The 45,616-nt window shown below is 49.9% G+C and carries 40 protein-coding genes and 1 pseudogene; 29 read left to right on the forward strand and 12 right to left on the reverse strand.

Annotation, left to right across the window (positions count from 1 at the left end; all coding sequences use genetic code 11):
- Positions 1 to 63: 63 nt before the first annotated feature.
- Both BOO20_RS11410 and BOO20_RS11415 read right to left on the reverse strand, forming a co-directional pair.
- Positions 64 to 552 (reverse strand): annotated as a pseudogene (locus BOO20_RS11410) (helix-turn-helix transcriptional regulator); the annotation flags it as partial.
- A gap of 317 nt (positions 553 to 869) precedes the next feature.
- Complete coding sequence (locus BOO20_RS11415; RefSeq protein ID WP_076792804.1) at positions 870 to 2,096, reverse strand: hypothetical protein; 1,227 nt, start codon at positions 2,094 to 2,096, stop codon at positions 870 to 872.
- Between the two features lie 277 nt (positions 2,097 to 2,373).
- Between BOO20_RS11415 and BOO20_RS11420 the strand changes: the two genes are divergently transcribed.
- The 5 genes from BOO20_RS11420 to BOO20_RS11440 all read left to right on the forward strand — a co-directional run bounded on the left by BOO20_RS11420 (position 2,374) and on the right by BOO20_RS11440 (position 6,681).
- The gene (locus BOO20_RS11420) at positions 2,374 to 2,856 is read left to right on the forward strand and encodes a low molecular weight protein-tyrosine-phosphatase (protein ID WP_255372207.1); all 483 of its coding nucleotides are present in this window, start codon (positions 2,374 to 2,376) and stop codon (positions 2,854 to 2,856) included.
- Between the two features lie 29 nt (positions 2,857 to 2,885).
- Positions 2,886 to 3,824: a diacylglycerol kinase family protein gene (locus BOO20_RS11425; protein ID WP_076792807.1), complete on the forward strand. Its 939-nt coding sequence runs from the start codon at positions 2,886 to 2,888 to the stop codon at positions 3,822 to 3,824.
- Positions 3,825 to 4,085: 261 nt separating this feature from the next.
- Complete coding sequence (locus BOO20_RS11430) at positions 4,086 to 5,336, forward strand: GlmU family protein (protein ID WP_006365348.1); 1,251 nt, start codon at positions 4,086 to 4,088, stop codon at positions 5,334 to 5,336.
- A gap of 17 nt (positions 5,337 to 5,353) precedes the next feature.
- Complete coding sequence (locus BOO20_RS11435; RefSeq protein WP_006365347.1) at positions 5,354 to 5,917, forward strand: aminodeoxychorismate/anthranilate synthase component II; 564 nt, start codon at positions 5,354 to 5,356, stop codon at positions 5,915 to 5,917.
- A gap of 26 nt (positions 5,918 to 5,943) precedes the next feature.
- A complete protein-coding gene (locus tag BOO20_RS11440) occupies positions 5,944 to 6,681 on the forward strand; it encodes a TIGR00730 family Rossman fold protein (protein ID WP_076792809.1) in 738 nt (245 codons plus the stop codon).
- Between the two features lie 18 nt (positions 6,682 to 6,699).
- On the opposite strand, the gene BOO20_RS11445 is transcribed toward BOO20_RS11440, so the two are convergent.
- A complete protein-coding gene (locus BOO20_RS11445; protein WP_076792810.1) occupies positions 6,700 to 7,128 on the reverse strand; it encodes a heme-binding domain-containing protein in 429 nt (142 codons plus the stop codon).
- 58 nt (positions 7,129 to 7,186) lie between these two features.
- Between BOO20_RS11445 and BOO20_RS11450 the strand changes: the two genes are divergently transcribed.
- The gene (locus BOO20_RS11450) at positions 7,187 to 7,495 is read left to right on the forward strand and encodes a transcriptional regulator (protein WP_006365344.1); all 309 of its coding nucleotides are present in this window, start codon (positions 7,187 to 7,189) and stop codon (positions 7,493 to 7,495) included.
- Between the two features lie 109 nt (positions 7,496 to 7,604).
- On the opposite strand, the gene bshC is transcribed toward BOO20_RS11450, so the two are convergent.
- The 3 genes from bshC to BOO20_RS11465 all read right to left on the reverse strand — a co-directional run bounded on the left by bshC (position 7,605) and on the right by BOO20_RS11465 (position 12,936).
- Complete coding sequence (gene bshC / locus BOO20_RS11455) at positions 7,605 to 9,296, reverse strand: bacillithiol biosynthesis cysteine-adding enzyme BshC (RefSeq protein ID WP_076792861.1); 1,692 nt, start codon at positions 9,294 to 9,296, stop codon at positions 7,605 to 7,607.
- Between the two features lie 4 nt (positions 9,297 to 9,300).
- Complete coding sequence (gene surE, locus BOO20_RS11460) at positions 9,301 to 10,077, reverse strand: 5'/3'-nucleotidase SurE (protein ID WP_076792812.1); 777 nt, start codon at positions 10,075 to 10,077, stop codon at positions 9,301 to 9,303.
- 84 nt (positions 10,078 to 10,161) lie between these two features.
- Complete coding sequence (locus BOO20_RS11465; protein ID WP_076792813.1) at positions 10,162 to 12,936, reverse strand: patatin-like phospholipase family protein; 2,775 nt, start codon at positions 12,934 to 12,936, stop codon at positions 10,162 to 10,164.
- A 117-nt stretch (positions 12,937 to 13,053) separates the two neighbouring features.
- Between BOO20_RS11465 and accD the strand changes: the two genes are divergently transcribed.
- A complete protein-coding gene (gene accD / locus BOO20_RS11470; RefSeq protein WP_076792815.1) occupies positions 13,054 to 13,893 on the forward strand; it encodes an acetyl-CoA carboxylase, carboxyltransferase subunit beta in 840 nt (279 codons plus the stop codon).
- Here accD and thyX read toward each other — a convergent pair.
- Positions 13,890 to 14,540, reverse strand: coding sequence for an FAD-dependent thymidylate synthase (gene thyX / locus BOO20_RS11475; protein WP_076792817.1), 651 nt, complete (start codon positions 14,538 to 14,540; stop codon positions 13,890 to 13,892). The two genes, accD and thyX, sit on opposite strands and share 4 nt — an antisense overlap.
- Positions 14,541 to 14,776: 236 nt before the next feature.
- On the opposite strand from thyX, the gene BOO20_RS11480 reads away from it, so the two are divergent.
- The 3 genes from BOO20_RS11480 (at position 14,777) to BOO20_RS11490 (ending at position 19,450) form a co-directional block, all read left to right on the forward strand.
- The gene (locus BOO20_RS11480; RefSeq protein WP_076792819.1) at positions 14,777 to 15,454 is read left to right on the forward strand and encodes an ATP-dependent Clp protease proteolytic subunit; all 678 of its coding nucleotides are present in this window, start codon (positions 14,777 to 14,779) and stop codon (positions 15,452 to 15,454) included.
- Positions 15,455 to 15,643: 189 nt separating this feature from the next.
- Entirely contained in the window at positions 15,644 to 18,355 is a 2,712-nt protein-coding gene (locus tag BOO20_RS11485; RefSeq protein WP_076792821.1) for a valine--tRNA ligase, read from the forward strand.
- A 195-nt stretch (positions 18,356 to 18,550) separates the two neighbouring features.
- Entirely contained in the window at positions 18,551 to 19,450 is a 900-nt protein-coding gene (locus BOO20_RS11490; protein WP_006365336.1) for an RNA polymerase sigma factor RpoD/SigA, read from the forward strand.
- Between the two features lie 227 nt (positions 19,451 to 19,677).
- Here BOO20_RS11490 and BOO20_RS11495 read toward each other — a convergent pair whose 3' ends face one another.
- Positions 19,678 to 19,881 carry a hypothetical protein gene (locus BOO20_RS11495; protein ID WP_076792822.1) on the reverse strand — a complete coding sequence of 68 codons (204 nt, stop codon included), beginning with the start codon at positions 19,879 to 19,881 and terminating at the stop codon, positions 19,678 to 19,680.
- 27 nt (positions 19,882 to 19,908) lie between these two features.
- A complete protein-coding gene (locus BOO20_RS11500; protein ID WP_076792824.1) occupies positions 19,909 to 20,649 on the reverse strand; it encodes a hypothetical protein in 741 nt (246 codons plus the stop codon).
- Between the two features lie 396 nt (positions 20,650 to 21,045).
- Here BOO20_RS11500 and BOO20_RS11505 point away from each other — a divergent pair, with 396 nt between their 5' ends.
- The 8 genes from BOO20_RS11505 to BOO20_RS11545 all read left to right on the forward strand — a co-directional run bounded on the left by BOO20_RS11505 (position 21,046) and on the right by BOO20_RS11545 (position 30,158).
- Positions 21,046 to 26,361 (forward strand): AAA domain-containing protein, encoded by a 5,316-nt coding sequence (locus BOO20_RS11505; RefSeq protein ID WP_083694674.1) that lies wholly within the window; start codon positions 21,046 to 21,048, stop codon positions 26,359 to 26,361.
- Positions 26,362 to 26,744: 383 nt separating this feature from the next.
- A complete protein-coding gene (locus BOO20_RS11515; protein WP_076792828.1) occupies positions 26,745 to 27,266 on the forward strand; it encodes a DinB family protein in 522 nt (173 codons plus the stop codon).
- A 179-nt stretch (positions 27,267 to 27,445) separates the two neighbouring features.
- Entirely contained in the window at positions 27,446 to 27,688 is a 243-nt protein-coding gene (locus BOO20_RS11520; protein WP_076792830.1) for an AbrB/MazE/SpoVT family DNA-binding domain-containing protein, read from the forward strand.
- A 5-nt stretch (positions 27,689 to 27,693) separates the two neighbouring features.
- Positions 27,694 to 28,044, forward strand: a complete 351-nt coding sequence (gene mazF, locus BOO20_RS11525) for an endoribonuclease MazF (RefSeq protein ID WP_076792831.1) — start codon at positions 27,694 to 27,696, stop codon at positions 28,042 to 28,044.
- 54 nt (positions 28,045 to 28,098) lie between these two features.
- Positions 28,099 to 28,329: a hypothetical protein gene (locus BOO20_RS11530; RefSeq protein ID WP_076792863.1), complete on the forward strand. Its 231-nt coding sequence runs from the start codon at positions 28,099 to 28,101 to the stop codon at positions 28,327 to 28,329.
- A gap of 94 nt (positions 28,330 to 28,423) precedes the next feature.
- A complete protein-coding gene (locus BOO20_RS11535; protein WP_076792833.1) occupies positions 28,424 to 28,648 on the forward strand; it encodes an addiction module protein in 225 nt (74 codons plus the stop codon).
- A 399-nt stretch (positions 28,649 to 29,047) separates the two neighbouring features.
- Positions 29,048 to 29,440, forward strand: coding sequence for an MbcA/ParS/Xre antitoxin family protein (locus BOO20_RS11540; protein WP_076792835.1), 393 nt, complete (start codon positions 29,048 to 29,050; stop codon positions 29,438 to 29,440).
- Between the two features lie 10 nt (positions 29,441 to 29,450).
- Positions 29,451 to 30,158: an RES family NAD+ phosphorylase gene (locus BOO20_RS11545; RefSeq protein WP_076792836.1), complete on the forward strand. Its 708-nt coding sequence runs from the start codon at positions 29,451 to 29,453 to the stop codon at positions 30,156 to 30,158.
- Between the two features lie 4 nt (positions 30,159 to 30,162).
- Here BOO20_RS11545 and BOO20_RS11550 read toward each other — a convergent pair whose 3' ends face one another.
- From BOO20_RS11550 to BOO20_RS11560, 3 genes are all read right to left on the reverse strand, one after another.
- Positions 30,163 to 30,969: an S-adenosyl-l-methionine hydroxide adenosyltransferase family protein gene (locus BOO20_RS11550; RefSeq protein ID WP_076792838.1), complete on the reverse strand. Its 807-nt coding sequence runs from the start codon at positions 30,967 to 30,969 to the stop codon at positions 30,163 to 30,165.
- Between the two features lie 5 nt (positions 30,970 to 30,974).
- Positions 30,975 to 32,054: an LPS export ABC transporter permease LptG gene (gene lptG / locus BOO20_RS11555; protein WP_076792840.1), complete on the reverse strand. Its 1,080-nt coding sequence runs from the start codon at positions 32,052 to 32,054 to the stop codon at positions 30,975 to 30,977.
- A gap of 214 nt (positions 32,055 to 32,268) precedes the next feature.
- Positions 32,269 to 35,190: a pitrilysin family protein gene (locus BOO20_RS11560; RefSeq protein WP_233120979.1), complete on the reverse strand. Its 2,922-nt coding sequence runs from the start codon at positions 35,188 to 35,190 to the stop codon at positions 32,269 to 32,271.
- Between the two features lie 292 nt (positions 35,191 to 35,482).
- On the opposite strand from BOO20_RS11560, the gene uvrB reads away from it, so the two are divergent.
- The 11 genes from uvrB (at position 35,483) to BOO20_RS11615 (ending at position 45,224) form a co-directional block, all read left to right on the forward strand.
- Positions 35,483 to 37,534 (forward strand): excinuclease ABC subunit UvrB, encoded by a 2,052-nt coding sequence (gene uvrB / locus BOO20_RS11565; RefSeq protein WP_076792843.1) that lies wholly within the window; start codon positions 35,483 to 35,485, stop codon positions 37,532 to 37,534.
- A 120-nt stretch (positions 37,535 to 37,654) separates the two neighbouring features.
- Positions 37,655 to 39,856 carry a bifunctional (p)ppGpp synthetase/guanosine-3',5'-bis(diphosphate) 3'-pyrophosphohydrolase gene (locus tag BOO20_RS11570; protein WP_076792845.1) on the forward strand — a complete coding sequence of 734 codons (2,202 nt, stop codon included), beginning with the start codon at positions 37,655 to 37,657 and terminating at the stop codon, positions 39,854 to 39,856.
- Between the two features lie 186 nt (positions 39,857 to 40,042).
- Positions 40,043 to 40,630 (forward strand): LemA family protein, encoded by a 588-nt coding sequence (locus tag BOO20_RS11575; protein ID WP_076792846.1) that lies wholly within the window; start codon positions 40,043 to 40,045, stop codon positions 40,628 to 40,630.
- Between the two features lie 14 nt (positions 40,631 to 40,644).
- The gene (locus tag BOO20_RS11580) at positions 40,645 to 41,397 is read left to right on the forward strand and encodes a YgcG family protein (protein ID WP_076792848.1); all 753 of its coding nucleotides are present in this window, start codon (positions 40,645 to 40,647) and stop codon (positions 41,395 to 41,397) included.
- A 97-nt stretch (positions 41,398 to 41,494) separates the two neighbouring features.
- Entirely contained in the window at positions 41,495 to 42,151 is a 657-nt protein-coding gene (locus BOO20_RS11585) for a TPM domain-containing protein (RefSeq protein ID WP_076792850.1), read from the forward strand.
- 144 nt (positions 42,152 to 42,295) lie between these two features.
- Entirely contained in the window at positions 42,296 to 42,622 is a 327-nt protein-coding gene (locus BOO20_RS11590; RefSeq protein WP_076792852.1) for a DUF2007 domain-containing protein, read from the forward strand.
- Between the two features lie 45 nt (positions 42,623 to 42,667).
- On the forward strand, positions 42,668 to 42,931 hold the full coding sequence (locus BOO20_RS11595) for a BrnT family toxin (RefSeq protein WP_076792854.1): 264 nt from the start codon (positions 42,668 to 42,670) through the stop codon (positions 42,929 to 42,931).
- The gene (locus tag BOO20_RS11600; RefSeq protein ID WP_076792855.1) at positions 42,897 to 43,229 is read left to right on the forward strand and encodes a BrnA antitoxin family protein; all 333 of its coding nucleotides are present in this window, start codon (positions 42,897 to 42,899) and stop codon (positions 43,227 to 43,229) included. Before BOO20_RS11595 ends, BOO20_RS11600 begins: the two co-directional genes overlap by 35 nt.
- A 348-nt stretch (positions 43,230 to 43,577) precedes the next feature.
- Positions 43,578 to 43,787 carry an addiction module antidote protein gene (locus BOO20_RS12645; RefSeq protein ID WP_233120978.1) on the forward strand — a complete coding sequence of 70 codons (210 nt, stop codon included), beginning with the start codon at positions 43,578 to 43,580 and terminating at the stop codon, positions 43,785 to 43,787.
- Between the two features lie 76 nt (positions 43,788 to 43,863).
- Positions 43,864 to 44,562 (forward strand): hypothetical protein, encoded by a 699-nt coding sequence (locus tag BOO20_RS11610; RefSeq protein WP_076792857.1) that lies wholly within the window; start codon positions 43,864 to 43,866, stop codon positions 44,560 to 44,562.
- A complete protein-coding gene (locus BOO20_RS11615; RefSeq protein ID WP_076792858.1) occupies positions 44,559 to 45,224 on the forward strand; it encodes a hypothetical protein in 666 nt (221 codons plus the stop codon). Before BOO20_RS11610 ends, BOO20_RS11615 begins: the two co-directional genes overlap by 4 nt.
- Positions 45,225 to 45,616 lie beyond the last annotated feature (392 nt).

The following is a 45,616-nucleotide window of genomic DNA, read 5'->3' on the forward strand; positions in this document are numbered from 1 at the left end:
ACTCCGGTTTCTGCGCTCCGTCCGCCTTGTTCTCGGGCTTCTCACGACAATTAATAGAGTGCCCTACAGTGATACAGCGAAATCGGAGAGGTAGGTTTTTATTGACTGGTGTTTTCCAAGGGAAAGCTTTTTGTGCATTCTGTAGCGGATGCTTTCCATGCCTCTGGTCGTTATACCGACAGAACGGGCAATCTCCCTTGTGTCGTAGTTAAGTTTTACCAGCAGGCTTATTCTCAGTTCACGCTGGTTGAGGTTGGGATGTTTTTTCTGAAGCCTGGATAAAAAGAAAGAGTCTGACTCGGTCAGTTCGATGTTCAGCCGTTTTTCAATAGTTTCAGTCTCGATCAGGCTCAGGCAAGAGTCGGTCATCTCCCTTTTGATATTGGTATCTATTTCCAGCGCGTATATCTGGTCGAGCAGATTACGGAGGGCTGTGGTTTTCTCTGCGATTGCGGTCGAGACTCTTGTGAGCTCCATATCCTGTGTGGCAATCCGGGTTTTAAGCTCTGCGATCTCTTTTTCGAATTCGAGAGTGGACTTTTTGTTCAGTTCTGCATGGGTAGTCATTGTAATACGTATCTGGTTTTTTTTCAATGTTCGACTTGATCTGTCACGATAACGCTCAAAGATTCAAATCCCGGACCCAACCGGCTGCGTCTTTATTTATTTTACAGCCATTCGCCTTGACGTGTTGGTGAGTGTAATATGTGTAATAAATTCATTAAAACGAACATATTTTACACTTTTTTTTAAAAAGTACTCTTCTTTATAAGATATTCACGCCATTAAGTATCACTTTATCCGGTATTTCCGTGAGAGCCGCTCTGGAGGCTATACGCCACTGATCGTCAATGTTGAGTGGATGGATGTTATGGTGCTGTAATCTCAAGAAGACAGTTCTTGATTGACTGGTGTTTTTTGATGCCCAGTTTTTTATGCATACGGTAACGGATGCTTTCAGCACCGCGTTTTGATATGCCGAGTGTACGGGCAATCTGCGTATTGTTGTAATTCATTTTTACCAGCAGTGCGAGCCTCAGTTCCCGATGATTAAGACCGGGGTATTTTTTCTGAAGTTGCAGAAGAAATTCTGAATCGGTTACGTCAATCGGCGGATTGACGTAACGTGTTTCAAATGTTTCCGCTGCAATCAGTGCCCTGCAATGCGTTAACATCTTTTGTTTTACTTCAGGGTCAATGTCAAGGATATGAATGGTGCTGCACAGCTTCTCGGCCACCGTGCTGTTTTTATTGACAGCTGCGGATACCCTGTTGAGCTCAATCTCCTGAACGGCAATTTTTCCTTTCAGGGAGCTTTTTTCCTGTTCGAGATTACAGATCGTTTGTCTGTTCAGTTCGATCTCTGCGTTCAACCGGATATTTGTTTTGGATAGTTGTTCTTCATATTCGGTTTTCAACTGTTCCAGCTGCAGCTGATGTTCTTTGTTGAGGGCATGCAGATCACTTTGCAGGCTTTTAATTGCCCTGAAAAAAGGATGAAGGCTGTTTTCAGCAGGAGGTATATTGATCTGCTGGTTTGTCATCTGCAGGAGACTCATACGGACTGTAACGGCGAGAAACTCGTTTTTGAGCAGTTCATAGCTTTTGTCCTTGCTGCTTTCCACAGAGGCAGGGAAGGGTTTGCCGGATTTGAAGGAGAGCACGGTCTCTATGGCTTTTCTATAGTTTTCAGCACAGAGAAGTCTGGTTTTTTCAGAAGAAAGAGACTGGAAGGTTTCCATCTCAATTGCGATATCGGAATGTATGTTGTAGAGTACGACCAGCCGGATATTGCGGCCCCAATTGTAGCTGAAGTTGAGCATATCTTTTTTGTACCTGTATGCTATGGCTCTTACATGTTCAAAGTCCGCAATGATATAGAGGGGTTTATCGGTCAGCTCAAGATCAGTGAGCACATCCTGAAACCGTTTGATTTTAATGCTGGCAAGAGTAATATCCCTGTTTGCATGGTGTGACATCTGCACAATATCGTGTCCGATGCACTTGAATATGGTGTTATAGCCATCTTCACTATGCGGAGAGATCCATTCAGGTTTTTCCTGTACGGGCAATTTTGATACCGGGCATTTTTTCATGTTTCAGTCCAAAACGCTTGTTATCAAAACTCCCCCTGAGGTTTTTTCATGCCGGTGATCTGCGCGCTGTTTGTTATAGACAGCACCCGTTTCATGTTGATATCGTAGAGCGGATCGCTTCATGAGCAGTGCCGGTATTTCCTGTTTTTGCAAGATATTGTATTCATACTTGCATGTAATGTTACCTGCAGCAGAGTGCTTGTTCTTCTTATTGCAAGAAATCATCTTGTCTGAATAATAAAACGAAAATATTATTAATAAAATCAGGGTTGTTTTTATCTGCTATGAAAACATCTGCCGTTCTCCAATGGCGGAAGGTGTTTTTTGTGATCTGCTTGATCGACATGATCTCCGGCACTTTTTTTCAGTCAGTTCCGCCGGTACGGTCAGTTACCGGGAGGGTTCCCCGCCTGATGATCGTGCCATAGCGGTGCTCCAGCCGCTTGGGATTGATATATCTTCAGTGCGGGCCCGTGGTGCCCGTGAGCTTGATTTGCATGAGTCTGACTGGATATTTACCATGGATCACGAGAATTATGAGGAGATCCTCACTTTTTTTCCGTCTCATGAGCAGCCCCGGATACACAGGGTTCTGGAGTTTGTTGAGGGCCGTTCCGGTGACGAGGTTGCAGACCCCTATTACGGTACCTTCAGGGAGTTTGAAGGTGTCGCAGAGGATCTCTCTACCGCATGTGAACAGATTCTTGAGCGGATGTTCGAGCATTACCCGTATCTTGCACAGCACTCCGGGAGGAGTTGAATTTCAGATGATTTTTTTATGTACTCAGGATGACGAACCGTTCCCGTTACCTTTTTATTTTCAATCCCGCTGCTGACAAGGGCCGGGCCTCCCGAAAGTCAGCATGGCTTGAAGCCCTTGTGACTGAAAGTCAGGAGTCCGTGATGGTCAGAACCACTCATGCAGGCCATGCAGGAGTGATTGCCCGTGCCGAACACCGTCAGCGTACCAGCATCATTTCCTGCGGTGGTGACGGTACCCTTCATGAAGTAGTCAATGCTGTTGCCGGCGAAGGGTGTACGGTCGGGGTATTGCCCTTCGGGTCGGGTAATGATTTTATCAAAACCCTGAATCCTGAGAGGAAGCAGCGGCGTGGCATCAGCCATTTTTTTAAATCCGGGAGCCGGGAGGTTGATCTCGGCAGGGTGGCATTCGCAAATTCCGATCACCGCTTTTTCATCAACTCCCTCGGTATCGGTTTTACCGGCAGGGTGGCCAAGAGTGTCAAGGGTGCGCCCTGGCTGAAAGGAGAGCTTGCCTACCTCTACGCGCTTTTGACAGTGCTTGCAGGCTATTCGGCACCGAAAATGAAGATTACCATCACGCTTGAAAACTCTGTTCTGGAGCTTGATGAGCCGGTTTTTGCTTTTTCGGTTTCGAATGGCAAAGTTGAGGGCGGGAAGTTCCGGATTGCACCGCATGCCGAAATCACGGATGGTTTGCTGGATGTCTGTATTCTCAAGGGGATCACGAAACTCGAGTTTTTCCCCTACGTGTTCAAATACCTCAACGGAACCCAGATCAACGATCCTAAAGTGATTTACTGCAAGGCGAAAGCTGTTGACGTCACACTGACGGAGCCCGATGTCATGCATATGGACGGGGAGGTCTATGATGACATTCATGGCAGGGTTGCCATATCGGTCGTGCCAAATGGCATCACGATGCTCTGTGACCTTTCAGAGGACTCTGAGCCCAAAAAAGTGTAACGTCTTGCGTTCCTTTCGGCAGCTTCCGATGTGCTCGAATTGCAAAACTTTCTCTATTTGTCGTACCTTAGTCAATAGCCTCATTTTTGGCTTTCTGTTTACTTTACGGTTTGTTGAATTTCCCTTTACCATCAGCAGCCGTTTTTTCTTTCTCGAATTTTTGCCGCGTTCTTGTCACAGTTTTGTTACCTGCACACTATCGAGTAACACGAGCTGCTGTAAATATCCTGACGGTAAATAGTAAAATACGCCCTTTGCAGAATGCAGGTTATCATTTTTGAAGACACCAGGGTTCATGAACTGAAGCCGCTTGTCAATCTCAAGCCGGTTTACGGCCTCCATACCGGTTTTCGCTCTCTTCGCGAAAAGTTTGAGCACTTCACCCGGGGTGAGGTGACGCTTGGCTGGCATCTTCGCCGCTATCTTGCCCCGTTCTATGCTGAACAGCACCCCGAATGTGTTATCAACAGAGTGGTCGAGGATGATCTGCTTCTGGTCAACGGTCGGCTGGTCTGTGAGGAGACTGCTGCCGGGATAATTATTGATGGTGCCCTTGAATCGGGCAGGGGTTATATGCAGGGCAGTGATCTGCTCTTTGCCCGGGTGCAGAGGAGTCTCATTACCGATGAATCCGGTATGATGCCGGACCTCATCGACACCCGCAGGATTGCTGCCGAGCTTGTTACGGAGGCGGTTACGGGGTTCAGGCTGATCAGCAACATCTGGGATGTTATTGCCTATCACACCGATGAACTGCAGCGGGACGCCGCAACCCTCGAACTTGGTCGTATTGAAGGCGATGTTCACCCGGCGGCCGCTATTGTTAACCGTTCAAATATCTATGTTGGTCCCGGTGCGGTTGTCCGCGCCGGTGCGGTGCTTGATGCCGATGATGGTTTTGTTGCCATCGGTGCCGGTGCGGTTGTGGATCCGCAGGCCGTGCTGATGCAGAATGTTTTTCTGTCCCCCTGGTCACGGGCTAAAATCGGCGCTAAAATATACAGCAATGTTTTTATCGGGACCGCCTCCCGAATCGGAGGAGAAGTTGAAGACTCCATTATCGAGCCGTTTGCCAACAAACAGCACGATGGTTTTCTCGGTCACTCCTATATCTCGTCATGGTGCAACCTCGGGGCGGGTACCAATACAAGCGATCTTAAAAATAATTACAGCCGGATCACCCTTCTGCTCAATGGCCGCGAACAGATGACCGGTTTGCAGTTTCTCGGACTGTTGATGGGGGATCACTGTAAAAGCTCCATCAACTCCATGTTCAACACCGGAACCGTTGTCGGAACCGGGGCAAATGTTTTTGATGGAGGGTTTCCCCCGAAAGAGGTGCCCTCTTTTTCCTGGGGTGGTCACAGGGGATTTGTCCCCTATGAGATTGAGCGGGCTGTTCAGACGGCAAGAAAGGTCATGGAGCGCCGCCAGGTTGTGATGAGCAGCGCTTATGAGGCCATGTTCCGTTTTGTCGCCGGAACGGAACGTACACTTCAGCTATTTGTATAACGTTTAAGCGGATATCCATGATTCTTGTTGTTGACAACTATGATTCATTTACCTATAATCTTGTTCAGTATATCGGAGAGTCCGGTGAAACGGTTGAGGTCTATCGCAATGATGAACTCTCTGTCGAGGAGATTATAGCAAGATCTCCGGCCAAGATTGTGATCTCTCCCGGACCGGGTACTCCTGATGACGCCGGCGTTTCAGTGCCTCTGATTCACGAAGTGAAGGGTCGCATTCCTCTTCTCGGAGTATGCCTCGGTCACCAGTCAATCGGTGCAGCGCTTGGCGGAAAGGTGGTGCGTGCGGCCAGTATCATGCATGGCAAGACCTCTCTGGTCTATCATGACAACCGGGGGATTTTTGCCGGGGTTGACAATCCTTTCGTTGCTACCAGGTACCACTCGCTTATTGTTGAACGGGAGACACTTCCTGATACCCTTGCCATCCGGGCCTGGACAGAGGATGGGGTCATTATGGGAATGGATTCGGAGCAGTTTCTGCTCTATGGCGTCCAGTTTCATCCCGAATCGATCATGACTGCCGAAGGGAAAAAGATCATCAGAAATTTTCTTGAACTGTAGTATCCGGCTGAAAGGAGTTGAAGCGTATGGCAGGTGCACCAGGTTCTTCAGAGGATGAAGGAAAAAAACGCGGGCTCTCTGTATCGAAACGACCAGGGTTTAGCCGTGAAAGCGATTTCATGGTTGACGGGTGGCGGGTCTTCAAAATTATGGCGGAATTTGTCAGCGGTTTTGAGACGATGTCCGATGCCGGTCCGGCTGTAACCGTTTTCGGCTCTACGAGGGTGGCTGAAGGCAGCCCTGAATACCTCCTGGCCGAGAAGCTCGGAACACTGCTTGCCGCCGAAGGGTTTGCGGTGATTACCGGCGGAGGGCCGGGGGTTATGGAGGCAGCGAACAGGGGCGCGCAGAGTGCCGGAGGCGTATCCATCGGCTTCAATATCAAGCTTCCCAACCAGCAGAATCCAAACCGCTATATCGATCAGGATAAACTGGTCAGCTTTCAATATTTTTTTGTCCGGAAAGTGATGTTTCTGAAATATGCGCAGGCCTTCATAGCCCTGCCGGGTGGTTTTGGAACCCTCGATGAAGTATCGGAAGCCATAACACTGATTCAGACCGGCAAAAGCGAACGGTTTCCGGTCATTCTGATGGGGAAGAGCTACTGGGATGGTTTTTACCGCTGGATCAAGGAGACCATGCTGCAGGAGAAAGGCTATATCAGCGAAGAGGATCTTGGATTTATCTATCTCGAAGAGAGTCCGGAAGCGGTGGTGGAGATCATCAAAGGGTTTTATCCTGATGGCTATGCGCTTAATTTTTAGTTCCGGGTTTCAGGCTCATCAGTACGATAAGTCAAGCCAGCTCACCACGGCAAGGCTCTCTTTCGGGTTTAATGCCTTTTCCGGTTTCAGGGTGTAGTAGAGGTTCTGATGATTCCGGCCATGAGAGAGGACGGTGATGATTTTTCTTTTCAGCCGGCCGGTTTCTTCAATTTTATTATTGTTCCAGAGTGAAAAATTCAGAACATTGCGTCCGGAGTTGACACTGCCGGATATAAGCCAGGAGGCAGGTGCGATATAGCCAAGAGCGGGCCAAGCGGTTTCGTTGGAGTGGCAGTCATAACAGCCCTTTTTCAGAGAGTTTTTTACCGCGTATGGTGCCTGAAGATCGCTCTGTACCGGAGGGTTGATGCGTCGTAACGGTATAAATTGTATTATCATGAGCAGAAGAACCGTCCAGCTGGCGATGGTTTTTATGGAGTAATTCATGGTTGAAAGCCGGTAAGCGGTTTCTCTGATCTCTTTTTAATTCTCAAGATTTTTTATCGTGATATTTCCCTGTGAAAAAGCTGTCTGGTACCATCTTCCGCAGATCAGGGCCGACCTTGCCATCGAGCTGGTGAAAAGCGGCATGACCCAGTCCCAGGCGGCAAAAAAACTTGGTGTGACTCCTGCTGCTGTTTCACAGTATATTCATAAAAAACGGGGGCAGCAATCACAAAAAAGCAGGCCATACCGTCAGGAGATCAAGGCCGCAGTGAACAGAATCTGTGAAGAGGCCGCCAATGAAGAGCTTCAGGTCATGGTTTGCAAATGCTGTCACATCCTGCAGAAAGAGGATCAGAAGGAGGGGTGAGCAGCTTTTGTTTTATGAACAGCGCTACAAGCTGTCATGCACGGTTTGAAGGCGAGGCGCACAGAGTCCCGCCGTGTCGGTATAATGCCCTTGCGTGAAGCCCTGCTGCCTACAGTTCGACAATAATATGTGACTCTGTTGAGTGCCCGCTCAGCAGATTTTTCAGGGTATCAATCAATTCCGTGCCGTATTTATTCAGATAGTAGAAAATATTGATCAACCGTTCCTGGGGTACTCCTTCCGGAAAGAGCGATGTCTCAGCTTTAAGGATCTGCTCAAGCAGCTCCTCATGCTTTCTTCGGCTTGCCTTCCAGGCTTTCTGTTCAATGACTTCGACAATTTTTTCTGACTGAACGGTTGATGCCGCAAGAAGCGGTTCAAGGGTCGGGTCAATCTTGGAGAGTATTGGCCTGAGGGCGGCAAATGTCCGGCGAATCTCCTCCTTGCTCTGTTCAAACAGGGCGTCAAGCTGAGGATTTTCAGCTATACCGACCGCATTTTTTTTCAGCTGCTGCAGGTCGCTGAAGACGGCATTGTATATCTGTTTTCGTGAGAATCCGGGTTTGCCGGTTACCTGAAGCAGCTTGTCCATAATGCGGCTGATTTTTGGCTCTACGAGCGTGAAGCTGCCTCTCGGAATGATAAAGGGCATGCTGATGCCGAAGTGCTCGTAATTTTTACGGTACTGTGCCAGATAGCTTATCTCCCCGGGGCCTGCAATGGTTGCAAATGTCGGCAGAACATAGTCCTGGACAATCGGCCGGAGAACCACATTGGGGCTGAACTGTTCCGGATGGTCCTGACAGAGCTCAAGCATCTGGTGTTTTGAGTAGCGCTGTCTGTCGGGGGTAATCGAGAAGGATTCGTCTGAGCCGTGCTCGATTTTTTGACGCTGACCGTGTGTGTTAAGAAAATAGAGGTTGACGCTTCTTGGTTTTGTCTGGGCTGCATAGCCGAGATTTTCAAGCCGGGAACTCTGGGCAACTACATTATAGGATGATGCCGGTGCCGTTGAGAGCTCCTTCAGGAAGATATTGGCGGAGAGCCTTTTGAAATCGGGATCCTGGGTGGAAAGCAGTATCAGGGGGTGATCGCTGAAGAGCAGCATCATGGTGGATGCAAAGCTCATCTCGAAGGTATTTCCGGGATAATAGCACTCCGTAAGAATTTTTGTAACACGCTCCTTGTGTGTGGAGTCCGGCAGGAGCAGGAGAAACTCCTCGACGGTGCGGCTGATATCCTCTCCAAAAGAGCTGTTGGCAACCATCTGGTCCGCCATCCGGCGCCAGGGCTCCTGGCGGAAATGAGTCACCCTGTTTTCCGAGAAAAGCGCGGTATGGGCAGACTCTTCGTAATCATGGTCTTCACCTTCGAGCCAGAAGATCGGTACAAAGTCATATTCGGGAAAGAGTACCTTCTGGCGTTCGGCAAACACAATGGCGGTGAGGGCTTTGTAGATGGTATAGAGCGGTCCGGTAAAGAGTCCGAGCTGCTGACCGGTTACAATGGCCATACATCGCGGTGAGCGGAGCTTTTCGATCTCCCTGAGGTGAAGCTCATTGCAGCCGAAGCGGGTATTCTGTCGCGAAAGCATGGCGGAAAGGGTATCCCGGTCAAACCTTCTCGATCCGAGCATGCCGAGCTGACGGTAGTAGTCCGACTCCTTCTGGTAGTCAAGGTGAAAGCAGTCGGCAATCAGGGCGGCACGTTCAGGGCCCTCTGAGGTATAGTCGCGGAAAAGCTTTGAAAATCCCTTCTTTGGTGTCAGGATATGGCGGTAGTCGAGAAGAAAGGTGTTCACATTGTTATTTTTGCAGGTTCCATTGTTCAAGGGTGCCGATAAGGCTGTGGTTGGTCATGTCACAGGAGATCGGTGTGATAGCCACATAGTTCTGCCGCACGGCAAATTCATCGTCGCGTATATCCTTATCAAGCAAGCGAAGGGTGCCATTCAGCCAGTAGTAAGGATTGCCGTACATGTCATTTCGTTCAATGGCACTCTCCTCCCATCGGGATCGACCCTGCCGGGTGATAACAGCCCCGGAAATCAGGGATTCCGGTACATTGGGAATATTGACAGAGAGAACGGTGTCCGGAGGAATGCCTTCAAGCAGCACTTTTTTTACCAGTTTGCGTGCAAATTTTCCGGAATAGGTGAAATCGGCATGCTCATAGGTTGCCAGTGAAAAAGCCAGAGAGGTTATTCCCTGAATTGCCCCTTCAAGTGCCGCGGCTACCGTGCCGGAGTAGAGGGTATTGGTTGCCGTATTGCTGCCGTAGTTGATGCCGGAGACGATCAGGTCAGGTTTTTCAGGCAGAATATGACTGAGTGCAACCTTGATACAGTCAACCGGTGTTCCGGAGACGGTGTAGCCGAAAAAACGGCTGTTTTTGAAAAATTTCTTGATTCTCAATGGCACACCGAGTGTCATGGCATGACTCATCCCGCTGTGTGGTTCAGCAGGAGCCACCACGGTGACCCTGCCGATTTTTTTCATTGCCGCAGCAAGCGCGTGTATCCCTTCGCCTTCAATGCCGTCATCGTTACAGACCAGAATATGGGGTCTCTTCGCTCTCTCCACGCTACAGGTTTCCTTTGTTATGAAGTGAAAATTGTCGTAGTACCGCAACTCCTGCCGGCGTGTAAAAATACAAAATAGTTCGACTCAAAAGTCATGACCAAGACTGAAATAAAAAAGGGTGTCGGAGAATCTCAGTGATGAGGGTACGGAGCCGGGAACTGTTTCAAGAAATGCAAATGCCTTTGAGAGGGTAAATCTTGCCGGTCCGAGAGGGGTCTCCCAAATCATACTGGTTCCGGCTCCATGGATGAGTGAGCTCAGATCGATATCACTCCGGCTTTCCCATACATTTCCCGCATTGTAGTGCAGAATGAACGAAGTCGGGAAGAGCAGGACAAATGAGGGTTTGTAGCGGATATGGATTCCTGCCGAGGCCATATTGTTACCCGGAAGGTCGTTTTCACGCAAGCCGATGAATCGGCGGCTGTAGGTTGTACCGGGTCCGCCGAGGAAAAATTTCTCCGAGAGCGGTGTATAGCTGCTGCTCAAACCTATCAGCGCCGAGAGCTGCAGGGTGGTGTTATCCCTGAGCGGAATGTTTGCTTCGTGGGCGCCCGATATCTGCCAGGCAACATCACCCCTCTCCTGCAGTGATGGCGTGACGGAATACCTGAGGTTGGTATAGTTTCCCGATGAGGGAATCAGGGTGTTGTTTCTTGAATCAAGCGTAAACTGTGTGCCGAAGGAGAGCATATCCGTACTTTCTGTTTTCAGGAGGGTGCCTCCCCGCTGTGCAGCGTAGGAGAGGGAGTTCTGGAGGGTAAGATCAACCATGAGCTGACCGTTTTTTCTGATTCGCGCCCCGAATGCGGTGTTTATGCCATATTTCTGGATGCCATAATAGTTCAGATCGTTGGAGTGGGCACCGAAAAACTCTCTGGAGAATTCGAGATTATGGATTTCAAAGAGATGCTGGCCATAAAAAAGACGGGAGGAGAGGGTCAGGTGTGAGGGACCTATCCGTGGGATGCTGAACTCAAGATTCATGAGGCTGTTCTGTCTTCCTGCCTTCAGCCAGCCGCCGACAGAGCTTGTGGTGCCGCCGACGTTTTCGTTTCTCACATCCAGCAGAATCTGGGCATTGTTTGTTTCATCATAACGCACCCCGAGCCGGAGGACCGATGAGGGTTTTTCTTCGAGGGTAAACCGAAGCCGGGAGTTGTTTTTACTGTCAGAAGTGCCTGAAGACTCCGGGGAGATGGAGACCCTGTTGAAGGAGCCCGTTTCATAAAGGTTATCGACAGATTCAATTGCCTTCTCCATGCGGAGCGCTCTGGTGGTATCAATTTTGATCTCTCTCTTTATGGCGGTTATTCCGGTAATGTTCCGGCTCTGATCTATGGCAATGCCGTCAGGTTTGCCCGAGGAGAGGTTGATCAGCAGTGTCCCGTTATCATCGAGGGAGGTGCTTTCTATCGCTACCAGGCTGAATCCTCTCTCCCGGTATTGTTTTATGAGTGATTCAAGTGCTCGGGAGCCTGCTCTGTTGGTATAGAGTGATGCCGTTACCGGCTTGAACGCGGTTGTGATCGCTTCGGGTGTAACTGCCTTGTCAGGCCCCCCCGTTACCAAAACCTTTTTTATTCCCGGAAGCGGGTCGAGATGAAAAACTGCTTTTTTGCGGTGATGGTCAAGTTCTGCGTGAACGCTTGTGAAGAGGTCGGTTTCAAGCAGCTCATGAAGGGCTTGTGAGGGATCGGTTGCGTTGCGGATGATGCCGGATACAATGAGATAGTGTTCACGGAATTCCGGGCTCTCTTTCGGGAAGAGCACGGTTTTGCTATAACCGGCAATCGACGGGCCCCGGCCTGTTTTCTGTTCTATACTCCGCTTGATGGTTGCGGCAAGAAATTTACCTTTTGCATATCCGGCATCTACAAGTGCCTGGATATCAGAAAAATCGGTAGCCTTGTGCTTGTCAAGATCAGGCGTAATAACGATATCGGCTTTTTGAAGCTGTGCGGGGTATTGCAGTTTGGTCAGGATACTCATCGCCTGATCGGCAGCCTTCCATGGCAGGTCGAGCTCACTGCTTGTGGAGTACATGGAACCATGGGTATCGACAGCAATTTTATACCCTGCGTTCACCGAATCAAGTTCATCAACCGGAAGATTTGCCACGAGTCCTCCGTCAACCAGTTGATAGCCGTCACGCCTGACCGGTTCAAAAAGAATCGGAATGGTGCTGCTCGCCCTCATCGCTTCAGAGAGGGAGCCTGAAGTAATGGTTATGCGCACTCCCGAGACCAGGTCCGTCGATATCGCCCGGTAGTTGACCGGCAGTGTTGAGAAGTTGCCATCCGCCTTATAGATGCTGTTCAGTGCGAGCTGGTCGAGCGTTTCGGTCATTGCCTGCGATGAACTCAGCGATTTTGGAATAAGCAGTTTCAGTTTGTCAAAACGAATCGCAATGGTGGCCCGATCGCGGATACGCTGCTGTTCAAGGAATATGTTTGAGCGGGAGTAATCGTCGTTGATTGATAATATCGATTGCCACTGCAGCGTGTGAGCAAGTTTTTCCAGTTCAGCAGGGGTGTAGCCCGAGCTGTAGAGTCCGCCGATAATTGCGCCCATGCTTGTTCCGGCGATAAAGTCAATCGGAACGCCCTCCTCCTCAAAAGCCTTGAGTACGCCGATCTGCGAGATGCCGTTTGCTCCGCCACCGGAGAGTGCCAGACCGACCGTTTTTCTTGCAGGCCGCATGGCGTGAAAAAGCGCGAGGCGGTGCATCGGGAGTCGAAGCGTATCAGGATAGAGTGTAGTGGTCGGAGATGGTGCGGCTAAGGCCGTGCCTGTCACGATGGAGAGCAGAGCAGCAGCGAGTGCAGCCGAAGAGAGAAGTTTTCTGACGTTCAGCAATGGTGAAGCTCCCTGTTCATGTGTCGGTAATGATGGTTCTTTCAGGCTGCCTTTGAGATCTCATGCGGACTTTATATCTTGAGCTTTAATGTATAACCTTTAGTCCAAATTCAGAAAATGGCTTGGTTCCAGCGGGTAAAACCTTCAATACGTACGACCCACAAGCGTGATATGCCGGAAGGCTTATGGTGGAAGTGTGATGAATGCGGAGCGATGCTCCATAAAAAACAGCTTGAAGATCACCTTTTCACCTGTTCGGAGTGCAGCCATCATTTCAGGATCTCTCCATATAAATATTTTTCAATTCTTCTTGACAACGGCAAATTCACTGAATTTGACGATCATCTCCGTTCAGCCGATCCGCTCACCTTTACTGATACCAAAAAATATCCGGACCGTGTTCAGGCTATTATTGAAAAAACCGGAAAAACCGAAGCATGCCGCAATGCCCACGGAGAGTGCGGAGGCAGTCCGCTTGTTATCTCCGCTATGGATTTCGGCTTTATCGGCGGCTCAATGGGCTCTGTTGTCGGTGAAAAAATAGCCCGTGCGGTTGACAAGTCCCTTGAGCTTGATGCTCCGCTTGTGGTTATTGCCCAGTCCGGCGGTGCGCGCATGATGGAAGGCGCTTTCAGTCTCATGCAGATGGCCAAAACTGCCGCCCGGCTGACCCGGCTCAGTGAACGCAAGCTTCCCTTTATCTCCCTGATGACCGATCCTACCATGGGCGGCATCAGTGCATCTTTTGCCATGCTCGGTGACATCAATGTCAGTGAGCCGAAAGCGCTTATCGGATTTGCAGGCCCCAGAGTGATTCGCGATACCATCAAGCGGGATCTTCCTGAAGGGTTCCAGCGTGCCGAATTTCTGCTTGAACACGGCTTTGTCGATCTGATCGTGCATCGCAAGGAGCTGAAAAGCCGGATGGTGTCGCTCCTCGATATGCTTAAGGTTTAGTTCCAGCCAAGCGCCGCTGAGGTAACCGGGAACTGTGCCATGAAAATCTTTTTGATTTCAAGGGCTATGTCCCGGTGTTCCTTCTGCGTACTGCTATCCGTTCTTACCTCCAGATAGTGAATCCAGCTTCGTATCGATCCTTTCATATAGAGCTTTGTCTGCGTTGCCATCGGCAGAAGCACTCTTGCACACTCCTTGGCAATCCCTTTCTCCAGAGCCCTGTCATACTCTTCAAGAGTCAGCCGGGCGACTCTCTTCTGTGCCTCGTCAAACCATGCAACTGTTTCGCAGTCAAGGTCTTCAAGAGAGTTCTGACGGTTTTTGCTGTCCTGACGACGTGGTTGGTAGCGCTCAATCTCCTGGGCCCGGGCATAGCGTTGTGAAAACTCCTGGAACTGAAAGCTTCTGTGTCTAAGGATCTGTGGCGAGATGGCTCTTGACGTCACAATCTCCACCGTCATGTCAACCATCTCAAAGACGCTCCAGTGCTTATGGGCAATACAGTAGGTCAGCAGCTTCTGATAGTCTGTGCTCTCCTGGTGAGGGCTTGATACTCTTGCGCAGTAGGCGATCAGCCCTTCAGGGGTGAGCTGCTGGTTATCAATCTGGATGAGCGGAGCGGTAACCGCAATGAGTCGTACCTGCATGGAGAGTAAAAATTAAGTTATGGGCACCTTATGCCAAGCGTGAATATACGCAAGTGATCCCCTTTTGCGAAAACGGATCCTTTTTTGCTAATTGGAACCGGAGTTCTTGATTTGTTGTTATCACTATGTATTTTAAAATTTTGTATCAGGGATTGAAAAAAGGTGAGCGCTTCGCTGATCTTCAATCTCTTCCGGTTGTTTTGCGAAATTAACCTAAATCAAACGTCAGGGAAACTATGGCAAATATCAATTTCGGTTTTGAGCACCATGCCAGAACCATGTATTCCGGAGCGATAGGACAGGGAATAAACAGTTCGCTTGTTCCCATGGTTATAGAGACTTCAGGACGTGGCGAAAGAGCATTCGATATATTTTCGAGACTGCTGCGTGAGCGGATTATTTTTCTTGGCAACGGTATTGATGAGCATGTTGCAGGACTCATCATGGCCCAGCTTATTTTTCTTGAGTCGGAGGATCCCGAGCGTGATATCTATATCTATATCAACTCTCCTGGCGGCAGTGTCTCTGCCGGTCTGGGCATCTACGACACCATGCAGTATATCCGCCCCGATGTTTCGACGGTCTGTGTCGGCATGGCGGCAAGCATGGGCGCCTTTCTGCTTGCCAGCGGAGCCAAAGACAAGAGAGCCTCGCTTCCTCACTCAAGGATCATGATCCATCAGCCTTCAGGCGGAGCACATGGTCAGGAGACCGATATTATCATCCAGGCGCGTGAGATAGAGAAGATTCGCATACTGCTTGATGAACTGCTTTCCCGCCATACCGGCAAGGATGTCAAGCAGGTACGCGAGGACTCCGAGCGTGATCGCTGGATGAATGCCCAGGAGGCGCTTGATTACGGCATCATTGATTCGGTCTTTGAGAAACGGCCTATGCCGGAAAAGAAAGATTGATTATTAGAGGCCCTGAAGTTTTTTTAGAGTCTGAAGAATTTGATTGAAATGCCATCAGGGCGCCTCTATGAATTTTCGTAAGCGGTTTGAGTACGATCCCGATACGTCGGGATAACGACGTAATCGAATCGCGGAACAGATTTATTGAGGTGCCCAAAACTCTTTCAGTTGTAACCGATTATTTGCATCATGAGCGATCACTCCACCCCTTTCAATCTTGAGAAAACCTATAACCATCACGATGTAGAAGAGCGGTGGAGAAGTTCACACTGGGAGGCGCTCGGCACCTTTCACGCCGAAAGCACGAGCGTGCTTGATGAGGGGAAGACGCCATACACGGTTCTGATGCCCCCGCCCAATGTTACCGGCAGCCTGACGCTCGGTCACGTGCTGAATCACACCCTCCAGGATATCTTTATCCGCTACAGCCGTATGACCGGCAGGGAGGCGCTCTGGCTTCCCGGTACCGATCACGCAGGTATCGCCACGCAGACGGTGGTGGAGAAAAAGCTGAAAAAAGAGGGTGTTACCCGCCACGATCTCGGTCGAAAGGAGTTTCTCGATCATGTCTGGCAGTGGCGGGATGAGTATGGCGGTCTTATTCTCCGCCAGCTTCGCCGGCTTGGTATATCATGTGACTGGCGGCGCAACCTTTTCACGATGGATGAGAGCGCTTCGACGGCGGTTATCAATGCCTTTATTGCGCTCTACCGTGACGGACTGATCTATCGCGGAACCCGGATCATCAACTGGTGCCCTGTATCCCAGACGGCTCTCTCCGACGAGGAGGTGATCATGAAGCCCCGTCGTGACAAGCTGGTCTACCTGCAGTATGCGCTGGTCAGCCATCCCGGACAATACATTACCATTGCGACGGTGAGGCCCGAGACCATTCTTGCCGACGTCGCTATTGCGGTCAACCCTGAAGATCCCCGTTACCGTGATCTGGTAGGGGAGCTGGCGGTTGTGCCGATTGCAGGAAGGCATATCCCCATTATCGCTGATGCTTATGTTGATATCGAGTTCGGTACCGGTGCCCTGAAAATTACCCCGGCACATGATGCCAATGACTACGAGGTGGCCAAGCGTCATAACCTGACGGCAATTTCCGTGGTTGGCAAGGATGGCCGTATGACCGACTCATTCGGTTACGGAGGTATGGACCGGTTTGATGTACGTGAAAAAATTCTCAAGGATCTCGAAGAGAGCGGCAACCTTGTCCGGGTTGAAGAGTATGAGCACAATGTCGGATACTCCGAGCGGGCCGATGTTGTGGTTGAACCCTACCTCTCCGAGCAGTGGTTTGTCAGGATGGCCCCTCTGGCAGAGAAGGCTCTGCAGGTGGTTAACGACGGAGAGATCCGCTTCCATCCTCCGCACTGGATCAACACCTACCGCCACTGGATGGAGAACATCCGCGACTGGTGCATCTCCCGTCAGCTCTGGTGGGGGCACCGCATTCCTGCATGGTATGACTCCGAGGGGAGAGTATGGGTTGCCGCCAGCTACGAGGAGGCCTGCCACCTTGCCGGTACCGACAAGCTTGTGCAGGATGATGATGTGCTCGATACCTGGTTCTCTTCATGGCTTTGGCCGCTGACGACCCTCGGCTGGACCGATCAGCACAGTGACAATGCTGATCTCAGGGCTTTCTATCCGACCAACACGCTGGTGACCGGCCCCGATATCATCTTCTTCTGGGTTGCCAGAATGATCATGGCCGGGCTCTACTTCAAGGGCGAGGTTCCCTTCCGTGACGTTTACCTGACGAGCATCATCCGCGACATGAAGGGGCGCAAGCTCTCCAAGTCGCTCGGCAACTCGCCCGATCCGCTCAAGGTGATCGATACCTACGGCACCGATGCGCTCCGTTTCACCATCATCTATATTGCCCCTCTCGGCCAGGATGTGCTCTTTGGCGAGGAGAAGTGTGAGCTGGGCAGAAATTTCGCTACAAAAATCTGGAACGCCACCCGTCTGGTCTTCATGCATCGGGAGAAGTATTTCGCTGATTCGGATGCGTTTGCCACCGTATACCGGGAGTTTGATCCCCGTTCAGTTAAAAACGACCTGGCAGGAGAGTGGCTGCTTGCAAGTTATCACGGGATGCTCGAGCGCTATCACACCGCCTTCGCACAGTTCCGTCTCAATGATATTGTCCGCAATGTCTATGACTTTTTCTGGAGTGACTACTGCGGCTGGTACCTTGAGGCCATGAAAGTCAGGCTTTCAGGCACTCTGACGGAGAGGGAGGCACAGGAGACGGTATGCCTTGCCGTTTATGTACTTGAGGGAACGCTCAAAGCGCTTCATCCGGTGATGCCCTTCATTACCGATGAGATATGGCACCACATCCTTCCCCGTCCGTCGGAGGAGAGTATTGCATCCTCTTCCATGCCGGTTGCCGATACGGTGCTCGCCGGAATTGATACCGGCAGCTTCACGCTTATCCAGAAGGTGGTTTCCGAGATCAGGAGCCTTCGCTCCCTCTTCGGAGTACCCCACAATGTTGAGGCTGTCGTTCAGCTCAGGCCGGGCAGCGATGCCGACAGGGAGGTTTTCGAGGCTGAAACAGCGCTGATTGCATCACTTGCCCAGTGCCGTCCCGGGATCATTCAGCATGCAGAACGGCCTCGACATGCAGCGGGTTCGGTTGTTGATGGTAATGAACTATTTGTGCTGCTTGAAGGGTTGATATCGTTTGACAAGGAGCGGGCGCGGCTGCAGAAAGAGATCGCAAATGTTTCGAACTATGTTGGCGCGCTTGTCAAAAAGCTCTCGAATTCCGGTTTTGCCGATCATGCCCCGAAAGAGGTTGTTGAGCTGGAGCGGCAGAAGCTGAAGGATGCAGAGGATAATCTGGAGAAGCTGAAGAGTAATCTTGAAGTTCTCAGTGATTAATTTGTGTCTGCTCACGACAATAAATAGAGCTTCCAGAGAGGGCCTCTGTTGAGCGATGGAGAGAGGAGAGAAGAAAAACGAGGTTTGTTTAGAATAATCAATCGTAAATGATATCTTGCAGTTTTGCCGGTTTTGTATTAAAGGTAATCGGCCGTTCAGGTTTAAATCGTTGAAGTTCGCAAGGAGAGGAGATACATGAGGCAGCTTAAAATAAGCAAACAGATTACGAATCGCGAGAGCCTTTCTCTCGATCGTTACCTGCAGGAGATAGGAAAATACGATTTATTGACCGCTGAAGACGAGGTGAAGCTGACAAAGGCAATCAAGGATGGCTTTGATATGCCGGTTGATACGACGGAGTATAAGAGGGCAAAACGGGCACTCGACAAACTCATCAAGGGAAACCTGAGATTTGTTGTTTCGGTGGCCAAGCAGTATCAGAACCAGGGGCTCACCCTTGGAGATCTCATCAACGAGGGCAATCTCGGTCTTATCAAGGCGGCAAAGCGCTTTGATGAAACCCGCGGTTTCAAGTTTATCTCCTACGCAGTATGGTGGATTCGCCAGTCAATTCTGCAGGCGCTGGCCGAACAGTCAAGAATTGTCCGCCTTCCGCTCAACAGGGTCGGAACCCTGAACAAGATCAGCAAGGCTTACAGCCAGCTCGAACAGGAGTTTGAGCGCGACCCCAACACCCGCGAGCTTGCCACCCTTCTCGATATGGATTCGCAGGATGTGGCCGATACCCTTAAAATTGCCGGACGGCATGTTTCGGTTGACGCCCCGTTCGCACAGGGTGATGACAACCGTCTGCTTGACGTTCTCCAGAATGACGGCCATCTGCCCGACTACGGTCTGAATCGCGACTCGCTCACCCTTGAGGTCGAGCGCTCGCTCTCGGTGCTTGCACCCCGCGAAGCTGATGTCATTCGCTCCTACTTCGGAATCGGCATGGATAACCCGCTCACCCTTGAAGAGATCGGCGAAAAGTTCAAGCTCACCCGCGAGCGAGTCCGCCAGATCAAGGAGAAAGCGATCCGCAGACTCCGCCAGTCGGCATACAGCAAGGTACTGAAAGAGTATATAGGAAGCTGAATCGCGAGTATTAATCTACTGCGCGGTTCGATTGGCTTCGTTGGGCGGTGCTCGAAATCCTCATGTACCGTGTGTACATTCCGGTTTCTCCGCTCCGTCCGCCTCGCCCTCAAGCCGCTCATGACGATTAATAGCGGTTTTAAATAAAAACTCAACATCAAAAGGCATCGGAATCAACCCCGGTGCCTTTTTTTGTTTCCAGACAGTATGGCTGAATACACATCTTTTTATCCCTGTCCTTTTTTTTCCTCTTTCATAGCCTGCGCACTCAACTCTTCTATGCTTTTATCTATCCAGAGCGTGCGTCGCCATTTGGTATAGTCAAACGGCTCTCTCATGACGAGGGCGATAAATCTTTCCGCATCAACTTCCCCGAGGGAACGGATCAGGGAGTCAACACCCTTTATTTTCAGTTCTGTATCAGTAATCACGGTTTCTCTCCTCCTCTGTATGTCCCATTAATATTCCATTGTGGAAGAAATTGAATTTATTTCGACGGTGGAGCCCGGAATGATGACGAATTCGCTGAGGCCGATGTGGCGGCGGCTGGTTCCCCAGTCGTAGGTGTAGCCGAGGCGTGTCCAGGGATATCCGTTTGCTCCGTATGACTGCTGCTGCAGGTCGGTGTACCACTTGATATAGTCGGCGCTCACCGTTACAAAGCGGTTTGCTGTCCGGAATGCTGTTTCGGCTTCGTTGTCGCTGATCTCCGGGTCGGCGCTCGGCCTGAAGAGGTCGCCTGGCTTGACCCACATCTCTACAAACTTTGTCTTTCCGGCTTTCGGCGGCAGCCCCAGAAGCTGTTCCAGTCGCAGTGTTCTCTCCCTCTTCAGGGTTTTGCAGAAGTTTTTGATCTCCGGCGCGGTTGTTACCCACACCTCTCTTGAAAGGGGAACCGGCTGGCCGATCTTGTCGTCATAACCGTTATAGCTTGTCCAGGTGACAACGAGTATGCGTGCGTTCTCGGCATCGCCCTTGTTCTTCCAGATCAGCTTCGGGTTTGAGGGAACAATTGCCACAAGGTTTTTCGAAATCTCGGATGGCTCAGCCGTTGCCGCATCAACCACGGCACTCTGATACCTCTTCTGCAAATCCGCCTGCGAGATCGAAGGCCTCGCAGCAGCATTGACAGAAATGAGAATCGATACCAGAAGAAAAAGCGAGAATCGCCTTGCCCGAAAAAAGCCTTTTGTCATCATAATCCCACCCTGATTTGCCCGCATGAGGAGTTAAAAACAAAACTCCCGAAATCTACAAAACTCCTCCCAGCCTTCAAATCGTCAGCTTGTTAATACGCCTGAAATGCAGTCCATAAAACCATAGCTGAACTGAAATTGTGAAGTTTTGTTAGGGAGCAATGCATTCTTTTTTGCTGAGATTTTCGGTACTATTACAAAAGATGCGATGGTATATAATGTTATGCACATTTAAATCGGTAACTGCTCGTTTCAACAGATGAATCCCTGTTGACGACTCGTCACCAAAAGTTCTAAACTCATCCTGATACGGGGTTGAATACAACGAAATGCAAGGTTTAATCGCTCTTATTTTAATCGATTAACAGTATTTTATTTAATTCGTAGTCGGTGTCTACTATGAGTTGCAATTCAAAAATCCACAGGGAAACAGAGTCAAAGGTGATTATGCCTGATATCCAAACTGCCGATGCACCACTGCGTCTTGCGCAGTACCTCAAGGAATTTGTTGGTTTACGCACTTCAACCGTGCGCGATGTTACCAAGTACGATACTGTGATGTGGTTTGGTGACATGCCGCAGGATAATGATTGCTTCAGCCCTGCTTGGGTGGATGGCTGCGAACTTGATGATCCTTGGTTAAAAGTGAAAAAGCAGCAATTCGATGCTATGCCGGAGGTGCCGGAAAATATTCAGCCTTGGATTGATGAAAAAGCACTGAATCAAGCCAGTGAGCAGATTCCTTTACTTAAAACCAGTATCCTAGTTCCCGATGGAGAGGCGGAAATTGCAGAGGGTGAATCGGTACCGTTGATCGAGACTGTGTTAAGTGAATTTCCCGAGGTGCAGACGACCTATGACCGCTATCGACCGCGTTGGCAAGCATGGTCAGATGAATTCCGGCGTCGCCAGAAAATTCAGGACTTGTACGCTCGACTGTTCGCTTTGCACACCCAGTTACGCAAACAAGGGGAATTACTAGAATTGGTGCTGGGTCTGGGCTTACTCGACTGGCAAGCGCCGGTTGGTGGTCATATCAGGCGTCATTTAGTTATTGCGCGTGCAGAACTGGTATTTGAGCCAAGTAAAGGGGTAATCCGGCTGGAGCCGCCGGGTGATGGAGCGCGCCTTCGCATTGAAGATGACATGCTGGAGGCTGAACTGCGACCGTTTCGGAGCCAATATCAGGAAGTGCAAATACAACTTGAGAACATTGGTGATGATATCTGGGATAAAGCACTGATGCAGACAGCTCTGAAACACTGGGCTGGTGCTTTGAATGCGGATTCGCTTTGGTCACCGGATTTGCGCAAGCATGTCTCTGAAGCGAAAAAACCAGTGGTAAGTTTTGCTCCGGCTCTAATTCTACGCAAGCGCACCCAGTCAGGCATGGTGCGTATTTATGATGCTATCATTGATCAGCTTAGCAATGAATCTGCCGAGGTGCCGCAAGGCTGGGGGGGGCTGATCGATGATCTTGACGATCAGCTTAGTGACGGTCGAACCGATAATGGTGAGGCTCAGCAAGTAATCTGCGACGAACATGGTCAGCAGGAAATCTACTTTCCGCTTCCAGCCAACAAGGAACAGCGCCGCATTGTCGAGGCGATTGATCGCCAGCGCGGCGTGTTAGTGCAGGGCCCACCTGGCACTGGCAAAAGTCATACCATTGCTAACTTGATTTGCCATCTGCTTGCTACTGACAAGCGGGTATTGATCACGGCGGAAACCGGACGAGCCTTACAAGTGCTCAAAGAAAAACTGCCGAAAGAGATTCAGCCATTATGTGTTAGTTTGCTTGGACAAGGTGGCGATGCATTTGCTGAACTAAATATGGCAGTGCAGGGGATTACCACTCGGCAGGCATCTTATACACCGGGGGCTTACGAACCGCGTATTGCTGAGATTGACGCTGAACTGGATCTTAACCGTCGAAAGCTCGCTGAAATCGATAACGAAATTCGTTCTTTGCGCGAAGAAGAAACCTGTCCGCATCAGATTGCAGATGGGGCTTATACCGGCACAGCATCATCGATTGCAGCGAAAGTGGCGGATAAACGGATAGCTTATGAATGGTTGAAGCTACCTTATGATGCCCCTTCTCAGCCCCCGACCAGCAGTGAGGAGATGTTGGAATTGTTGGCTATTTACAGCCGTTATTCAGATGGACAAATTGCCGAAGCCCAATTAAAACTTCCTGCAAGTGCTGAACTGCTTGAACCACAAGTTTTTGCTAAGGCGGTGGCTAAAGAAACTTCTGCCAGAGAGGGTTTACTGCAATTGGAAGTCTTCCGCCAACATCGAGCATACGGGGTTCTTTATGCATTGGCAACTGAGCAACGCATCACACTTGGTCAAAATCTGCGAAAGCTTGAAGAGCAACGTCTCGCCATTGTTCGCATTACCCGAGACTGGTCATTGGACGCCTTACGCGATTTGATTGCGGGCAAACATGCTCGATGGGACACAGTCTTAATTAGCAGTCAGGAGCTTATAACCGAGGCAGAGGGCTTGAGCGCTAGGCTTGGAAATAGTGCTGTCAGCCTGCCTAAAAATCAGGATCGTAGAAAAGTACGCACCGATGCTCAAGCAGCCATTACGTTTTTGAACGAAGGGGGTACTTGGAAGCGTATGGGTATGTTCACCCCTACGGAATTGAAAGGCAAAACTTACCTCAAGGATGAGGTATTGGTAGACGGTGTGGGAGCGACAACGCCAGAACAGTTACAGTCTGTATGTGATGAGTTGTCGTTAAGTCTTGTGTTAGAAGAACTTGTATCGATATGGTCGGCTGTTGGAGCAACCATTTCGGGAGGAAATCGGCGCTTGATGTTAGCTGACTTGCAGGAACAACGAGCAGATCTTGCTCGCTTTGTGGCTTATGCTGACGCTTGTCTTGTAGTCAGCCAAACCTTGTCAACTTTTTCGCCTGCGGTCCCTGAACCTGATTGGTTGAGTGGAGAAATTGCGCAATGGATTGAGCTGCTTGAAGTCGCTGAAAAAGAAGATAACTATCACGTCGCAAGTGATATAGTGAATCGATGTGTTACTGCGGTGGATCGTGTCGTCGGGTTACATGATGCGCACTCGCTGTTAGCGAAGATAGTTTCAGCATTGGATCAGAGAAATATTAATGAGTATAGCCGATGTTATGCCGATCTGATCATAATTGAAGAAATACGTGCAGTGCAGTTACGTCGGGCCGATGTTGAAACCCGACTTAAAGCCAACGTTCCGCAATTGCTTTTAGAGATGTCTGGACGCCTCAAAGAAGCTTACTGGTATGAGCGTTTTTTCGCTTGGGAAGAAGCTTGGCATTGGGCAGTAGCAGATAACTGGTTGGAAAAGCGTACTGACTTTTCATATCAGCAAAATTTGTGGAAGCGACGTCATGAAATAGATGCAATGATTTGTCGTTTGGTTGCAGAAACAGCATCGCTTCGTGCTTGGACGTATTTTTTTAAACGCCTTTCGGCACGGGAATCTGCTGCACTGAAGAGTTGGCGTGAAGCGGTTAAAGCAATGGGCAAGGGAACTGGCAAGTCGGCCAAGCTGGCGCGGTTACGCCAAGAGGCTCGCCAGTATATGGATGCCTGTCGCGATGCTATTCCTATTTGGGTCATGCCCCGTTATTTGGTGGCAGAAATGATTGATCCAGCGCCGGGGCGATATGATCTTGTTATTGTTGATGAGGCCAGTCAGCTCGGTATTGACAGCCTTTTTCTTTTTTATATCGCCAATAAAATTGTAGTGGTCGGTGACGATCAGCAGATAAGCCCCTACGGTATAGGTATTTCCGATGAAGCGGTCGCAGGATTACAGGAACATTACCTCGAAGGCATTCCACACCGACACGCATTGTCTCCACAAAGCAGCTTGTATGGCAATGCCAAAATTCGCTTCAGCCAGAATGTTGTGTTGCGTGAGCATTTCCGTTGCATGCCGGAGATTATCCAGTTTTCTAATGACCTTTGTTATGCCAGCAACGGTACCCCTCTTGATCCACTTAGATCTTATCAGGCAAACCGTTTGCAGCCATTGGTGCTCAGGCATGTTCTCGATGGCTATCGAACAGGGAGTAGTCAGTACGCCCAGAATATTCCCGAAGCGGATGCGATTGTTGCTCAGATTGCAGGTTGTATTGCTGATCATCGTTACAAGGGAAAAACAATGGGCGTCATAAGTTTGCAGGGAGAAGCGCAAGCAAAACTGATAGAAAAAAAGCTACTGGAACAGCTGGATCCTGAAATTATAGAGGATCGGCAGTTGATCTGTGGCGACGCCTATGCGTTTCAGGGCGACGAAAGACATATTATTTTTCTGAGCATGGTGGCAGCTCCAGGAGAAACACGCATCGGTGCCCTGACGGGAGATTCAGCCCGTCAACGCTTTAATGTAGCTGTCAGCCGTGCACAGGATCAGTTGTGGCTATTCCATACGGCAACGTTAGATGTACTCAGTGATCTTTGTATGCGTTATCGCTTACTGAAATACATGCTGGAGCCAAAGAGGGAATCTTCCGTTGAAGACGAACAAATATTTGATTCTGAATTTGAGAGAGCCGTATATCAGCGTATCAGTGATCGTGGATTCTTTGTCAGATCTCAGGTTTGTATTGGTGATCCGGTAAACCATCGTTACAGGATTGATATGGTGGTTGAAGGAATGCAGGGTAGGCTTGCAGTTGAATGTGATGGTGATCATTGGCATGGCCCCGATCGCTATGAACACGATATGGCGCGACAGCGTGACCTTGAGCGGGCAGGTTGGCAGTTTGTTCGTATTCGTGGTGGTGATTTTTATAGGGAAGCGGAATCTGCTATGCTGCCAGTTTGGAATGAGCTTGATAGGTTAGGTATCTATCCCGGCGGAGTGGATTCTTCTGCTTCAGCACCGCCAGCGCCAGTTGAATTCAGTGCAGCAGAGAAGGGCATGGCTTTGATAAATGTAGTGGATAACGAACCGAGAGTATTAAGTGATAGCGCAGGCAAGGCTATCGCATTGGATGAGCCACTCAAAGCGATAGAATTTCATGAAGAGTGTGATGAGTTTGGTATCGAAATTCTATCTGCAGATCATCTTGATATAGCTGTTAATAAGGAGGATGAAGAAGAAATCATTCTTTTTCCTGATGATGCGAGGACACAACCGGATCAGCTTCATTATGGAAGGATGCTGTCAAATGAGAAGGTTGGTCAGTTAATCTATGTTGAGTTCCAAGGGATAATAAGCGTAGATCCTCGTAGCGTGCAGGTCAGTATAGCAAGGATAGCGGAAGAACTGCTACGAATTATCGAAATTGAAGCCCCCATATTCGCAAAACGAGCCTATGACATTTATTTACGTAGTTGTGGAATACATCGCATGGGAGGAGAGCTCCGTAAAACAATGAACAAAACGTTACAATATCTTATCAATGATGGATGTGTTATAAAGGAAGATGAGCTTGGAAAGGGAGACTTGATGTACACTATTGTCCGCCCAAAGGGCACCGTGGCAGTTGTGGTTCGCAGCAGAGGCCCTAGAGATTTTTCTGAGATTCCTCCCAGTGAGCTTCTAACTGTGGCAAAAAAATTGATATCAATTGATGGATTGAAGCAAGGTTCTGATGAGCATCTACGCGCGATTTTGGAGTATTTCGATCTTCGTAGACTGACAACTCAGGTTGGCACTGCACTGTTGGATATTTTGGATAAAGAATATCCGTATGTGTAAGGTATCCCCATCTATCACTAGAATTATAGTGCTATGAACCGATGGAACATCCCTGAATGGTTGGAACAAGAGGTCATTGCGCGTGACCGCTATTGTGTCTATTGCGGATTAAAGTTCTCGGAGGAAAGCGTGATTCGTCGAGAAAGACCGTCATGGGAGCATATCATAAAAGATGAACGCATCATCACACGAGAGAACATAGCCTTATGCATCATTGGATGTAATGCAAGCAAAGGAGCCAAAAGTCTTGTTACATGGCTTGAGTCAAGGTATTGCATGGATCGTGGTATTAACCGAGAGTCAGTAGCATCGGTTGTTCAGTCTGCCCTTTCCTCGAATAGCTGATGTACCTAATATTGTTTTAAATATCATGGGAGTTCATCATGGACGCAATAGCAATCATATCCGAGCTTACGCAGCACATGGAGTGGGCGGACAGTGTTGTGTTTTCGGCGATTCTGGGGAGAGTAGATGCGGAGCAGGATGAGGTGTTGTTGAAGAGACTCCGGCATATTCATCTGGTTCAGAAGGCCTTTTTTGATGTGTGGCAGAATCAGCCCGTCAACCCGCATTCAACCGATGCGATGAACGCTTCTGAATTGTCAGCTTTTGCCAAGTCACTGCACAGGGAGATTCAGGAGTTCCAAAACACACTTTCGCAGGATGATCTTGACCGGATCACTCTTCTCCCCTGGGCAGGCATGATAAGCCGCTCGCTTGGGTTCGAGGTTGCCAACCCGACGCTCGGTCAAACCCTCATGCAGGTAACCGCCCACAGCTCCTACCATCGCGGTCAGGTTAACTCCCGCCTTCGTGAACTCGGTATTGATCCGCCCATGACCGACTTCATCGCCTGGGTCTGGGCCCGCAAACCCGCCCCCTCCTGGCCCTTTACTCGCGCCTGACAGAGCTTTCCGCCAAAACCAAAAGACTGGGTGCAGGTGACGAAGTGCACTAAAGAACCCCTTTCCGCCCTATACATAGAGGCATAATTTAGCTTATCTGTTCTCAATCATACAAAAAGTGTTTGATTGGTATAATAAAATCCGTATATCCATTGTATATCCTAAACTGGAATGGCCTTATGATTACAAAAGTTCAGAAATGGGGCAACAGTCTTGCTCTGCGAATTCCCAAGGCCCTTGCCCTTGGCACTCAACTTGAAAATGATTCCTTTGTGGAGTTAACTGTTGTTGACGGACAACTTATCGTTAAGCCGGTTGTTACTCCGGGTTGGTCGCTTGAGGCTCTTTTAGCTGGCATCAACGACGGTAATCTTCATCATGAAGTGGATACTGGTGAGGCTATTGGAAATGAAGTCTGGTGAGACCTATGGTATATATACCTGAAAGTGGCGACATCGTCTGGATTACCTTTAATCCACAAGCGGGGCATGAGCAGGCTGGACGGAGACCGGCACTGGTTTTATCACCATCAGTCTACAACAGGAAAGTCGGCTTAGCGCTGCTATGCCCCATCACCAGCCAGATCAAGGGCTACCCTTTTGAAGTCAAAATACCTGATGGTTTGGATGTTAGTGGTGCAATTCTGTCTGACCAGGTAAAAAATCTTGATTGGAAGGCGCGAAATGTATCGTTCGGTTGTAAAGTACCATCAGCCACATTCAACGAAGTTTTGCAAAAACTGAACACGTTACTGCCTTCGCAAGGTCAAGTAAGTTGATCCTGTTTACTAACATCAGTACTGATCTCTGTGCGCCCTAAAAAGCTGATTCAGATGGCCATTATTCATCAATTCCCTCAGTATTCGCCGAAAGCGGCTAAATTATGGGCAGAGATTCCTGAACAATTCCAGGAAAAAATACTCGATAACGTCTATTGCTCGTACTGCCAACATTCTGTCAGGATTGTTAATTATTCCGGTTCAATTGTGAGCGGTGACTTGGTGCTCAAGGGAAGCTGTGCAGAGTGCGGGAAGAATGTGGCTCGCCTTCTTGAAGGTTCATGAAAGAGCACTTGCCCTATGTTGAATTTGATCCAATTGTGCTTATTGCACTTTTTTTGCCGGGTTGTACAGAGAACATCATTTCAAGGATAAACATATGACCGCAGCAGCAGCACGTGTTTTCAGGGATGCACTGGAATTGCTTCCTGTAGAACGAGCAGAACTTATCGAGAGGTTATTTCAGAGTTTTGATCGTCCTGCCAATGATAAAATTGATGCCGCCAGGGAGGAAGAGGTTGAGTCTCGACTTGACGCTTACGACCGTGGCGAAATCAAGGTATCATCCGCAGAAGATGTTTTTGCAAGGATCAACAAGAGATGAATATCGTTATTCTCTCCTCTGCTTATTTCCCTCTGAACAGTCATCATCAGTCGCGTTTTTGTCTTCTTTACGACGATCATTAGCTCAACTCTCTATGTATTCGGCTTCCTCAGGGCTGAGTGCCAGAAATTCATCAACGCTTCCGACTTTCCAGCCTGTAGCTTCAAGTTTTATCTTCTTTTCCTTTTTCATCTGTCTATCTGTTTACGAGCATGATTGAGCATGCTGAATATCCCACACTATCGTATCGGCGCTGAAATCCTGTTCGTGTGACCACTTGATTGTCAGTTCTCTTCATGATAAGTATAATAGTATGCATATAAAAAAAACAGAAATTGTATTAATAGTAACGATTTACTATACTTCATCAATGGATCAATTCAACGAAGGGGGATAGCAATGGGCAGGGCAGAACTAAAGAGCGGCGAATCGACTGACCGGGGGGCTTTGGCCAAGATGGTGATGACGCTGTTTGACCACTGGAAGCTGAGTACGGAGGAGCAGGTTGTGCTTCTGGGGCTTGCCTCTGCCAACCGTACAGCGCTGGCGCGTTACCGCAAGGGGGAGCCGATAGGAACCAGTCGTGACCAGTATGAGAGGGTTGGACATCTGCTTGCAATCCACAGGAACCTTCGGCTGCTCTTTCCGAAAAACCGTGATCTTGCCTACCGCTGGATAAGCACACGCAACAGGGCTTTTGACAACCTTACCCCGGTAGAGGTGATCAGGGAGTGGGGGTTTGCCGGTCTTTTGATGGTTAGGGCGTATCTGGACAGGGCGAGAGGAGTTTAGGTACCCGGTGATGGATACACTCTTTTCAAAGCTTACTTTAGCCGATACACATCGGGATCTGATCCGCAATGTGGTTTCGCTTATAGAGTCGGAGGATCTGTTTGATGACTTGAGCGACAGGCCGGAGGAGTGGCAGATGGCACAGCAGGTTGAGCTGGATGTAAAACCGCACCCCTACCGATCAAGTCAGCCGGAAATCCATCGCCCCTTTGAAGATGCTCTCTGGTTCAACGCGATTGCATGGCCCTTCAAAAACTGGCAGGCAAGCCGTTTTTCTGACGGTTCATTTGGCGTCTGGTATGGCAGCGACAAAGTAGAGACCACCGTCTATGAGTCAGCTTATCACTGGTTTCGGGGGCTGATCTGCGATGCGGGATTTGAACATGAAGCTGTCGTCATAGAGCGCAAACTCTACAGCGTGGCATGCGATGCGCTGCTGCTTGACTTTCGTCAGGTCGTTCAGGAGTACCCGGATATGCTGCACAAGTCCGACTACAGCTTCACGCACGCTGTCGGGGCACGCATCCATCGTGAAGGCCATCCGGGCCTGCTTACCTTCTCCGTTCGCCAGAAGCGGGGATTGAACTATGCGATACTGAATCCCGGAGTTCTCTCCAACCCCCGCCATCATAGCAATCTGACCTATCATCTGGACGGAAAGGTTGTGACGGTAGAGAAGGTGCCGGGAGTTGTTTGGATGGAGATCAATTGCTGCTGAACCCTTAGGCAGAAGTGCTTTCGGCTCTGACCGGGTCTCCATCCTTCAGCCCCAGGGTCTCACGGGCATTGCCGTTTCTTACCGCAATCTCAATCATGCCGAAGCTGCCGGTGTAGGCGAGCGGCTGCTGGTCGGCGGCATCGCCGTAGGTGCGGGAGACCGGATGGCGGTGTTTGCCTGCATGAACATGCCACTTTTTTGAGCGGTCAAGAAGCTGCGCGTCGAGTGAGGTGACCAGATTGCCGAAGTGGTCGGTGTAGATGATACTTCCCTCCCATGTTTTTCCGTTGTCATTGGTATGGCACTCCGGCATCGGGATTCTTGTGCACTCCGCAGGATCAATTTGCTTTCCCAGACTCTCTATCGGTACGCCGGAAGCAAGGTGTGCGGCTGCAGGCGAAAAAACATCCCTGCCGTGAAAGGTTGAGCTGCGAACCGGAAGCAGGTAGCGGCTATCGGTGATGGTGACACACCCGGTTACGCTTCTGCTCTGAAGAATTGAGGTGAGCAGACCGTTATCGGGAGCAAGAAAGAGTGCCCGCTCTGTCCGGACCGCAATCGCGTTTCGTGAGGTGCCGACACCGGGGTCAACTACCGAGAGAAAGATTGCGCCTTCAGGAAAAAAGTTTGCGGATTTTTCAAGGATAAAGGCTCCGTGAGCGATGTTCTGTGGCGTGATGGCGTGTGTCAGGTCTATGATTCTCGCATCGGGGGCGATGGAGAGGATGACCCCCTTCATCTGGCCGACATAGCTGTCCGTGAGGCCGAAATCGGTCATCAGCACGATAACAGGATGGGCGGGTGCAGGCATACGGCTCAGTCGATTGCGGTTTTATAGATGAGGTATCCGACGATAAGAAAGATGATGTTCGGCAGCCATGCAGCCAGCGCGGGATTCATGGCGCCCTGGTATCCGGCAATTGCGACGGTTTTCTGCAATCCGATAAAGAGAAAGCCGAAGAAGAGGGCAATGGTGATTTCAGAGGCCAGTCCGCCCCTTTTTTTCTTGGCCGAGAGCGGTACACCGATCAGCATGACGATGAGTGAGGCGAAGGGGAGGGAGAGCTTGGTATGGAACTTGACTGCCGAGCGATCAAGACCGGAAATCCCGGCCTGCCGTTTTTCCGTGAGGTAGCGGTAGTGGCGGCTGACGTTCATCTCATCCGGCTGCAGGTTGAACTCAAGCAGTGAGCGGGGTGAGATTGAGAGTTTGACCGGTTTGCGGCCAATGAAGCTGTACTGCTCGCTTCCGCCGGTGAACGAGCGGATTGCAGCATTCTCAAGCATCCACTCCCGGCTCTTCGGGTTGTAGCTCATGGATGCGGCATCGATTCGTGAGATGAGGTGTGCGCCGCTGAACTCCTCTATCGAGACGGCTTTGGCCGTTGATTCATTACTCCCCATACTTCCTATCGAGACAATCCGGTTCCCCTGCTCAATCAGGTGCATGTTCCGGTTTTCAGGGAGCTTTCCGGGCTCTTTGGAGAGATGCTCCCGTTCAAAGCGGGCTATGCCGGAAAATGCCGCAGGAGCTATCCAGCAGGAATTGACCAGGTTCACGGCGGCGATGATTGATGCTCCGGCAAGAAAGGGGTAGAGAAGCTGGCGCATGCTGACACCGGCAGAACGGATTGCCGAGAGTTCGCTGGAAGCCGAGAGGCGGCCTGCCACAAGAATGGATGCAAGCAGCGAGCTGACCGGAGCGGTTACCAGAACGGTGGAGGGAATGGAGAGGAGGTAGTAGCCGATAATCTGAAAAATGGAGAGATTCCTGCCCATCATATCATCAAGGTGTTCGACCATGGTGATAAGGATGAACAGGAAAACAAAGGTGGTGGAGGTAAAGATAAACGCCTTTGCAAACTGCCTGAATATGTAGCGGTCAAGAATTTTCATGCGTTATGGGCACCTCTATTTATTTATTCCGAAACCCGATTACTGCGTTGGGTGGTGCTCGAAATCCTCATGTACTCCGTCTACACTCCGGTTTCTGTGCTCCATCCGCCTTCTCCCCGGGCTTCTCACGACAATAAATAGAGGCGCCTTTATATCGAAAATGAACGAACTCTTCCTCTGTATCGCTATAAATCGTCATGAGCGGTGCAATCTCTTAGTATCCGAAAATATCCTTCAGTTTCAGCTCCTTAACCGTTCCGTACTTCTGCAGGGTAGCCATGTCGAGGTTCCCTTTTTTGCTGAGCACCAGCATGACATGGTTTTTATTGCGCAGATGTTTTTTGTGGAAGGCTTCGATATCCTTGAGGGTTATGGTTGCCGCTTCCCGATAGATATCTTTTCTGATATCATGGGTGTGTCCCATTCTGACCGCATCTTCATAGTTGAAGAGCACCTCGGTTCTGGTAAGGCGCTCGGTCGAGATTTTCTGCAGAATGCCGTTCTGGGCGGACGCGAAGAGCTCGGGCGATTTCGGCAGGTCGTTCATCAGATGGCTGATCCCTTCAAGCGCTTCCGGCAGCTTGTCGGCCTGGGTGCCGATATAGCTTACCATGTAGTTGTGTTTCTCTTTCTGCTTCGGAGCCCTGTAGACCGAAAAGACGGAGTAGGCAAGGGCCTTGGCCTCGCGCAGCTCCTGGAAGACCACCGACGACATCCCTCCGCCGTAATACTCGTTGAAGAAGGTAGCCAGGGGAACCTGCAAGGGATCGTAGAGCTCATCGCGCGTCAGCATGATCACCTCGGCCTGGGTCATATCGTAATCGACTACATAGACCTGGTTATCCTGCTGTTCCAGCTCCGGGTAGGGATCGGATACCGGAGGCGTTTTGAATGATGCGGGGTAGTGGCGGACCGAACGAAGCTCTGCGAGCACTTCCTGTGCTTTCGCAGGGCCGTAGTAGAGTACCCGGTGCTGATACTGCAGCAGATCGTGCAGTTCCGAGAGCAGTTCAGTGGATGTTACCTTGCCAAGCTCCTCATCACTGAGCACATTGGTGAAGGGTGAGGTTGAGCCGTATTTGCCGTAGTTGGTCATGGCTTCGAAGAGTATTTTTTTCTTCGAAAGCTTGTCGTCTGCGCGCTCTTTCAATTCACCGGCCTTGAGGTTTTCAAGCGCCTCCTCATCGGGCTTTGCATCAACAAGCAGGGTTTCAAGCAGGCGGATAGCCGCCGGAGCATTCTTGCCCAGTCCTGAGAGTTTCAGGTAGACATAGTTGTCCGCCGTGAAGGCTGAGAAGCTTGCGCCGATCTTATAGAGCTCCTGGCTGAAGGCTCTCGGTGTAAGCGTGGAGGTGCCGAGATAGGAGAGATAGTCGAGCGCAAGGTTGATTTTACGGCTGTGGTTTTTGCCGACATCAAAGACATAATAGAGCGAGAAGAGCTCGTTCTCAAGGTTTTGCAGGTAGTGCAGCTTGATTGAGGGGTTGACATCCTCAAAGGTGATATCCTTGCGGTAGTCGAGAAAGACCGGTTCGGTTTTCGCTGATTTCTCTGCCAGAAGCTTTTCGGCAAATGGCGACGAGGTGTCGCGGTTTACCTTGAGCGGAGTGATCGGCGGTTTCTGGATCTTCTTTTCGCTTTTTGCCTTGCCGTGCTCCTTGTAGACCGTGACATAGTTATCGCGGTAATGTTTTGTTGCAAACGCAACAAGATCGGCCTTGGTGATCTTTTCAAGCCGCTCTATCTGGCTGACATGTTCCGGCCACGGCATACCCCAGATGAAGGCGTCAACATAGGCTTCAACCCTGCCCCTGTTGCTTTCGTAGAGTTTCAGCTGTTCGAGTTTCAGGTCGTTGATGGCCGCCTCAAGCATCCAGTCGGGAAATTTCCCCTCCTTGAGCAGCTCAATCTGCTCAAGCAGCAGTGCCCGTACCTGGTCAAGGCTCTGCTCCTCCCTTGGTTTGCCGCTCAGGATGTGCGCGGAGTAATCTTTCATCATCACGAGCATGGAGCCGGCATCAAGCACCTTCTGCTGCTGGTTCAGATTGAGGTCGATGAGGCCTGCGGTCTGGTTGTAGAGGATCTTGTCGAGAAGGGTCAGATAGTCTGCGTCACTGCTGTTGATGCCGTTGAAGCGGTATCCGATAACCAGCTCTTCAGCCTCAGGCCCTTTGGCCTTGATAACGGTGGGCTTTTTGATCTCCTCTTCCACTGCCGAAGTGAAATGGGGGATCTCTTTTGGCTGGAGTACCGAAAATTTCCGGTCAATCAGTTTTATGGTTTCATCCGGATCGAAGTCACCGGCGATACAGAGCGCCATGTTGTTCGGCACATAGTAGGTGCGGTAGTAGTCGATGACATTTTTTATCGAGGGATTTTTCAGATGCTCCGCCTTGCCGATGGTGGTCTGGGTTCCATAGGTGTGTTTTTTGAAAAGACCGGCAAAGAGATTCTCCCATATTTTGCGGCTGTCGCTGTCCATGGTCATATTTTTCTCTTCATAGACCGTTTCAAGCTCGGTGTGAAAGAGCCGCATAACCGGATTGCGGAACCGTTCGGCTTCGATTGTAAGCCACTGGTCGAACTTGTTTGACGGGATATCATTGACGTAGACCGTCTGCTCGACCCAGGTGTAGGCATTGGTGCCCTGTGCGCCGATGGAGTTGAGCAGCTTGTCGTACTCATTGGGTACGGTGAAGCTGGCCGCTACATTGGATATGCTGTCGATATCACGGTATATTGCCGCCCGTTTGTCCAGGTCGGAGGTTGAGCGGTACTCTTCGTAGAGTGCGGTGATTTTGTCAAGCTCGGAGATCTCTTTCTCATAGTCGAGGGAGCCGATTGCATCGGTACCCTTGAAGAGCATATGTTCGAGATAGTGGGCAAGGCCGGTTGTTTCTGCCGGGTCGTTCTTGCTTCCGGCACGTACGGCAATGGAGGTGTAGATTCTCGGTTCATCCCTGTAGGGGCTCATGAAGACCGTCAGGCCGTTTTTCAGTGTATAGATTCTTGTATGGAGGGAGTCGCCCTGTGTGGTAGTGTATGGATACTGCTTCTCTTCTTTTATCATGGGTTTACAGGAAATTAAATGCAAAAAAAGTATTCCGATGGCAAATATCGGGATGCGACTGTTCATGAACGCTTGAAAATTTTCCGGCATGAAAAGATTATAATAATGGGATTAAATGTGCATAATTGCAACCGGATTCACTGTGCGTGCACGAAAATTGCCATGCCGGTGATGCTCTGTTCCGGAAAGCGGGCGTCCGTTTTCGGGAGGGCCTTTTTGCATGCGGAGTTTATGTAAAGCAATCGCAGCCGGTACTTTGTTATACAAGATTCTGGAAGAACTAACAAACAGTATTAATAGTTCTTGTAGGCACCGAAAGAGAGAAGAGGAGTTCCAATATCAAGAAAAGTGAGTGTTTATGCAGGGGAGTGATCTATACAGGCTTGTGAGTCCATACAGTCCGACAGGAGACCAGCCGAAAGCGATTGAGGCTTTGAGTGAAGGCGTACTGTCGGGAAATCCCTGTCAGACCCTGCTCGGCGTGACCGGTTCGGGAAAAACCTTTACCATCTCCAATGTCATAGCCCGGGTCAACAAGCCCGTTCTGGTGATGAGTCATAACAAGACCCTTGCCGCCCAGCTTTACGGAGAGCTCAAACAGTTTTTTCCTGATAATGCGGTCGAGTATTTCATCAGCTACTATGATTTTTACCAGCCGGAGGCCTACCTTCCCGCGCTTGACAAGTATATAGCCAAAGACCTTCGCATTAACGACGAGATTGAGCGTCTCAGGCTCCGGGCAACCAGCTCGCTGCTCAGCGGCCGCAAGGATGTGATTGTGGTCAGTTCGGTGAGCTGTATCTACGGTCTCGGTTCACCGGAGGACTGGAAAGCCCAGATTATCGAGCTGCGGTCGGGGATGGAGAAGGATCGGGATCTCTTTCTCAGGGAGCTGATCGCCCTGCACTACGTTCGTGACGATATCGATCCGGCACCCGGAAAGTTCCGAGTCAGGGGGGATATTATCGATCTGGTTCCGGCGCATGAGGAGCTGGCGCTCAGGGTCGAATTTTTCGGCAATGAAATCGAGAGCCTGCAGACCTTTGATATTCACAGCGGCGAAGTGCTCGGCGTTGATCCGTATGCCTTTATCTATCCGGCCCGGCAGTTTGTGGCCGAGGATGCGAGGCTCAAGGAGGCTATGTTTGCAATCGAGAATGAGCTGGCCGGTCAACTCAACTGGTTCCGTGCTGAAAATCGCCTGCTTGAGGCCCGCCGTCTTGAGGAGCGCACCCGCTATGACCTTGAGATGATGAAGGAGCTTGGCTACTGTTCCGGAATCGAGAACTACTCCCGTCATCTCTCCGGTCGCAATGCCGGTGAACGGCCCTACTGCCTGCTCGACTATTTCCCTGAGGAGTACCTTGTGGTCATTGATGAGTCGCATGTTACCCTGCCCCAGATTCGAGGCATGTACGGAGGAGACCGCTCCCGTAAAACAATCCTTGTTGAGCACGGATTCAGGCTCCCTTCAGCTCTTGACAACCGGCCGCTCCGCTTTGAGGAGTTTGAGGAGATGGCGCCGCAGGTTATCTGCGTGAGCGCCACGCCAAGCGAGCATGAGCTGAACCGCTCCGGCGGTGTGGTGGTTGAGCAGCTTGTTCGTCCGACCGGTCTGCTCGATCCACCGGTCGAGGTGCGTCCGGTCAAGGGGCAGATCGACAATCTCCTGGCCGAGATACGTCTGCACACCGCAAAAGGGAACAAGGCGCTGGTGATGACCCTGACCAAGAGAATGGCCGAGGATCTGCACGATTTCTTCAGAAAGAGCGGCATCCGTTCGCGCTATCTGCATTCGGAGATCAAGAGCCTTGAGCGCATACAGATTCTCAGGGAGCTTCGGGTTGGTGATATTGATGTGCTTGTCGGTGTCAATCTGCTGCGGGAAGGTCTTGATCTGCCCGAGGTCTCCCTTGTGGCGATTCTTGACGCCGACAAGGAGGGCTTTCTGCGCAATACCCGCTCGCTTATGCAGATTGCCGGAAGGGCGGCCCGTAATGTTGAGGGGTTTGTTGTGCTCTATGCCGATGTCGTGACCCGTTCAATCCGGGAGGTGCTTGATGAAACTGCCCGCCGCCGCACTATCCAGCAGCAATACAATGAAGCGCACGGCATTGTGCCCCGCTCAATTATCAAATCGGTTGACCAGATTCTCGATACAACCGGGGTTGCGGATGCCGAAGAGCGTTACCGCAGGAAGCGGTTCGGCCTTGAGCCCAAATCGGAGCGGATGCTTGCCGGACTGCTTGAGTTCCTGACGCCGGCTGAAGGGTATGCCATGGCGGCCGAGCTCCGTCTTGAGATGCAGGAGGCGGCGGTGCATATGGAGTATGAGAAAGCGGCTTATCTGCGCGATGAGATTGCAAAGCTGGAGCAGGTGATAGAATCGCGTCAGCCTTCAGATATCTGAATGATTTTTTCGGCGGTTTGTTTTCTTGTTTGGAATTAACGTTATATAATAAAAGGGAGTTTTCTCCCGTTCTCCTTTTGTTTCCATTTTAATGCGTTGTTCACCGGAGTTGATGTTACGATGTTAGCCCAGATAGAGAAAAACCATTACAATAAACTGAACGAGATTCTCCGGCTTTCGCGCAGGAATCTCAAGAATTTTGATGAGTCGCTTATTCAGCGGGCATTTTTTATGTGCTATCGGGCACATGAGGGTGAAAAAAGGGCTTCAGGAGAGCCTTTTTTTTATCATCCGGTTGAAGTTGCCACCATTCTGCTCAATGAGCTACCCCTTGACGGAGTCTCCGTGGCGGCCGCGCTGCTGCACGACGTTATTGAGGACAGCGGCTACACCTATGAGGACATTGTTGCCGAACTTGGCGTTGAGGTAGCCGATATTGTTGAAGGGCTGACCAAGATCTCCGGTATCATGATCAACCGGGAGACAACACAGGCGGAAGGGTTTCGCAAGATGCTCCTTTCGATGGTCAAGGATATCAGGGTCATTCTGATCAAGTTCTGCGACCGGCTGCACAACATGCGAACGCTTGAGTCGCTTCCGGAGCATCGCCGGCTGAAGATCGCGCTTGAGACCAGGGACATCTATGCACCTCTGGCTCACCGGTTCGGTCTTGGAAAGATGAAGGTCGAGTTTGAAAACCTTGCACTCAAGTATATCGATCCGGAGATGTATGAGTTTCTCCAGCAAAAGGTCCGTCTGAGCAGAGGGGAGAGGATCAACTACCTGAACAAGATGATTGATCCGATTACGGCCGATCTGGAAAAGCAGGGGTTCAAGGTTGAGGTGCAGGGGCGGGCCAAGCACCTCTTCTCCATCTACAACAAGATGCGCAACAAGAACAAGGACTTTGAGGATATTCACGATCTCTATGGCCTCAGGGTGATTGTCGATACGGAGCGCATTGCCGACTGTTTTGCGGTTTACGGTTTCATTACGCAGAAGTACCCTCCGATACCGCAGCACTTCAAGGATTATATCTCGATACCGAAGCATAACGGATACCAGTCCCTTCATTCGGCCATTATCGGCCCGAAGGGGAACATGATCGAGCTGCAAATCCGCACCAAGCGGATGCATGAGTTTGCCGAACTCGGTGTTGCGGCCCACTGGCGCTACAAGGAGAAAATATCGAGGGATGACGCCCATATCGACTCATTTCTCCGCTGGGCAAGGGAGCTGATCAAGGATGCCGACTCTGCAGCGGCATTCATGGAGGGGTTCAAGCTCAATCTCTATCACGACGAGATTTATGTCTTTACTCCGAAGGGAGATATGAAAACCATGCCTGCCGGTGCCACACCGATAGATTTTGCCTATGCCATTCACACCGAGATTGGTAACGGCTGTATCGGCGCCAAGGTCAACGGCAAGATTGTAAGGCTGAATGCGGAGCTGAAGTCCGGTGACCGTCTTGAGATCATCACCTCGAAAAACCAGAAACCCAAGGCTGACTGGCTGAAAATTGTAGTGACCCAGCGTGCCAAGCTGAAAATCCGCTCTGCCATCAATGAGGAGCGGCGCCTGCAGATTGAGAAGGGGCGCGGCATCTGGGAGAAAATGGTGAGCGGCACCAAAAAGCTCTTTACGGATAGCGATATTGTTACCCAGGCCAAACGGTACGGAATCAAAACCCCTTCCGATTTTTTCAGTGCCCTTGCCACCCAGCAGATTAACGGTGAAGAGGTCATGGAACGGGTGACCAACCCCCGCAAGGATGAACCGGCCTCGAAAACCGTTGCCGATGAGGCGCGTCAGGTTGAGGACTATCTGCAGATTGCCCGCCACGATCAGGAGCTTGATCGTCCGGCAGCGAAAAAGGATGAGGTGACCATTGCTGGCATGAGCAATATTGCATACTCCTATGCAAAGTGCTGTCAGCCTGTGCCCGGTGACGATGTGCTGGGGTTTGTGACCAGTGAGGGAGTGGTGAAGATCCATCGCAAGAACTGTGTCAACGTCAGCAACGAGAATCTGCTCAAAAGCGAACGGGTTGTTTCGGTTTCATGGAACCGGAAGGTCGAGACCGACTTCCTTGCCGGTATCAGGATTGTCGGAGAGGACCGTCTTGGTATTTCCAACCAGCTTACCACGGTCATCTCCAAATTTGATACCAATATCCGCAGCATTTCACTTCACGCTCGGGACGGGATGTTTGTCGGAACCCTGATGATCTATGTCCGTAACGCCGAAAAGCTCAATACCCTTATGGACAAGCTGAAAAAAGTGCAGGGAATCTTTACTGTTGAGCGTCTGATTAGTTAATGCAGGGAAAGGACGTAAAGGAGTTCAGGGACAGCATGGACGAATTGAGGAATAAGATGTTTAAGCTCCGGAGGAGCGCGATATTGGTAGCGCAGGGTTTCAACCCCGGGGGAAAGATATGATTCCGATACCGAACAGATATTTATTACAATTAAACGAAATATAAACATGAGACAGGAGAGAGATATGAAATGGTCTATGGCAAAACTTCTTGCTTTTTTTCTTTTTTTAAGCACGCTCTCAGGATGCGGATACAACTCTATCCAGCAGAATGAAGAGGCCGTGAACCGCTCATGGGGCGATCTTGAGTCGCAGTTGCAGCGGAGAGCCGATCTGGTGCCGAATCTTGTGGCAACGGTCAAGGGGGCGGCCAATTTTGAGAAGGAGACGCTTACCGCAGTCGTGGAGGCAAGGGCGAAAGCGACCGCTATTCAGCTCACACCCGCGATGCTCAGTGACCCGGCGGCAATGGCAAGGTTCCAGAGCGCCCAGGGAGGCCTTTCATCATCCCTCTCCCGCCTGCTTGTGGCGGTAGAGCGCTATCCGGAGCTTAAGGCCAACCAGAATTTCCGGGATCTCCAGATTCAGCTTGAAGGAACTGAAAATCGCATCAGTGTTGCCCGTCAGCGCTACAACGGTGCCGTAGAGGTTTTTAATTTTTCAATCAGGAAGTTTCCGAACTCCATTACCAACAACCTTCTGCTGAAGTTGCAGGCCAAGTCATATTTCAAGGCTGATGAAGCAGCAAAAGCGGTACCGGCGGTGAAATTCTGATACTGAAAAGCGACATGAATCGATTGATGAGGTCGAAGGTCAGGGCAGCTCTCTTTTTGCTGGCGGCACTGCTCCAGCTGTTGCCGCTCAGCACCCTCAGTGCTATCGGAGTACCGGCACTTTCAGGGCGGGTTAATGATTATGCCGCCATGATATCGCCTTCCGTCAAAGCCGAACTGGAGGCCAAGCTTCAGCAGTTTGAAGCGGCGGAATCTACTCAGATTGCTATTCTTACCGTTCCTTCGCTTGAAGGAGAGCCTATCGAGAACTTTTCAATAAAGGTGGCCGAAGCATGGAAAATCGGCCATAAAGGGAGTGATAACGGAGTTCTGCTCATTGTTTCGCGGGATGATCACAAGGTTCGCATTGAGGTTGGTTTCGGCCTTGAGGGGCGACTGACCGATCTTCTCTCCGGACGGATTATCAATGACGAGATAGTACCCTCTTTCAAGGCAGGCAAGTTTGATGACGGATTCAGTAAAGGCGTTGATGCCATCATTGCCGCAGTTCATGGTGAATATAAGGCGAAACCCCAGGCAAAAGGGAGCAACGGCAAGCCCTCCATTCCTCTTTTGTTCATTATCCTGCTGGTGATCTATTTTATCAGCCAGCTCTCCCGCGGCCACAAGGGAGGCGGGCCTATGGTTCATCGCGGTCTCGGAGGCGGATTCTATGGCGGCGGCGGGAGCTTCGGCGGTGGAGGTGGTGGCGGATTCAGCGGAGGCGGCGGAGGATTTGGCGGAGGTGGTGCTTCAGGCGACTGGTAGCTTGCGCTACCGATATTTCGCCCCACCGGGGCTTGAACATCAAATCGCTCACGACGATTTAAAGCGCTTCTATGAACAAATCAAGATTGGTGCTACTATGAAAGATCCGGCGGAAAAATTCCTTACAGCCGCTGAACGGCAGCATATTGAGGCACGGGTCGCTGAGGCGGAAAAACGTACCTCGGGCGAGATCGTCGTCATGGTTGTTCCCTCCAGCTATCACTATCCGCTTGCCTCTATGCTTGGCAGCCTTCTGACAGCGATGCTCATCTCTATTCTCGTTACCGTTCTCTATGAGCAATTTATCGGCAAGGAGAGTATGTGGTTCTTTCCTGCTCTCTTCAGTATGGTTTTCATTTTCGTTCACGAAGTGATCAGGCGGGTGCCTCTGCTCAAACGCATTTTTGTTACCCGTTCCGACATGAGAGAGGAGGTTGAGGAGGCGGCAATTCAGTCCTTTTATTACAGGGATCTCAACCAGACGGTTGACCATACCGGCATTCTCATCTATATCTCGCTTTTCGAGCGCAAGGTGCGTGTTATTGCCGACAAGGGAATCAATGACCGGGTGAACACGGAGGTCTGGCAGGAGATTGTTACGACCATTGTCGGCGGCATCCATGCCAAAATACAGGCCGCAGCAATTGCCACAGCGGTTGATCGTTGTGCAGATATCCTCTCTACCCATTTTCCGCTGCAAGCCGGCGACCGCAATGAGCTTTCCGATGAGGTTGTTATCGGCGCAGGCAAATAGGGCACCGCGATTAATTTATTCCGCGAAATGATTACTTCGTTGGGCGGTGCCCGAAATCCTCATGTACTTCGTGTACACTCCGGTTTCGCTGCTCCGTCCGCCTCGCACTCAAACCGCTCACGATAATAAATTAGAGGTGCCCTGATGAAGCATTTGTTTACACCAAATACGATGAGCCAGTCAGGCGAGGTCTACCTGCTCAGGGAGCTGCTCGACAGGGAGGAGATTGCCTGCACCATCCGCAACGAACATCTCTCTATTGCTTCAGGTGAGCTTGCGCCCCAGGAGTGCCTCCCGGCACTATGGGTTATGAACGATGCCGACTATTCCAAAGCCTTAGGGTTGATCGAGGCGTGGCGGAGTTCGCTGCTTGAAACCCATAGCCAATGGGTTTGCCCGGATTGCGGCGAATCGATTGAAGGGCAGTTCTCTTCATGCTGGAAGTGCGGGAAGCATAGGGAAGAAACTTGACGTTTTTCTCTTGCAATGTGCATACAAATTGTATAGACTATAACCATGTTCGAGTGGGATGAAGAGAAGCGGTTAAGAAACCTGGAAAAGCACAAGCTCGACTTTATAGCAGCTCGACTTCTTTTCGACGGACGGAAAACCATCACCGCTCAATCCGTTCATTCCGCCGAAGCACGGTATATCACGACAGCCATAATCGACGGGAAATTTTATACCGTTGTCTGGACATGGAGAGAAGAGAGAAGCAGAATTATTTCATTCAGGAGAGCGCGACATGAAGAAGAGCGATCGTATCGTCAGATATACTGATAAAGAGTTGCTCGCAATGCAGGAGCGTGGTGAAGACAAAAGCAACTGGGAAGAAGCAGCCGCTTTGACCGACGATGAGATAGAAGCAGCCATTGCTGGCGATCCCGATGAAGGTGATATGGTGGTTGATTGGTCCAGTGCTACGGTTGAACTGCCTCAGCCCAAAGCCGTGCTCAACATGCGCGTTGATTATGAGGTGCTTGAATATTTCCGCAATCAGGGCAAGGGTTATCAGACAAAAATCAATGCCGTGCTGCGCTCATATGTCGATCACCGTCAGCAGAAAGAGAAGAACTAACATTCGCGTTTGCACAAAATCTATACCTGTAAATTGCCGCTGTTCCGTATCACTGAATTGTATCCGGTCCAATCGCTGCCCATGCAAAAGACGATGCAGCCCGGCAGTTTTACGCACCCTTCTTTCTTAAACGCAAACCCCCTAAATCCGGCCAGAATTATCTAAACCATTACTTTTTATAGATTTGCTTTCTTAAACGCAAATCGGAGTGGTGATTCTTGACACTATGACAACAAAAGATATTCTACTTTCTCCTGATGGCTGACGAGATTATCAAAAGACGTCAGGCTGAAAGCCAAAAGGCTAAAACAGAGTCGGAATAACTGTTGAACTTGAGTTATGCTGCGCTTGAAGACTCCAACCCCGGTGTTTATCGCAGCTATAGGTGATGTTGCAAAAGCGAGGGGGATGTCACAAATAGCCAAAGATTCAGGATTGGGAAGGGAAAGCCTTTACAAAGCATTACGTGTCGGCTCTCACCCCCGTTTTGGAACCGTCCAGGCAGTTCTTCATGCCCTTGGGGTTAAATTGACCGTTGTTTCCGACAACAGCTTCTAATGCCTTTCTCACTGCCGGTTCAACGAATTGTTACTACCAAAATAGCGCAGCAAATCACAACAGGATATTGTTGACAATGGACAATAGAAAAGATGATCTAAAAATGTTTTACCAGTTATTGAAGATGCTGGAACAAAATACCGGAGGCCCATTTTATCTGTCCGATAGTAACTCAAAAAGTTTACCCAGAAGAGGGGTTTATTTCTTTATGGAGCATGGGGAGTTAAGAACTGATAGTGGTACTGGTCATAGAATTGTCAGAGTTGGGACTCATGGACTAAAGCAGGACTCAAAATCAACTTTAGCTCAACGACTTTCCCAACATAAGGGTGCGATAAAAACAGGGGGCGGTAACCATCGAGGCTCAATATTCAGGTTGCTCGTTGGCACAACCCTTTTCGATAAAAACACTGAATGTTCAACATGGGGCCAAGGATCATCAGCATGCGCTGATATCCGTTGTGGCGAAGAGTTGCTTGAGAAAGAAGTAAGCTCAATAATAACAAAAATGCCTTTCCTCTATTTGGATGTTGATGATGCTCCGTCACCTGAGAGCATGCGAGGGGTTATCGAAAGAAATGCTATTGCATTACTGAGTAACTACAAAAAACCTCCATTAGATCCCCAGTCTCATGAATGGCGGGGTTATAAATGCAATCGTGAAAAAGTTCGGTTATCCGGATTATGGAATCAAAACCACGTTGATGAGACTTATAACCCTTCGTTCTTAGATACCTTCGACATGTTCATCCAAAAAACCGGAAGCTTTTTATGAAAATTGTGCTTCAATGCGCTGGAAGGAAAAATCCACAACTGGCTGGGTCAGGGTTTCGCACAAATGATGGAAGGTTAGTGAAATTTATAGCCAACCTTGGCGGTGCGCCTATAAACGATCAGTATATTTATGCGAGGCCAGATGATCTTTCGGATTGTCAATATTCCTGGCGTGAACGTCTTATGGAAATCAATAAAGATGCTGAATCAAATCCATTGCGTTTGTTACCAGCATTTCGACTCTATAAGCCTAAAGTATATGAGAATTTGGTGAATAAATTTGGAGTCAAACAGGTCTATATCCTTTCAGCGGGTTGGGGACTAATCGCTTCCGATTTTCTGACACCTGATTATGATATAACGTTTAGCAACGCCAGAAATGTCCCGCCTTACAGTCATCGACGTAAATCAGATCGCTATGATGATTTTTGTCAAATACCTGATGATGGCGATACTCTTGTTTTTATAGGAGGGAAAGATTATTTGCCTCTTTTCTGTAAGCTCACAAAAGAGTTGAAAGGGCAGAAAAAAGTGTTTTTCAATTCTGATGCAGCTCCGGAAATAGGAAATGGATTTTGCTCTGAAAGATTTATTACCACTCAAAAGACAAACTGGCAATACTCATGCGCGCAAGCTTTAATTGATGGCAGTATAATATTGTAGTTGGAGTCGTTATGTATTCTGCAGATGTGTTATCACCGAATTGGGAGGAGCTGGAATGGAGTGAATGGGTCCCTCTGAAGGATAGAGGTATTGACTTTCGAAGGATTCCCAATCTACCTGGGGTTTATAGGGTTAGAGCCAAAGGGGTTAACCATTTGTTTTACATTGGTCAAACAGGAGCCTCTTTGAGAGGTCGATTAGCGGCCCTATCAACACATACCTATGCATCAGAATGCCGTTTGATGACCCTCACACTGCGGCTCCAAATCTATGGGCATATTTGAGAGAATATGGTTACGTATATGAATGCTCAGTGGCATCTACCAGTCATTCTAACCTGAATTATTCACGAAGGCAATAAAAAAAGGTGGCATAAAATACCGCAATTGCTT

Source organism: Chlorobium sp. KB01, from assembly GCF_001975465.1.
In the GTDB taxonomy this organism is placed as follows: Bacteria; Bacteroidota; Chlorobiia; order Chlorobiales; family Chlorobiaceae; genus Chlorobium.

What these genes read in the sequence shown, in the direction of transcription:
- BOO20_RS11415 (WP_076792804.1), bottom strand. Translation starts at nt 2,096, where the DNA reads ATGAAAAAATGCCCGGTATCAAAATTGCCCGTACAGGAAAAACCTGAA.
- BOO20_RS11425 (WP_076792807.1), top strand. Translation starts at nt 2,886, where the DNA reads ATGACGAACCGTTCCCGTTACCTTTTTATTTTCAATCCCGCTGCTGAC.
- BOO20_RS11430 (WP_006365348.1), top strand. Translation starts at nt 4,086, where the DNA reads ATGCAGGTTATCATTTTTGAAGACACCAGGGTTCATGAACTGAAGCCG.
- BOO20_RS11435 (WP_006365347.1), top strand. Translation starts at nt 5,354, where the DNA reads ATGATTCTTGTTGTTGACAACTATGATTCATTTACCTATAATCTTGTT.
- BOO20_RS11440 (WP_076792809.1), top strand. Translation starts at nt 5,944, where the DNA reads ATGGCAGGTGCACCAGGTTCTTCAGAGGATGAAGGAAAAAAACGCGGG.
- BOO20_RS11445 (WP_076792810.1), bottom strand. Translation starts at nt 7,128, where the DNA reads ATGAATTACTCCATAAAAACCATCGCCAGCTGGACGGTTCTTCTGCTC.
- accD (WP_076792815.1), top strand. Translation starts at nt 13,054, where the DNA reads ATGGCTTGGTTCCAGCGGGTAAAACCTTCAATACGTACGACCCACAAG.
- thyX (WP_076792817.1), bottom strand. Translation starts at nt 14,540, where the DNA reads ATGCAGGTACGACTCATTGCGGTTACCGCTCCGCTCATCCAGATTGAT.
- BOO20_RS11480 (WP_076792819.1), top strand. Translation starts at nt 14,777, where the DNA reads ATGGCAAATATCAATTTCGGTTTTGAGCACCATGCCAGAACCATGTAT.
- BOO20_RS11485 (WP_076792821.1), top strand. Translation starts at nt 15,644, where the DNA reads ATGAGCGATCACTCCACCCCTTTCAATCTTGAGAAAACCTATAACCAT.
- BOO20_RS11490 (WP_006365336.1), top strand. Translation starts at nt 18,551, where the DNA reads ATGAGGCAGCTTAAAATAAGCAAACAGATTACGAATCGCGAGAGCCTT.
- BOO20_RS11500 (WP_076792824.1), bottom strand. Translation starts at nt 20,649, where the DNA reads ATGATGACAAAAGGCTTTTTTCGGGCAAGGCGATTCTCGCTTTTTCTT.
- BOO20_RS11505 (WP_083694674.1), top strand. Translation starts at nt 21,046, where the DNA reads ATGAGTTGCAATTCAAAAATCCACAGGGAAACAGAGTCAAAGGTGATT.
- BOO20_RS11515 (WP_076792828.1), top strand. Translation starts at nt 26,745, where the DNA reads ATGGACGCAATAGCAATCATATCCGAGCTTACGCAGCACATGGAGTGG.
- BOO20_RS11520 (WP_076792830.1), top strand. Translation starts at nt 27,446, where the DNA reads ATGATTACAAAAGTTCAGAAATGGGGCAACAGTCTTGCTCTGCGAATT.
- mazF (WP_076792831.1), top strand. Translation starts at nt 27,694, where the DNA reads ATGGTATATATACCTGAAAGTGGCGACATCGTCTGGATTACCTTTAAT.
- BOO20_RS11530 (WP_076792863.1), top strand. Translation starts at nt 28,099, where the DNA reads ATGGCCATTATTCATCAATTCCCTCAGTATTCGCCGAAAGCGGCTAAA.
- BOO20_RS11535 (WP_076792833.1), top strand. Translation starts at nt 28,424, where the DNA reads ATGACCGCAGCAGCAGCACGTGTTTTCAGGGATGCACTGGAATTGCTT.
- BOO20_RS11540 (WP_076792835.1), top strand. Translation starts at nt 29,048, where the DNA reads ATGGGCAGGGCAGAACTAAAGAGCGGCGAATCGACTGACCGGGGGGCT.
- BOO20_RS11545 (WP_076792836.1), top strand. Translation starts at nt 29,451, where the DNA reads ATGGATACACTCTTTTCAAAGCTTACTTTAGCCGATACACATCGGGAT.
- BOO20_RS11550 (WP_076792838.1), bottom strand. Translation starts at nt 30,969, where the DNA reads ATGCCTGCACCCGCCCATCCTGTTATCGTGCTGATGACCGATTTCGGC.
- lptG (WP_076792840.1), bottom strand. Translation starts at nt 32,054, where the DNA reads ATGAAAATTCTTGACCGCTACATATTCAGGCAGTTTGCAAAGGCGTTT.
- BOO20_RS11560 (WP_233120979.1), bottom strand. Translation starts at nt 35,190, where the DNA reads ATGAACAGTCGCATCCCGATATTTGCCATCGGAATACTTTTTTTGCAT.
- uvrB (WP_076792843.1), top strand. Translation starts at nt 35,483, where the DNA reads ATGCAGGGGAGTGATCTATACAGGCTTGTGAGTCCATACAGTCCGACA.
- BOO20_RS11570 (WP_076792845.1), top strand. Translation starts at nt 37,655, where the DNA reads ATGTTAGCCCAGATAGAGAAAAACCATTACAATAAACTGAACGAGATT.
- BOO20_RS11575 (WP_076792846.1), top strand. Translation starts at nt 40,043, where the DNA reads ATGAAATGGTCTATGGCAAAACTTCTTGCTTTTTTTCTTTTTTTAAGC.
- BOO20_RS11580 (WP_076792848.1), top strand. Translation starts at nt 40,645, where the DNA reads ATGAATCGATTGATGAGGTCGAAGGTCAGGGCAGCTCTCTTTTTGCTG.
- BOO20_RS11585 (WP_076792850.1), top strand. Translation starts at nt 41,495, where the DNA reads ATGAAAGATCCGGCGGAAAAATTCCTTACAGCCGCTGAACGGCAGCAT.
- BOO20_RS11590 (WP_076792852.1), top strand. Translation starts at nt 42,296, where the DNA reads ATGAAGCATTTGTTTACACCAAATACGATGAGCCAGTCAGGCGAGGTC.
- BOO20_RS11595 (WP_076792854.1), top strand. Translation starts at nt 42,668, where the DNA reads ATGTTCGAGTGGGATGAAGAGAAGCGGTTAAGAAACCTGGAAAAGCAC.
- BOO20_RS11600 (WP_076792855.1), top strand. Translation starts at nt 42,897, where the DNA reads ATGAAGAAGAGCGATCGTATCGTCAGATATACTGATAAAGAGTTGCTC.
- BOO20_RS11610 (WP_076792857.1), top strand. Translation starts at nt 43,864, where the DNA reads ATGGACAATAGAAAAGATGATCTAAAAATGTTTTACCAGTTATTGAAG.
- BOO20_RS11615 (WP_076792858.1), top strand. Translation starts at nt 44,559, where the DNA reads ATGAAAATTGTGCTTCAATGCGCTGGAAGGAAAAATCCACAACTGGCT.